The 57,671-nt window shown below is 42.8% G+C and carries 44 protein-coding genes and 4 pseudogenes (2 of these 48 running past the window's edge); 18 read left to right on the top strand and 30 right to left on the bottom strand.

Annotation, left to right across the window (positions count from 1 at the left end; translation table 11 throughout):
- Window positions 1–346 carry the 3' portion of a BLUF domain-containing protein gene (locus tag ACHUFI_RS16560; protein ID WP_394251077.1) on the top strand. Its footprint begins 74 nt before the window's first position, so only the last 346 of its 420 coding nucleotides appear in the window; its start codon lies off the left edge, out of view; the stop codon is at window positions 344–346.
- A 36-nt stretch (window positions 347–382) separates the two neighbouring features.
- Here ACHUFI_RS16560 and ACHUFI_RS16555 read toward each other — a convergent pair whose 3' ends face one another.
- Complete coding sequence (locus ACHUFI_RS16555) at window positions 383–1,003, bottom strand: LysE family translocator (protein WP_394251075.1); 621 nt, start codon at window positions 1,001–1,003, stop codon at window positions 383–385.
- Between the two features lie 178 nt (window positions 1,004–1,181).
- Entirely contained in the window at window positions 1,182–1,655 is a 474-nt protein-coding gene (locus ACHUFI_RS16550; RefSeq protein ID WP_394251073.1) for a pyrimidine dimer DNA glycosylase/endonuclease V, read from the bottom strand.
- Window positions 1,656–1,817: 162 nt separating this feature from the next.
- Between ACHUFI_RS16550 and ACHUFI_RS16545 the strand changes: the two are divergent.
- Window positions 1,818–2,309 (top strand): annotated as a pseudogene (locus tag ACHUFI_RS16545) (potassium channel family protein); the annotation flags it as partial.
- Between the two features lie 162 nt (window positions 2,310–2,471).
- On the opposite strand, the gene ACHUFI_RS16540 reads toward ACHUFI_RS16545, so the two are convergent.
- Window positions 2,472–2,930 (bottom strand): hypothetical protein, encoded by a 459-nt coding sequence (locus ACHUFI_RS16540; protein ID WP_394251115.1) that lies wholly within the window; start codon window positions 2,928–2,930, stop codon window positions 2,472–2,474.
- 7 nt (window positions 2,931–2,937) lie between these two features.
- Window positions 2,938–3,585, bottom strand: a complete 648-nt coding sequence (locus tag ACHUFI_RS16535; RefSeq protein WP_394251071.1) for a winged helix-turn-helix domain-containing protein — start codon at window positions 3,583–3,585, stop codon at window positions 2,938–2,940.
- A 420-nt stretch (window positions 3,586–4,005) separates the two neighbouring features.
- On the opposite strand from ACHUFI_RS16535, the pseudogene ACHUFI_RS16530 reads away from it, so the two are divergent.
- From ACHUFI_RS16530 to ACHUFI_RS16515, 4 genes and pseudogenes are all read left to right on the top strand, one after another.
- Window positions 4,006–6,221, top strand: a pseudogene (locus ACHUFI_RS16530) (alpha/beta fold hydrolase).
- Window positions 6,211–7,404 carry an outer membrane protein transport protein gene (locus tag ACHUFI_RS16525; RefSeq protein WP_394251069.1) on the top strand — a complete coding sequence of 398 codons (1,194 nt, stop codon included), beginning with the start codon at window positions 6,211–6,213 and terminating at the stop codon, window positions 7,402–7,404. The pseudogene ACHUFI_RS16530 and the gene ACHUFI_RS16525 overlap by 11 nt, the downstream one beginning before the upstream one ends.
- A gap of 163 nt (window positions 7,405–7,567) precedes the next feature.
- Entirely contained in the window at window positions 7,568–8,758 is a 1,191-nt protein-coding gene (locus ACHUFI_RS16520) for an efflux RND transporter periplasmic adaptor subunit (RefSeq protein ID WP_394251067.1), read from the top strand.
- The gene (locus ACHUFI_RS16515; protein WP_394251065.1) at window positions 8,745–11,822 is read left to right on the top strand and encodes an efflux RND transporter permease subunit; all 3,078 of its coding nucleotides are present in this window, start codon (window positions 8,745–8,747) and stop codon (window positions 11,820–11,822) included. Before ACHUFI_RS16520 ends, ACHUFI_RS16515 begins: the two co-directional genes overlap by 14 nt.
- 119 nt (window positions 11,823–11,941) lie before the next feature.
- On the opposite strand, the gene ACHUFI_RS16510 is transcribed toward ACHUFI_RS16515, so the two are convergent.
- Window positions 11,942–12,676, bottom strand: a complete 735-nt coding sequence (locus ACHUFI_RS16510; protein ID WP_394251063.1) for a DUF481 domain-containing protein — start codon at window positions 12,674–12,676, stop codon at window positions 11,942–11,944.
- Window positions 12,677–12,694: 18 nt separating this feature from the next.
- Entirely contained in the window at window positions 12,695–13,603 is a 909-nt protein-coding gene (locus ACHUFI_RS16505; protein WP_394251061.1) for a hypothetical protein, read from the bottom strand.
- Window positions 13,604–13,941: 338 nt separating this feature from the next.
- Here ACHUFI_RS16505 and ACHUFI_RS16500 point away from each other — a divergent pair, with 338 nt between their 5' ends.
- The 5 genes from ACHUFI_RS16500 (at window position 13,942) to ACHUFI_RS16480 (ending at window position 23,515) form a co-directional block, all read left to right on the top strand.
- Complete coding sequence (locus ACHUFI_RS16500; RefSeq protein WP_394251059.1) at window positions 13,942–14,964, top strand: HD domain-containing phosphohydrolase; 1,023 nt, start codon at window positions 13,942–13,944, stop codon at window positions 14,962–14,964.
- 3 nt (window positions 14,965–14,967) lie between these two features.
- Window positions 14,968–19,893, top strand: a complete 4,926-nt coding sequence (locus ACHUFI_RS16495; protein ID WP_394251057.1) for an ATP-binding protein — start codon at window positions 14,968–14,970, stop codon at window positions 19,891–19,893.
- Between the two features lie 264 nt (window positions 19,894–20,157).
- Window positions 20,158–21,783: a mechanosensitive ion channel family protein gene (locus ACHUFI_RS16490; RefSeq protein WP_394251055.1), complete on the top strand. Its 1,626-nt coding sequence runs from the start codon at window positions 20,158–20,160 to the stop codon at window positions 21,781–21,783.
- 260 nt (window positions 21,784–22,043) lie between these two features.
- On the top strand, window positions 22,044–23,072 hold the full coding sequence (locus ACHUFI_RS16485; protein ID WP_394251053.1) for a porin: 1,029 nt from the start codon (window positions 22,044–22,046) through the stop codon (window positions 23,070–23,072).
- A gap of 161 nt (window positions 23,073–23,233) precedes the next feature.
- Window positions 23,234–23,515: a hypothetical protein gene (locus tag ACHUFI_RS16480; RefSeq protein WP_394251051.1), complete on the top strand. Its 282-nt coding sequence runs from the start codon at window positions 23,234–23,236 to the stop codon at window positions 23,513–23,515.
- Window positions 23,516–23,597: 82 nt separating this feature from the next.
- Here the strand turns inward: ACHUFI_RS16480 and ACHUFI_RS16475 are convergent, their stop codons facing one another.
- Window positions 23,598–24,761 (bottom strand): outer membrane protein assembly factor BamB family protein, encoded by a 1,164-nt coding sequence (locus tag ACHUFI_RS16475; RefSeq protein WP_394251049.1) that lies wholly within the window; start codon window positions 24,759–24,761, stop codon window positions 23,598–23,600.
- Between the two features lie 606 nt (window positions 24,762–25,367).
- Between ACHUFI_RS16475 and ACHUFI_RS16470 the strand changes: the two genes are divergently transcribed.
- The 3 genes from ACHUFI_RS16470 (at window position 25,368) to ACHUFI_RS16460 (ending at window position 28,603) form a co-directional block, all read left to right on the top strand.
- On the top strand, window positions 25,368–26,360 hold the full coding sequence (locus ACHUFI_RS16470) for an ABC transporter substrate-binding protein (RefSeq protein ID WP_394251047.1): 993 nt from the start codon (window positions 25,368–25,370) through the stop codon (window positions 26,358–26,360).
- Between the two features lie 121 nt (window positions 26,361–26,481).
- Window positions 26,482–27,381, top strand: coding sequence for an ABC transporter permease (locus tag ACHUFI_RS16465; protein ID WP_394251045.1), 900 nt, complete (start codon window positions 26,482–26,484; stop codon window positions 27,379–27,381).
- Window positions 27,374–28,603, top strand: coding sequence for a quaternary amine ABC transporter ATP-binding protein (locus ACHUFI_RS16460; protein ID WP_394251043.1), 1,230 nt, complete (start codon window positions 27,374–27,376; stop codon window positions 28,601–28,603). The genes ACHUFI_RS16465 and ACHUFI_RS16460 overlap by 8 nt, the downstream gene beginning before the upstream one ends.
- An 80-nt stretch (window positions 28,604–28,683) precedes the next feature.
- Here ACHUFI_RS16460 and ACHUFI_RS16455 read toward each other — a convergent pair whose 3' ends face one another.
- The 20 genes and pseudogenes from ACHUFI_RS16455 to ACHUFI_RS16360 all read right to left on the bottom strand — a co-directional run bounded on the left by ACHUFI_RS16455 (window position 28,684) and on the right by ACHUFI_RS16360 (window position 51,722).
- Window positions 28,684–29,700, bottom strand: coding sequence for a FecCD family ABC transporter permease (locus tag ACHUFI_RS16455; protein WP_394251041.1), 1,017 nt, complete (start codon window positions 29,698–29,700; stop codon window positions 28,684–28,686).
- Between the two features lie 184 nt (window positions 29,701–29,884).
- Window positions 29,885–30,526 (bottom strand): sugar transferase, encoded by a 642-nt coding sequence (locus ACHUFI_RS16450; RefSeq protein ID WP_394251039.1) that lies wholly within the window; start codon window positions 30,524–30,526, stop codon window positions 29,885–29,887.
- 9 nt (window positions 30,527–30,535) lie between these two features.
- Window positions 30,536–31,723 carry a glycosyltransferase family 2 protein gene (locus ACHUFI_RS16445; protein WP_394251037.1) on the bottom strand — a complete coding sequence of 396 codons (1,188 nt, stop codon included), beginning with the start codon at window positions 31,721–31,723 and terminating at the stop codon, window positions 30,536–30,538.
- Entirely contained in the window at window positions 31,720–32,838 is a 1,119-nt protein-coding gene (locus ACHUFI_RS16440; protein ID WP_394251035.1) for a glycosyltransferase, read from the bottom strand. The genes ACHUFI_RS16445 and ACHUFI_RS16440 overlap by 4 nt, the downstream gene beginning before the upstream one ends.
- Before the next feature lie 248 nt (window positions 32,839–33,086).
- Window positions 33,087–34,511, bottom strand: coding sequence for a GumC family protein (locus ACHUFI_RS16435; protein WP_394251033.1), 1,425 nt, complete (start codon window positions 34,509–34,511; stop codon window positions 33,087–33,089).
- Window positions 34,508–35,641 carry a glycosyltransferase gene (locus ACHUFI_RS16430; protein WP_394251031.1) on the bottom strand — a complete coding sequence of 378 codons (1,134 nt, stop codon included), beginning with the start codon at window positions 35,639–35,641 and terminating at the stop codon, window positions 34,508–34,510. Before ACHUFI_RS16430 ends, ACHUFI_RS16435 begins: the two co-directional genes overlap by 4 nt.
- Window positions 35,634–36,401, bottom strand: coding sequence for an acyltransferase (locus ACHUFI_RS16425; RefSeq protein ID WP_394251029.1), 768 nt, complete (start codon window positions 36,399–36,401; stop codon window positions 35,634–35,636). Before ACHUFI_RS16425 ends, ACHUFI_RS16430 begins: the two co-directional genes overlap by 8 nt.
- A 78-nt stretch (window positions 36,402–36,479) precedes the next feature.
- Window positions 36,480–37,868 carry an O-antigen ligase family protein gene (locus ACHUFI_RS16420; RefSeq protein ID WP_394251027.1) on the bottom strand — a complete coding sequence of 463 codons (1,389 nt, stop codon included), beginning with the start codon at window positions 37,866–37,868 and terminating at the stop codon, window positions 36,480–36,482.
- A gap of 5 nt (window positions 37,869–37,873) precedes the next feature.
- Window positions 37,874–39,304, bottom strand: coding sequence for a lipopolysaccharide biosynthesis protein (locus ACHUFI_RS16415; RefSeq protein WP_394251025.1), 1,431 nt, complete (start codon window positions 39,302–39,304; stop codon window positions 37,874–37,876).
- On the bottom strand, window positions 39,301–40,509 hold the full coding sequence (locus ACHUFI_RS16410) for a glycosyltransferase family 4 protein (protein WP_394251023.1): 1,209 nt from the start codon (window positions 40,507–40,509) through the stop codon (window positions 39,301–39,303). The genes ACHUFI_RS16415 and ACHUFI_RS16410 overlap by 4 nt, the downstream gene beginning before the upstream one ends.
- 15 nt (window positions 40,510–40,524) lie before the next feature.
- On the bottom strand, window positions 40,525–41,697 hold the full coding sequence (locus ACHUFI_RS16405) for a glycosyltransferase (RefSeq protein WP_394251021.1): 1,173 nt from the start codon (window positions 41,695–41,697) through the stop codon (window positions 40,525–40,527).
- A gap of 202 nt (window positions 41,698–41,899) precedes the next feature.
- The gene (locus ACHUFI_RS16400) at window positions 41,900–42,958 is read right to left on the bottom strand and encodes a glycosyltransferase family 4 protein (RefSeq protein ID WP_394251019.1); all 1,059 of its coding nucleotides are present in this window, start codon (window positions 42,956–42,958) and stop codon (window positions 41,900–41,902) included.
- Window positions 42,939–43,109 (bottom strand): annotated as a pseudogene (locus ACHUFI_RS16395) (helix-turn-helix domain-containing protein); the annotation flags it as partial. The gene ACHUFI_RS16400 and the pseudogene ACHUFI_RS16395, both read right to left, overlap by 20 nt.
- A gap of 147 nt (window positions 43,110–43,256) precedes the next feature.
- Window positions 43,257–44,420, bottom strand: a pseudogene (locus ACHUFI_RS16390) (sigma-54-dependent transcriptional regulator); the annotation flags it as partial.
- 165 nt (window positions 44,421–44,585) lie between these two features.
- Complete coding sequence (locus ACHUFI_RS16385) at window positions 44,586–46,814, bottom strand: response regulator (RefSeq protein WP_394251017.1); 2,229 nt, start codon at window positions 46,812–46,814, stop codon at window positions 44,586–44,588.
- Between the two features lie 67 nt (window positions 46,815–46,881).
- Complete coding sequence (locus tag ACHUFI_RS16380; RefSeq protein ID WP_394251015.1) at window positions 46,882–47,697, bottom strand: phosphate/phosphite/phosphonate ABC transporter substrate-binding protein; 816 nt, start codon at window positions 47,695–47,697, stop codon at window positions 46,882–46,884.
- Between the two features lie 37 nt (window positions 47,698–47,734).
- Window positions 47,735–48,424, bottom strand: coding sequence for a P-loop NTPase family protein (locus ACHUFI_RS16375; protein ID WP_394251013.1), 690 nt, complete (start codon window positions 48,422–48,424; stop codon window positions 47,735–47,737).
- Window positions 48,424–50,523: an SLBB domain-containing protein gene (locus ACHUFI_RS16370; protein WP_394251011.1), complete on the bottom strand. Its 2,100-nt coding sequence runs from the start codon at window positions 50,521–50,523 to the stop codon at window positions 48,424–48,426. The genes ACHUFI_RS16375 and ACHUFI_RS16370 overlap by 1 nt, the downstream gene beginning before the upstream one ends.
- A gap of 2 nt (window positions 50,524–50,525) precedes the next feature.
- Window positions 50,526–51,356 (bottom strand): OmpA family protein, encoded by an 831-nt coding sequence (locus ACHUFI_RS16365; protein WP_394251009.1) that lies wholly within the window; start codon window positions 51,354–51,356, stop codon window positions 50,526–50,528.
- A gap of 45 nt (window positions 51,357–51,401) precedes the next feature.
- On the bottom strand, window positions 51,402–51,722 hold the full coding sequence (locus ACHUFI_RS16360) for an STAS domain-containing protein (RefSeq protein WP_394251007.1): 321 nt from the start codon (window positions 51,720–51,722) through the stop codon (window positions 51,402–51,404).
- A gap of 302 nt (window positions 51,723–52,024) precedes the next feature.
- Here ACHUFI_RS16360 and ACHUFI_RS16355 point away from each other — a divergent pair, with 302 nt between their 5' ends.
- A complete protein-coding gene (locus ACHUFI_RS16355; RefSeq protein ID WP_394251113.1) occupies window positions 52,025–52,867 on the top strand; it encodes a DNA ligase in 843 nt (280 codons plus the stop codon).
- Window positions 52,868–52,900: 33 nt separating this feature from the next.
- Here the strand turns inward: ACHUFI_RS16355 and ACHUFI_RS16350 are convergent, their stop codons facing one another.
- Window positions 52,901–54,271 carry an MATE family efflux transporter gene (locus tag ACHUFI_RS16350; RefSeq protein WP_394251005.1) on the bottom strand — a complete coding sequence of 457 codons (1,371 nt, stop codon included), beginning with the start codon at window positions 54,269–54,271 and terminating at the stop codon, window positions 52,901–52,903.
- 141 nt (window positions 54,272–54,412) lie between these two features.
- On the opposite strand from ACHUFI_RS16350, the gene ACHUFI_RS16345 reads away from it, so the two are divergent.
- Window positions 54,413–55,021 (top strand): riboflavin synthase subunit alpha, encoded by a 609-nt coding sequence (locus ACHUFI_RS16345; RefSeq protein WP_394251003.1) that lies wholly within the window; start codon window positions 54,413–54,415, stop codon window positions 55,019–55,021.
- A gap of 57 nt (window positions 55,022–55,078) precedes the next feature.
- Here ACHUFI_RS16345 and ACHUFI_RS16340 read toward each other — a convergent pair whose 3' ends face one another.
- Entirely contained in the window at window positions 55,079–55,282 is a 204-nt protein-coding gene (locus ACHUFI_RS16340) for a CPXCG motif-containing cysteine-rich protein (RefSeq protein WP_394251001.1), read from the bottom strand.
- A gap of 35 nt (window positions 55,283–55,317) precedes the next feature.
- On the bottom strand, window positions 55,318–56,184 hold the full coding sequence (locus ACHUFI_RS16335; protein WP_394250999.1) for a fructosamine kinase family protein: 867 nt from the start codon (window positions 56,182–56,184) through the stop codon (window positions 55,318–55,320).
- Window positions 56,185–56,411: 227 nt separating this feature from the next.
- On the opposite strand from ACHUFI_RS16335, the gene ACHUFI_RS16330 reads away from it, so the two are divergent.
- Window positions 56,412–57,383 carry a response regulator gene (locus ACHUFI_RS16330; protein ID WP_394250997.1) on the top strand — a complete coding sequence of 324 codons (972 nt, stop codon included), beginning with the start codon at window positions 56,412–56,414 and terminating at the stop codon, window positions 57,381–57,383.
- Window positions 57,383–57,671 carry the beginning of a GGDEF domain-containing protein gene (locus ACHUFI_RS16325; protein ID WP_394250995.1) on the top strand. It continues 680 nt past the right edge of the window, so only the first 289 of its 969 coding nucleotides appear in the window; its start codon is at window positions 57,383–57,385; its stop codon lies beyond the right edge, outside the window. The genes ACHUFI_RS16330 and ACHUFI_RS16325 overlap by 1 nt, the downstream gene beginning before the upstream one ends.

Raw genomic sequence — 57,671 nt, 5'->3', positions numbered from 1 at the left:
GAACACTTCTCGAGAGCACAATAAAGAAGCTCACATCACAGGTCTACTTAGTCACAATCAAAAGTATTTTTTGCAGTGCCTAGAAGGTTCAAGAGAGGCGCTGAATGAAACCTATAGTCACATTGTGAACGATAAACGTCACAGTAATGTGAGTATTTTGTACTTTCAAGAGATTCATTGTCGGGAATTTGGAGATTGGTCGATGGGAGACGTTCCAGAATCCCATCTAACGGCGTTACTTAACTTGCAGTTTTCAGGCTCAAATAGTTTTAACCCCTATGAGCTTGCAGGTGAAAGCGCTTACCTTATGATGCTGGAGCTTAAGAAAAACTTACCTTCAGAGTAGGCCGTTGCGAGCCTAAATCTAGTTGGTAGAACAGCCTTAATTTGTGTGTCGGCTAAACATTAAGTTGGCGCTTGATAACGCAAGGAATAGGGCACCAGCACGATTAAACCGTTTAGCCATGAGTGGCTGAGAGAACCATTGTTTGAGATATAATCCAAATAGCGCATAAATGGATATTGCAGTGAGTTCGAGTGCTAAGAATATGAATCCGAGAACAAAAAACTGCTCGCCGACATTCTTGCTTACATCGACAAACTGTGGAAGAAAAGCAGTGAAGATTAGGATGGCCTTGGGATTACCTGCCGCTAAGAAAAACTCTTGCTTCGCTAGTTCAAAATGACTGTAGCGTGAAGTGTTATTGGAAATTGGGCTGCTTTCAGATCGCCAAAGCTTAAACGCTATCGATAGCAAGTAGAGTGCACCGCAAAGCTTGATTGCCATAAACAGCGTTTCTGAAGTGTATAAGATGACCGCCAACCCCGATGCCGCCAACGCTATCATGAATGAGAACGCAGTAATGCGACCCAGACCTGCAACCATGGCCGACTTGAAGCCATAACAGCGTGCATTGTTCATTGAAAGAAGATTGTTGGGGCCAGGAGTCATATTCAGAGCGAAGCATGCAGGGATGAAGAAAAGTAATGTCCAGAGTTCCACGATCAATCCTTTTACCTAATGTATTAATTAATGTGTGAGTAAAGCGTTAGAAAATTCTAAAGCTGCCACTTATTAAGGTTAGGGCAAGTGTACGTTACTTTAGTTTAAGTTGTACTGTGGGTGCTCATCTTTTAACGACTCAAGACTCAGAGCACTAAGTGTAAGTTCCAGTAAGTATTTATGGGATATTAGTGAACCATTTTGGGGGACTGCGTTTGGTCCACTTAGCAAATTTTGCTTTATCACCACAGTAAAAGTTTCGATAGGCTTTTACCGGATCACCTGCCACTTTGTATTGTTCTGGCATTGCTTGAGGAAAGGGCGTTAGCCCTATCGAAGAGTATATGTGCGTGTCAATTTTTTCTAGTACCGCAATCGACTTATGGTCGACATCTTTACTGTATCTGAACTTGTACTCTTTGTTTAGCTCCAAAGCAAGAGATCGTAGCCATAATAAGTTGTCAAAAGACTCTTCTAACCAAAGTACACAAGGGTGTTTGATATGCGTTGATTTATAAGGTGTCGTGAATCCCTTTTTGTTGAGTACAGTGCATAACATTTGAACGCTTTCCAAAATCATTTTTACTACATGCTGATCGCAATGATATTGCGCGCACTTTTTAATGTCGCTATCAAGTATGAAGATGTTCATTTTGCTTCTCGGTTTAACTATCAACTCGGTTATACGGACGTTGGCTAATAGCGATCACATTGATTTGGGTTTACGATTTCAGTATGACTTGTTATCCCCTTTGCCGATCTCATAGGAAGGCGTTCTGGCGTTGATATTGTGTGGCGCGATACAGGTTTTACAATCTACCGAAGTTGGTATGGCTTCTTACTAAGTTTGGCAGCCAAATCAGGATTCTTTTCAATTCTTGATGTGTATGATCTGTCGATTGATACGCTAGGTGCTTTACGGTTTTTCTTGCAGTCTCATACGTATACAGCACTGAAACAGGTGATGGTTACTGATTATGTAAGTAAAAATCAGATTATCGGTTCAATTTGTATTTACTTACTCTTTGGAATGACATGGGCCATCATTTATCTGATTCAATTAGAGTTATTCCCCATAGCCTTTAATGGAATAGAAGCAAAACCTTGGGTCGAAAACTTATTTGAGGTGATTTACTTTAGTTTCATTACTTTGACAACGGTAGGGTACGGGGATATATCTCCAGCTTTGCCTATATCACGATTCTTTGTTTTTATTGAATCAATCTTAGGTAGCTTTTATTTGGCGATAATGGTTGCAAGCTTAGTTAGCAGTCGACTAAATCAGTCTGACTCAAATAGCGTTTAGTCCTATATAGGTAATAATTAGAAAGCCGCTGTGAAAATATCCGCAGCGGCTTTATTGTTGGAGTTGGTTTTAAATTACGCTTTTTCTTGTGAATGCTGGGGTTAGAGAGGGATAGTAAGTTAAAAATCTCGGTAAAGGTCGAGCTTTTTAACTGGTTTACGACTACTTCACATAGTTTGGTAGTTCAGCACACGCCACTTTTTTACAGAAATGAATCATTCCATTCTGAGTGACTAAAAGAAATTCATTCTTGTTCAATGGTAGGTACTCCATAGAATCTGATGAAAGCACAGCACCTTCACTCACCATGACTTTCTCATAGAATGAAAGTTCACGGTTCGGCAAAATTTGCTCATGATTACTCTCATCTAAGGATATATCGTGACTAGTCATTACATATTTACCCGATGATGTGAACCCCACTTCCTTTTTTGAAACATAAAGTAGGTCGTAGCTATCATTCATTTTAAATTCAATGTTTATTGAAGCTTGATTATAAATAACTAGGTTAGGCGGTGTAATAATAGTGGCCGGGTTTGCTAGGTAGTGACCAGATAAGTGCTGTTTAGGTAGTAATGCCAATAAGCAGCCCAAAATAACCCCTGAAAAAATTGAAATTATTAGATATTTATTCACAAGTAACCCCCTCGAACTTAGAAGGGAAGCTTAATGATTTTCCTTCGTTGTCAATGATAATCTTCCTGTCTTTATATTCATATAGCGTTACGTTATACATCTTGTTGAATGTAAGTTCATCAGATTGAATAGTACAGGTTAAATGATATTTTTGGTTTAACTTATCCTTTCCAATATTTTTCGATAGTTGTCCTACGCCATAATAAGCAGCGGCAACAGAAACAATAAAAGAAGCCCCTATTAATACCCAAGGCTGACTTTTGTCTTCTGGCTTAATTTCTTCTGATAAAACTTCCTGATTATTAATTGGTTTACTGCCCAGAGTGACTTTACCGGCAAAACGATAACCTTTCCCTCGCTCTGTAACAATAACAGCGCCGCTTTTATCTTCTAAAGCTTTTCTACATATTGAAATAGTTTGCATCAAACTGCCATCTTCAACATATATCCCTTTTGATACCCAAACTTTATCAATGAGCACTTGTCGAGTGATCACTTCGTTAGGGTGAGCGATGAAGTATTTTAGAAGTTCAGATTCATTGGACCCGATAGGGTAAGTACGCCCGGTAATAAGGTGGTGGATTTCACTCTCTTGTAAGTTGACCTGTATTTCATCATTGATAGTGAATTCAGCAGACATTTTTGTTCTCTGTGTGTTCGATGTTCTTATTGAAATATAACAAATGCCGAGCCAAATACAAACTCTGCACATCATTGAACAAGAATAATCTAAGTCATTAAATATAAAGACCCATTATAGGCAGGTTAAGGCTTTCTTATATACCTTTTTGAGGTTGTTTGAGGTTGTTTGAGGTGATGTGCCTGTTGGCTTGTTAGAGCATTACGGCATGAAGCTGATTTAGTGGGTGCGGGTGAGTCGTCAAAGCTCTCGCGAAGTTTCTGTTGGGCAAACGCCTAAGAAAAGAGAAGGTGATTTACTCACGTACGCAGTATCGAAATCGAATGTACCAAGCCTTTATATAACCTGAAAGGCAAGTCACTTTAAATTCGAGCCTGTGACAGTCTCTCCAATAACCAGACCCTATTGTCGCATCGCTAAATGCTTAAAAAAAAAGGATACGCTTTGTTTAATTTTAATAAATCATATTTATATGGGCTAATGACCATCGCATTATTCGGTTGTCAGTCCGATGATGAATCTAACAATGACCCTGTTTCGGTTTTTGTTCCTTATAATATTCAAGAGTTGCCTAAACCAAATGATGGCTATGGCTATGATAATGACGGGACAATTACAGGTGTTGGTGAATCTAGTATTACTCTAGAGTCAGAGAGTGCTGAGTATTACCAAGATTACAATAATACCTATGCTGTTTTAGATGGGTGGGGGTGTGTGCGGAACCTATTTTAATTCCTTTGCAAAGTGTAGATTCAAATAAACGTTTTCCTTTAGATGAAAGTTCACTTGAAGGTAATGTTGTCTTGATGAATGAATCTGGTAATGAAATTGCTACGCAGATAAGTTCTGATGGTTCAAATGTAATTATTCAATGTGAATCTGGATTAAAAGAAAATACAGAGTATTTCATCGTTGTCACTGACCGAGTTAAAACTGAATTTGGCGAGTCATTAAAGGCGGATTCAAGCTTTACTGACTTGGTTAATATGGAATTTCAAAATAAAGATGAAATTTATATCGAACTGGAAGGGCAGGTTCAAAGAGCTATTTCTTTATTTAAAGGTGATGGAAATCCCGTCTACGCAGCGCAATTTAAGACACAAAGTTCTTATGCTTCATTGGATGCGATGAGAGCGAATCATGAAGATCAAGTAACAGCGTTTATTGGCTCACCAACTAAGGTTAAAGACAGTAAACGAAAATTTGATGTGTACGAGCAGAAAATAACCTTACCTTTCTATTTGCCATTTACGGAAGACCGAGAAAGTGAATGTATTGTAGATCGCTTTGAACCCAAAGAATCTTGTCCGCCTTTGTACGAGTGGATGACAACCGAGCAAGGTGGGTTCCCAACTAAAGATAACCCACTTCCAAAAGTGGTGGAATTCCAACATGTACTTGCTTCTATTTACACCCCTTATGATTGGAATGAAACGGCTCCTCTAACACTGACCCCGCTGAAGACTGTCTTATTTATTCATGGAATTGGCGCGGATAAATCAGCTGCAGAACTCATGGCCCAAGATTATACGGATAAGGGCTACGCAGTCGTTGCCATTGATATGCCGTACCACGGTCTGCGTGTCCGCCATGATGCTAATGGTGAGGAGATCAGTGCAAGTGCTAACAAAGCGAATTTTATTAACGTGGATTCGCCATTAGCGCTGAGATCTAACCTTCAACAAACCGTCTCCGACTTCCTAGGCGTTCGTTATGCATTGGGGAACCAACCTTGGGTGGATGCTAATAATATCCATTTAGTGGGGCATTCGCTTGGCGGAATTATGTCGGTGATGGTGACTGAGTTCAGTCAATCTAACCCTGACTTTGAGTTTAAAACCGCAAACTTTGTGGTTCCAGGGCAGGGGCTCACTAACCTAACGCTAACTTCAAAAATACTTGGGCCAGAAATGTCTGATGGCGTTAAGAAATCTCCAGATGTGCAACGTGCCATTGCAGAAACGGTCATTCCAGATATCTGTACCACTGATACCACCAACGAAGAGTGTATGTTGGCATTAGAGGCTTTTGTCGAGGAATCTTCGGAAAATAAAGGTCTAGTACAGAACCTAGAAGATGACATTTTTGATTTGCTGATCACCGGGTTTAAACAAGGCGTTCAAATGTCGATTGATAGTGCAGACCCTGCGAGCTTTACGACACGACAAAAACAGAACCAACAACCGACACTGCTGATGGCAGCTGTTGGGGACTGTGGAGAGACATGCGAAGTGGGTGTTGAATATGCTCCTGATACGGTCGTGCCAAATTCTGCGCCTGATAACATCCGTACGGGTACAAACCCTCTCATCGAAGCATTAGGGCTCGAACAAATTACGGGTTCAACGGGAACTGTGCAAAGTGGATTTTCGGGAAGAGGGTTCATCGGTGCGACTACGGGTGGCCACGGTACCTACTTGTTCCCTTATGAAGGACCTGTAGACGAAAATGGGCTGCCAAGTTTTCCTGAAACTCAGGATGAAGACGGTGACGGCGTAAGTGAAATGGACGACGTACGTGGAGCGATGGAGACGCAGCAAGTAGCGGTAGCGTCTATGGTTCTAACGCAGGGCTCTGCCGTAGTAATTAACAACAAAGATCACATCGAAACAGAGGTACCAGAAAATGAAGAATAAACTTGTATTTGGTGCCGCAGCTTTGCTTGTGCCTTGCATCACTAATGCTGCTGGCTTTCAGCTAAATGCACAATCTGCGACTGGGCTGGGTAGAGCTTTCGCAGGAGATGCGGTTATGGCTGATAGTGCCGCAATCGTTGCTAAAAATAGCGCAGCTATGGCATATATCGAGCAGCCTATGTTGTCGGTTGGTGTTGTGTACATAGACAGTGCAGTAGACGTGTCCGACATCAGTTATACACCAAACACGGGTCCAACAGAGTCTTTGAGTGATCGGGATTTAAGTGCAGGAACTTTGGTTCCTAATGTTCACTATGTTCATCCAGTTAGCGATTCGAAGTTCACTCTTGGCGCGACTGTTCATTCTAACTTCGGCACCGATGTAGAGTTTGATGATTCCTTTGAAGCTGCCGAGTTTGGGGGGAAAACCGCTCTTTCTAGTGTGAATGTGGGCGTTGCCTTAGCTTATGAGTTGTCTGAAAAAATCAACCTAGGTGGCGGAATAGACGTTATCTATGGAGAGGGTGAGATTCAGCGTCAGGATAGACAATTGTTAAATGTTGATGCTGACGGCTTTGGTATTGGGGCAAATGTAGGTGCGACGTATCAGGTTAATGATAACAACCGTTTTGGCATCGCCTACCGCTATAGCCCAGATATTGAAGTGGAAGGGGATATTACCAAAGGTGGAATCCCTGCTGACAAAATGAATGTCCCTTTACCAGACACCTTAGAGTTTTCTGGGTGGCACCAGCTTAATCAGCAATGGGCAGTTCACTATAGTTTGCAATGGGTTCAGTGGTCAGAGTTTGACTCGTTGACCTCACCTTCCCAATCAGATTCTATTAAAGACTACCAATGGAAAGATGCGGGGCATGCGTCTATCGGCGGCACATACAAGATGTCGGAAGACGTCGTGTTGCGCGCCGGGTATATGTATGATTTGTCACCAGTAGATGAAGTCACATCCTTGTCGATCCCGGATGTAAATCGTCATTGGTTCACTGTTGGCGGAACTTACTATTTAACCGCTTCTAGCTCTGTTGACCTTGGGCTTGGTTTCATTGTCGGCGAGCATGATCAGGTTGATGAAAACCTCGAAGTCACATCGGTGACTAATGTGACTGCTGACGTAACTGCCAACGCGTTACTCGTTGGACTCCAATATCAGCATCGCTTCTAAACCACATCTAATTTGTCTGGCTCAGTGGTGAAATTGAGCCTTATTCTTAACTATTAGCTGTTATTAGCATTATTTAGATAGCTGGACGCTTATTAAGTTAAAAATAGCTACTTTATTACAGGTATTAGGCCAATTTATCCCTAATGCCTGGATAGGTATCGAAATGAAATTCAAACCTCTAAGTAAATCCATTTGTTTAGCCTTATTTGCACTTAATTGCGCTCCGTCTATTGCTCAAGAAAGCTCGCTGGTTCCTGTGACGATTGAGCAAGCGAGCCAAAAAGCGTTTACATCATCAATTATTGAAGTTGGAAAAATCAGAGCGACCGATTCTGCCGCTCTGACTTTCAGCGCCTCTGAGAAAATCCAGACGATCCATTTTAGTGATGGGGAGTCGGTCAAAAAAGGGGAGCTAATTGCACAGTTGGACAATACCACTGCGAAAGCGGACCTCGACAAAGCTCGCAGTACGCTAGCGCTTGCAAAATCGAAACTTCAACGTGTTGAAGAGTTATTGAAAAAGCAGCCAGATTCAATGTCTCAGCAAGAAGTGGAGGAACTTAAAGAGCAAGCTAATCTAGCTCAAGCTGATTTTAGGCAAAAAGAAGCGGTGATGAATAACTACTTATTGGTTGCGCCATTTGATGGTCAATTAACCAACTTCAGTCATTCGGTTGGAGCAAGAATTGATAGTTCCACACCGTTAGTGAGTTTAATAAAACTTGATCCGGTTGAAGTACATTACGCGATTGGACAGGCGGATCTTGGGAACGCGAAGCTTGGCCAGCACGTGTCGATAAAAGTCGATGCATTTGAAGGTGATAGTTTTACAGGCGTGGTCGACTATATTGCCCCTGCCGTCGATGAAAGTTCTGGTCGAGTTGAAGTGCATGCTCATGTGACGAACCCTGAGCACCGCCTAGTGCCTGGGATGTTTGCAAAGGTTAATCAGATCACGAGTGACGACTCAACCCAAATGGTTGTCTCTCAGAACTCAATTTTAGCCAAAGACAACGACCGTTTTGTTTGGGTGGTAGAAGGCAACACCATCGAGCAGCGCATTGTTGATCTAGGAGTGAACACCAATGATGGCTATGTCGTGGTCGAGGGTGGCGTAGAGTTAGGTGAAAGTGTTGTAGTGACAGGGCAGCAGAACCTAAAGCTTGGTTCGCAAGTCAAAGTGATGAACCCAGAAGCGGCAGATATTCAAGATAGCGTCATTAATATCGAAGAAGTCCCGTCATTGCCTCTGGATGAAATTATCCCAGAAAGCGCTAGTCAGAATGACCAAACCAGTAAAGCGCAAGCGAGTAAGGAAACAAAGGAAGAGGAGCGTGTGAATGAAGCTTCCTGAGGTTTGTATCAAACACCCTGTCTTTGCATCGGTTCTAAGCATTGCGATTGTACTGCTGGGAATGTTGTCATTTCAGAAACTGTCGATTCAGTATTTTCCTGAACACAAGACGCCTTCTGCCACCGTCACTGCGGCTATCAATGGCGCAAGTGCGGAGTTTATGTCTCGTAACGTTGTAGACAAATTGATCACCGCGGCTACTGGTTTAGACAGTGTGAAAACCATGACTACAGATTGTCAGGAAGGCACCTGTAGTCTCAAAATTATATTCGAAGATGACATCAATGAAGTGGAATACACAAGTTTGATGAACAACTTGCGAAGCAGTGTCGAAGGAATCAGTAATTTCCCACCGAGTATGACAGATACGCCGACGGTGACGGATGATTCTTCAGACACTAGCATGCCGAGTAATGTAATTACGTTCGTAAACTCTGGCGGTATGTCGAAGCAGCAAATGTACGACTACATTAGCCAGCAAGTCGTGCCTCAGTTTAAGCACATCCAAGGTGTTGGTGGCATTTGGGGGCCTTATGGTGGCAGCTCGAAAGCCGTACGTGTTTGGTTGCAACCTGATCGAATGATGGCGCTTAATATGAGTGCATCTGATGTAGTGGGGACATTGAGCTCTTATAACGCGACATTTACAGCGGGAACGATTAAAGGACAAGTGCGCGACTTTTCAATTAACCCAGTCAACCAAGTCACCAGCGTTGATGATGTAAGAGACTTAGTGGTTCGCGTTGATAACGGTAAGATCATCCGCATAGGTGATATTGCTGAAGTCAAAATGGATGAAGAGAGTCTAACGCCAAGTATTTTGCGGGTTGACGAAAAGCTTGCGATGTCTATCCAAGTGTTACCGCTTAAAAGCGAAAATCCAGTAACCGTTGCGAATAAAGTTAAAAAGCAGATTGAGATGATTCAGCCTCAATTACCGGATGGTATTGAGATGAAAATGGTCTACAACCAAGCTGACTTTATTAAGGCAGCCATCGATCAAGGTTTCATGACACTCATTGAAGCGATTGTATTGGTTTCGGCTGTGGTGGTTCTTTTCCTTGGCTCGATACGTGTGGCTTCCATTCCCATTATTACCATTCCTGTCTGTGTCATCGGTGTATTTGCGGTGATGTCGCTGCTTGGGTTTAGTATTAATGTGCTTACGATCCTGGCTATTATTTTGGCGATTGGCTTGGTGGTTGATGATGCGATTGTTGTGGCTGAAAACTGTTATCGTCATATTGAAGAGGGTGAAACCCCTTTCGAGGCTGCACTCAAAGGCTGCCGAGAAATTGTATTCCCTGTTATTGCGATGACGCTAACCCTTGCCGTGGTGTACCTACCAATCGGTTTGATGTCGGGTTTGACTGCAGACTTGTTTAAGCAGTTCGCATTCACACTAGCCGCGGCGGTCATTATCTCTGGCTTTGTTGCACTGACACTTTCGCCAATGATGAGCGCATACCTAATGAAACCGGTATCAACGCCACCAAAATGGTTCCAAAAGGTAGACAGTAAACTGAACAGTTTGTCTGATGTGTACACCAGAGAATTGAACAAATGGTTTGATCGTAAAGCACTGATGAGCGGTATCGCACTTTTTCTGATTGCCTTGTCTGCTCTTGCGGTTTGGAAAATGCCACAGGTACTATTGCCAACAGAAGATACGGGGTTTGTTGAGGTAACATCGACACCGCCAACGGGGGTAGGGCGTCAGTATCACTTAGATAATAATCAACAATTAAATAGCGTCTTCACAGGGAATGAGTCTGTAGAAGCGAATCTATCATACATCGAAGGCACGCCGACTAACCACGTACTCTTAAAGCCTTGGGGTGAAAGAGAGAAAAGTGCTGATGACTTGGTCAATGAATTCATCGCAACAGCGCAAAGCTCAGTTTCGGCTTATGGGATGTCCTTTAAAGTCCGCTCAGCTGATAACTTGAGTATTGCGACCAATATGATTCTGGAATTGACAACCGTTAATCGAAATACAAAAGCATTATCTGAAACGGCTCATGAAGTGGTTAAAACGCTAGAAAGCTATGAGGGTGTGACCAACGTTAAGAACTCGATGTTGCGTGACCAGTTACGCTACGATTTAGCTATCGATAGAAATGCGATCGTTTTGTCTGGGGTTGATTACGGAAACGTAACCAATGCGCTTTCGACGTTCTTAGGCTCGGTTAAGGCGGCGGATTTACAAGCTGATGATGGCTATACCTACCCGATCCAAGTTCAGGTGAATCGTAATGACTTAGGAGATTTTAAAGTTCTCGATAAGCTGTACGTTGATTCGCAATCTGGACAACGATTACCCTTGTCTCAGTTTGTGTCGATTAAGCAAGTGACGTCTGAGTCGAACTTCAAAACCTTTATGGGTAAAGACAGCGCTGAAATTACCGCGGACTTGATGCCGGGTTATACGGCGAGTGATGTACGAGCTTACATCGATGAAAACATACCGAGCTTGCTGAAACATGCTCAGAATTATGAGTTCAATGGTGTGGTGAAAGATCTTGTCGATTCAAGTGCAGGCGCACAAGTGTTGTTTGTGTTGGCTCTAATTTTCATTTTCTTAATTTTAGCCGCTCAGTTCGAAAGCTTCGTTGATCCAATGATAATCTTGTTGACTGTACCATTATGTATTGTCGGCGCTATCTTAACGCTTTCTGTATTTGGTCAGAGCTTAAATATCTACTCAAAAATTGGCTTGTTGACGCTAGTCGGGCTCGTAACCAAACACGGTATTTTGTTGGTAGAGTTCGCGAATGAAAAGCGTAAAGCTGGGGCGAGCGCAAAAGACGCGGCGATCAGCAGCGCGCGTTCTCGTTTACGTCCAATCTTAATGACGTCTCTCACTATGATTTTGGGTTCGCTACCGCTGGCACTCGCTGACGGCCCTGGCTCGCTAGGTCGCATAAACATCGGTTTGGTGTTGGTTGGCGGACTAACAGTTGGAACATTCTTTTCATTGTTCTTAGTACCAGTCGCCTATGTAGGAATGGCCAATTTGAAAGAGTTTGATATTTTGACTCGCTTGAGAAGTAAGGTTGCGTAGCTCTAATATCTGAAAAATAAGGCATAAAAAGGCCCTCATTTGAGGGCCTTTTAGTTAGTTGTGAAGTCCTAAATGAGTGGTTGGTTGTTTCAGTCTCCGATATTGCACTCGAATGAAGTCTAAAAATCATAATTAAGGTTCATAGAGCTATATATTTCATTTTTGCTTTGGTCTGACGCGACCGTAGTGTTGTAGATATACTCAGTGTCGAATGTCAGTGCTAAATTCCCCATCAATATATTCTTCAAATACCCTTTAACGTTGTAGTTGGTGTTTTCCTCACCGTAAGCGACGTTTATGGTGGAGCCAATCGAAAAGTTTTCCGTAAATTGAATGGAGCCATCTAGGTTCCCACTGGCGATTAATTCGTAGTTTTCTTCACTAGGAAGCTCTTCATCAAAAGGTTGGCGGATACTGATTCGATAACCTGGGCCGGCAGACGCCTGAAGTTTGATTTTTTCTGTATCGTAAAAGTGACGACCTAGACCTGACATAGTGATCAACTGTTTTCGGTAGGTACCGAAATGATCTTGCTCAAAACGAGAAGCTGCCACCAAGTATGTTATTTCATTTAAGTCGTAGGTAATGCCATAGTTAATTGTGTAGCGATTGGTCCCATCTTCACCTTCTTCGGCGTCTGTATAGTAAGTATCAAATTGTACTCGATGTCCCCAAGAATCCCCTTTGTATCCTATTGATAGCCCAGAGTTTATAGAAAGCGAGGTGCTTGTATTTTGTGAGTAGATAAACCCTAATTTTGTCAGGCGCGTGAAAGGTGATTCGTCTTCTTTTTCTGTTGCAGACACGAACAATGGCAGAAGAACCATAATAAGTAGAGATTTGGTGGTGCGCATTATGTATGAAACCGTAAATTAAAACAGGTAAGTAAGAAATTCTGCCGAGGGGGCATAAGGTGCATTAATAGGAGAAAAACCTTCTGGTTTGGACTCATCAAAGTGTTCGAAATGAATAAAGTGAGACACTAAGTTCGATGCGGGTTCATACTCGAGATCTAGTGAATCTAATAGGGTCTTCTCAAAATGAGCCGTGAATATAATTTGCCCACTTTCGTTTCTAGCTGCCTCTTGAACATTCACTTTGACATGTTTGTCGGGAAGAATTGAAAAGGCGTCTAATGCGGTTTTCAAAGCGCAGCTGTTGACGTATTCCCGGTATATACGATTCCGCTCTTTCAAAGGCAGGTGTTCAGACACGAGCTCACCTTGGAAAAGTGTCTTTTTCGTCAAAGGTACGACTTTATCTTTATCTATTTGGACGGTGATTTCCAAATTATAGCCATTCTTATATTCACAGTGTTTTGGAACAATCACTGAACTCCCCAAAACCGTTTGCTGATTACTTTCAGGTAACAAACGATTTAGCGCTTCAAGTTTAGAATCGTTGTCGTTGTTTAAGACGTTTTTAGATAATTTGTTATCGGTTAACCACTGAGCATACGCTTCTTCCCAAGTTGAAAGAGCAGATTGGTAGTTATCGATATCTTTGTTTGCTGAAGTTTCAATGTTTCGAACTAAAGCTTCTAGCTTGGTCGAGTTATCTGTCCATTTATCTAGCCAAGTGAGTTGCAGGCAGTTTAATTCGGAAAGCGCCTTAGATTTATTGGCAAACGAAATGGTAGGCATAGTCGGGGCTGGAACATTCGCCAGTTCTTCCCAGTCTATCGACCTAGTGATGATTTTATGTAGCGATTGAATTACGGTGATTTGCTCATTGAACAGGGTGATTTCGTCAGCTGCTCTTTGAAGGGCTTTAATACTCATAGCCTTACGTACTATCTAAACTTTGAAAATTGAAGGGCTATTTTATTTCGTCAGCCTGCGAATCGGATTTCATTCAATGTGATTGATCATTAATGAGGAGAATTGAGATTTCTTTCGCTAGTTTAGATGTAGTAGGGAGAGCTATTTATCCTTAGTGGACGTGGCGCAGAACGGGTTGATACCTCGCATAGTCAGGACCCAGTCAACAATAGAAATAATACCTATAACTCATTGTATAAATAATGTTTATCTATAATTCGCAAAATAGAAAAACCACTTCTACACTCAACAATGAATTTGTAGTTATTTCATTATGTTATGTGTGTTGGAGGAGTTTGATGGCAGATAAGTCGACGGTATTGATTGTAGATGATACGCCAGAAAACCTAGATGTGTTGACTGGGTTATTGAAACACCAGTTTAAAGTGAAGGCGGCAAAAAGTGGTGTCACAGCCATTAAATTGGCTCAGATGACCCCTAAACCTGATTTGATTCTACTAGATATTATGATGCCTGATGTTGATGGCTATGAAGTGTGTCAGATATTAAAATCCCAACCTAATACCGCTCATATTCCAATCATTTTTGTGACCGCAAAGATTTCATCAGAAGATGAAGTAAAAGGGCTGTCATTAGGAGCGGTAGATTACATTACCAAACCGATCAACCCAGCCATTGCTCTACAACGAGTGCAAACTCATCTCTCTTTATACGATCACCAACAAGCTTTGTACTTAAAAGTAAAAGAGCAGACTGAAGAGATTAACCACAGCAAAGTTGAAATGGTAAAGCGTTTGGGGCGTGCCGCCGAATATAAAGACAACGAAACTGGCATGCACGTGCTTCGAATGAGTCATTACTGTCATGTGCTGGCATTGGCGTGTGGCATGACATTAGAGGATGCGGACACGTTAAGAGAAGCCGCTCCAATGCATGATATTGGCAAGATAGGTATTCCCGATGCCGTGCTCCTCAAACCGGGAAAGTTAGACTCAAAAGAGTGGGAAGTGATGCAAACTCACGTCAATATCGGAGTGGATATACTAGGTGACACATCGGGATCTAAATTATTAGAAATGGCCGCGGATGTCGCCCAATGCCACCATGAAAAATGGAACGGTAAAGGCTATCCAAATGGACTTTCTCAAGAGGCGATTCCTTTGGTCGCACGAATAGCAGCAATTGCCGATGTTTTTGATGCTCTCACTTCAGAACGACCTTACAAACAAGCTTGGTCAGTGGAAAGGACCGTCGAGCTGTTAAAAGAAGAAAAATCTAATCACTTTGACCCTGACCTTGTCGATTTGTTTATTGAGAACCTCCCTGAAATCCTTGAAATCAAAGCTCGCTTTAAGGACTAGAACATGATGATTCGCTATGTGATCAGCGTGCTTGGCTGGCTGACCATAGGCCTGTCAGTAATCTTTTCAAGTTTCACGCTTGCCGACACTTCCAATGCGTTTTCTAGTGAAGAGCTAAGGTGGATGGAACGAAATCAGGTATTAACAGTCGTCGTTCGCCGAGATAAATACCCGTACATGTTCGTAAACAATAGAGGCGATGTAGACGGGATTATCGCACAGTATATGGACGAAATCGCTTCGATTACAGGGTTGGACATCGAATACGTTTTCGCTTCGAATGCATTAGAAGCTAAAGGCATGCTTAATAACGGCGAAGCCGATGTATTTCCAATAAGTTTTCCTGTGAATATCGGTGAGCAAAAAGCCACTTATTCAACGCCTTATTTGCCATACCAGAGGCAGCTCATCACTAAGGTGGATGCGGCGAAAATCTACCAAGCTACGCAACTTCGAACGCTAACTATTGGGGTAGTGCTAGGTGCGGAAATGACAGCTTGGTTCGAGACTCGTTATGCGAATATCGGAACCAAAGTTTATGCCAATGAACAAGACGCGATTAGAGCAGTGTCTGAAGGGAAAGTATTTGGGATTATTGCTGAGTTGGTCTCTATCATGGATTTGGCAAAGAAGTTAGGTGTAGAAAACATTAAGCCCAATAGTCAAATTCAGGGCTGGGAGCATTCTGAAGCTCGATTGGCCATCACTCCTAACTTACCAATTCTTAAAAGTATATTAGATAAAGCTATTAATCGGGTTAGCTTTCAGGCTCAAAATAGCATCATGAGCTCGTGGCTTGCAGGTAACCCTTACCGAATCAAACTTGATGGCGCATTTGATTACGGGAATCCTCCCTATATGTATGCGGAGTCTGCTGCGATCGGCTTAGAGTACTCCTTTTTACAGAAAGTGTTTAATAATATGGGGTATCAAATCGGAGATGTCTATCGAGCGCCAATTTCTTCACGGGAAGACGTATTAAAACGAGATGCCAACTTAGACTTCAATTCAGGTATCACCAATAAAGCGGAAGGCGAACGTAATTATTCAGTGCCAGCCCTCGAGTTAGAATATATAGCGGTATCGATTAGGGCAAGAGAGCTAAACTTAAGTGACTTTACGAGCATCGATTCATTACGTGTGGGATCGATCATTCAAGATGGCGCGTCTCCCAGCAGAAAAGCGTTTAGTGCTTTTATCGCGAAAATTAAGCCTAGGCATACTGCCGATTTTCAGTCACTAAAAGAAGCCTTTGAAGCATTGGCTAATAATACTGTGGATGCCGTAATCGTCGAGAAAAGGGTATTAGACTGGTACTTAGAACATGAAAGTGAACTAGATAGGAGTGCCATCCAAATTCATAGAGATTTCTCCGAAAGTTACCCAGTGTTTCTTGAATGGAGAGATCCCAAACTTCGAGACAAATTTAACGCATCGCTTGAATCTTTGTATGAAGATAAACAAGCAATGCGTAAGTTCGTTAATAGCCATATTGAATCCGATTTCAGGCCTCAGATGCAGCGTGCAGATATTATCGCGCAAATCGCCGCTTACTATTTGTACTCGGACAACCTTGAAGGCTTGAATAGTGCTTTGGAGATCTATGATTTATCCCAAGATATCGCAGCGATTGAAATTTATGACGAGAAGAAAGATCAAAAGGTTTACAGTGTAGTCACGACGGAACAAGGGCTAAAGTTTGCTCGTGAGTTCGACCGTTCACATTACATGAGTGTAACGAAAGACAGCATCTATCTTTCGGAAACTGGTGCGATAAAAGTGGGCGTAATGATCTTTTATTTCGACTATAAGGTGTCAGAGTCGGATTATGCCTATCTACCGTCACTGAGTTTTTTCAGCAACTTTAGCGATAAAGAATTTAGCTATATTTCTAAAATTTATGAAGAAAATAATCTAACAGGGCAAATCCTCAACTTAACACCTGATGAACTTCGCTGGATCAAGAATAACCCGATTCAAAAAATAGCCGTTGATCCTCAAACCTTGCCGTATGAAGCATTTAATGCGGAAGGTGAATACATCGGGATGATTTCTGAATTCTTACAAATTATCGAAACTAAAACAGGGCTAAAGTTTGAGCCCCAATTGGTGGAAAGCTGGGAAGAAACTGAAAAACTCATTCAAAATCGAACGGTGCCACTTCTGTCCGCGGCGCGTGAAAACGAAACATTTCTTGCAGACTATCAAGCAGGGTTAAGATTATTTTCTAGCGCACTGGCTGTCGCTTCTAAGTCAGAAGTGAGTGGTATGCTGATTTCTGACTTGAACCAATGGAAAGTCGGCATCTTAAACGGAGCTGCGAATACCCAAAAATTGATGTCTAAGTATCCAAACGTCGAATGGGTGATGATTGATAATACCAAGCAAGGGTTAAAGCTTGTCGAAAACAATAAACTAGATGCGATGCTAGATACCGTTCATGTGCTGAACTTCCTTATTAATACCCAAGCGTATCGCGACATCAGAATCATCGGCCGTTCCGATTATTTGGTTTCTCCAACGATTCATACGTCAAGAAATGAGCCTATTCTGTACTCCATTTTGGGCAAAGCGATCAAAGCGATTCCGCAAAAAGAAAAAAATGGGATTATTTCTAAATGGACAGCACCAAAGTTCATCGATAAAACCAACTATGAGCTGGTTTACACCGTCGTCGTAATTGCTGTTCTTGTACTTCTAACTAGCATTATCTGGAATCGAAGATTGAAGGCAGAAGTCAATCGTACAAAACAGGCGAGGGCGGCAGCGGAGCAACTGCAAGAACAAATGTTTGGTGTGTTGAATGCCTCCCCAATCGCAGCTGTAATCGTTCAGAACGAAAAAGTCATATACACCAATGAACGTGCACTAGAGTTGTTTGCCATTCGCCGAGAATCTGTGAAGGATTTAGATGTCACCGCGATTTACCCAGAAGTCTCGGTAAGAGAGGAAATTTACCAAGCCTTAGTGGTGAATCGGAATGTGGTAAACAAAGAACTCAATTTACGTAAGCTGGATGGGACCGCATTCACCGCACTGACCAGCTATTACCTGATCAACTACCAAGATTCAATCGCAACCCTATTCTGGGCATATGACATTTCTGAGCAAAAAGCGCTGAATATTCAATTAAAAGAAGCCATGTTAGATGCGGATTCTGCTAACCAAGCAAAATCAGACTTCTTGGCCAACATGAGCCATGAAATACGTACACCGATGAATGCGATTTTAGGGATGTCTTACCTAGCCTTGCAAGAAGAACAAAGTAAGCCTGCGGAAAACTATGTGAAGAAAGTACACCGCTCGGCAGAGTCGCTCCTCAATATCATTAATGACATCCTAGACTTCTCGAAGATTGAGGCTGGCAAACTCAATATAGAGTCTGCGCCTTTTAAGCTCAGCGTATTGTTGGAAGAGTTAGAAGATATAGTCTTGATCAAGGCCCTAGAAAAGTCATTAACTCTTAACCTAAGCACAGACCCTGATGTACCTAACGGTATTGTCGGCGACTCGGTGAGAGTGTATCAGGTGTTGTTGAACCTCTTGGGTAACGCCGTGAAATTCACCCAAGCGGGCTCAGTGTCGTTGCACGTTTCTTTGGTTGAACAATTCGATGATCAGGTAAGGTTACGGTTTAATGTGTGTGATACGGGAATCGGCATCAGTGTAGAGCAGCAAGATAACTTATTTGAAGCCTTCTCTCAGGCAGATGCCTCTACGACACGGAAATATGGTGGTACAGGGCTTGGGCTTAATATCAGTCAAAAGCTTGTTAGTGCGATGAACGGACATATCAACGTGGCTAGTGAAGTGGGACAAGGAAGCTGTTTTACCGTGGACCTCAGTTTCCCACTTGCGGAAGAGAGCTTTAATCAGGTTGATTACACACTGCGTAGCGTTGTTGACTTAGATTTAGCGCAAGCGCGTATCTTGCTGGTGGAAGATAACGTAACCAATCAAGAACTCGCCCTCGCATTTCTTGATAAATTTAACACAGTAGTTGATGTGGCCAACCAAGGTGAAGAAGCAATAGAGCGGGTTAAAGCGCAAGACTATGATGCAATCTTGATGGACCTTCAAATGCCGGTCATGGATGGCTTTGAAGCGACCAAGCAGATAAGAAATATTAACTTGAAAGTGCCAATTATAGCGATGTCAGCCAATGTAATTGGTGACGTTAAGAAAAAAGCGAATGACAGTGGCATGAATGACTTTGTAGAGAAGCCTGTCATTATCAACCGGTTAGCCGCAGCATTAGGCCGCTGGGTCAATGGAGAAAGTGTGCCCGTTTCTGAGGCTGATGACATTCGTAGTTATGCTGAAAATGATGAAAGTAATGACGTGTTTAACGTCGCTTTAGGGCTTACTTACTGTAACCATGACAAGTCGTTACTAGAAAAACTCATGAAGAGGTTTAATAACCAAATCGATGACATTATTCCGCAATATCGCCAGCTAATAGAACAAGGCGAACCACAAGAACTCGAACGCTTATCTCATACGTTGAAAAGCACATCAGGGGCCATTGGCGCATCTCAAACCAGTCAGTTATTTTCAGAACTTGAAACCTATTTTGGAGATGTGGCAGAACAAGGTAATGCTGAACCAGAGCTACAGAAACTTTCCGAAGCGTTATGGGCCTTACGTAAACAATTCAATGAATATTGGGATAAGCAAGAGCTGAGGGGTAAACAAAATAGTGAAGACGTTTCCGATACAAAATCTACAAATTCAGTCTCTATATCTATAGAGGGCTTCGCACGATTGGAAAGTTTATTGGAAAATTACGATGTCGAAGCATTAGAAGTGTTGCAGTCACTCATTGAGCAACATCCTGACAATCGAAAGCAGTTAGAACCGATTAGTGCATTAATTGAAGACTATGAATTTGAGTCGGCACTGGACCATTTAAAACGGATTCAACAATAAATAATAAGCCCAATCTTTGAATTGGGCTTTTTTAGCCATGTACATCGGAAGAACGCGTTAGTTGGTGGCGTGAACTGGTAAATTCGCGAAGCTAGTTTGGATAAAATGCGTCATTGATTATCAAAGAATGACAATACGATTTCTAACAAACCTCCAAGCCTGCTAGGCAGAAAGTGATCTGCCTAGCAGGAATTGAGTACTGTTAAGCGGTGGCGGTTATTTCTGCTATTTTTTACTTAAATACTAATCACTTATAGGTGAACTATGTACTCGAAGTTTAAGCTGATTTTCGGCAGTAGCTTATTGCTGCTGTTTTCGTTAAGTGCTCACGCGAGCATAGAAAAATTGAGTTCTAATCAAGAACGTCTTTCCAATGATTTTGTCGCACTGACTCAAGCTCATGATAGCGAACGTTCTTTTTTAGAAGATGTCTTGCGACGAAAAAACGAAGCCCTTCGTGAACAGCTGCAGCTGGAAGTACAGCAAAATATCGGCGACGAACGCCTAAACCAAATTGTTCTCGACCAAATTACTTTGCTTGACTCCCTCATTGATCTGAGTAATGGGAGTATCACTGACATTGCAAAAAAAGCCAGAGAGGCGAAAGGTGATGACAAAATACAGCATGAGTTAGCGGTTCAAAAACGCATAGGGATCATGGACACTTATTACGAGCAGTTAACTGCGACATTTGATATAGCGGATAAACTGGAGATTGACGTTTCGACAGTGAAAGAGAAGCTGAAGAGTGCGTTGACGAAGCGTGCTGAATTTTTGTCTAACGCCATTCTTTACGTTGATTCACAAAAGAACGAAGTTGAGCGTCGATTAAGCTATGTGAGTGAAACAGAAAAAGCTACGTTGAACCAAGAGATCATCCGCTATAACGAACGTATCGCGATGACGGTGATAAGCCTGCAAACCTCAGTTGCACTAATGGAAGAGTTAGGCGTTGACGGTACAGACTATAAGCAGTTGTTATTGACGACGACAGGCGATATTAATACCGATGTATTGGACGTTGATGTGGCTTTGGGCTTATTCGAGGAATGGCTCGTCTCATTTAAATCTTGGGCGTTTGAGAATACGCCATCAATGTTCTTAAAGCTGTGTCTATTTTTAGCCATTCTATATGGGACAAAGATGTTATCCAAAGTCGTTAGCAAAGGTGTACAGCGCAGCGTTAAACACTCAAAAATGGATTTCAGTGTGTTGATGCAAGACTTTTTCGTATCGGTTGCGTCCAAGGCAGTGATATTCGTTGGGCTACTTGTTGCGTTGTCACAAATTGGTATTGAGCTCGCACCTCTATTGACAGGTTTTGGTGTGGCGGGTGTGATCATTGGTTTTGCATTGCAAGATACATTATCAAACTTTGCGTCAGGCTTAATGATCTTGATTTATCGTCCATACGATGTGGGAGACATGGTTAAAGTGGCCGGTATTCAGGGAACGGTTAAAAACATGAGCTTAGTGTCGACAACCGTACAGACTATTGATAACCAGCGCCTAGTCATTCCAAATAATAAAATTTGGGGAGACGTGATTAATAATATTACCGCAGAGAGCATTCGCCGGGTTGATATGGTTTTCGGCATAGGGTACTCCGATGATATTGATAAGGCCAAAGCGATTTTTACGGAAATCCTTTCTACAGACAGCCGAGTATTGTCGGAGCCAGAAGCGATGGTGAAGCTTCATACTCTTAATGAATCTTCGGTTGATTTCGTCGTTCGCCCATGGGTGAAAACAGATGATTATTGGGACGTGTACTGGGATGTTACAGAGAAAGTGAAAAAACGCCTAGACGAAGAAGGCGTGACTATTCCGTTCCCACAACGAGATGTGCACTTGTATACTCATTCAGTTGAGCAAAAGGAGTCTGAGTAGTCCTTTTTATACCACTGTAAAATGAAAAACTGAGCCACCCTAATGGGTGGCTTTTTTACATCCATTTGCAAAATAACTGCTCAAGCTACTGTTTTTATTGAAATAAAGTTCTTCCTACTCTTTGGTGGTATAAAAAACAGTGTTTTTAAAAGCAGTATTTTTACCGTATTTTGACAGAGCTGACTTTGTCAACATGAAGCCACTTCGAAATCGTTGATAACGATTCATTTAATAGACCTATATAGGAAGTAGTGGCCAAAATGAAAAAGACACTTTTAGCAGCACTTATCGCAACAACAGCAACTTCAGCTTTTGCTGGTGAAATCTACTCAACAGAGACTTCAAAAGTATCGATGAAAGGTGAAGTTGATGCTTACCTAGCAACAACTGATATTGCTAATAAAGAAAAGTCTGATGCTGATATCAACGTTTGGGCAAAAGTTCAAATGGACGCTGAGCAGAAGATCAATGATCAACTAACTAGTTTTGCTTCTTTCGAAATCGAAGCAGGATCTAACTACGGTAAAACTGAAACAGCTGCAAATTTTGATGACGTTCATGTAGGCGTGAAAACAGACACATGGGGTATCGCTGTAGGTGAAGTTGGCGACTTAGCAGAATCTGCAGACGCTATCCAAAAAGACGATATCACAAACGAAGGTAACTACATGGGTTCTGCTGGTGGTAACCACCGCGAATCTAAAGGTAACGGCATCGTAGCTAAAACTAAGTTTGGCCCAATGACTTTCGTTGCTGACATCAACACGACTAACGAAAAGAATCTTGATTCTACGTACGGTATCTCTGCTGATTACGCACAAGACATTTTCTCTATCGGTGCTTCTTTCATCCAAGGCGAAACTGATACTGACGACGAGTACGAACTATACGGTGTGTCTGCATCTGCTGAATTTAGCGGTGTTTACCTAGCGGCAACTTACGCTGAGTTCAAAGGCGCTGACAAATTTGGTTTCTACAAAACTGCTGGTACTACTTCGAATGATGGTCAGTGGAATGAAAGCACTTCATATGAGTTAGTAGATGGTAATACGTTAGGTCTAGCTGCTGCTTACCAAATTAACGACGCTCGTATCTACACCACTTACGCAATTGCATCTGTAGATAACACAACAGCAAACACATACGGTGACACAACAAACTGGGTTATTGGTGCGGATTACGCGGTTGCTAGCAACATCACTGCATTCGCTGAATACCAACAAGCTGATGCTGATTGGGCAACTGAAGACTCTATGACTGTTGTAACTGGCGTTTACTACAGCTTCTAATTTTATTTGAGATTAGCCGATAGTTGTTCGCCCCCCTCGAATAATTATTGGCTAATCCATTTTTGAAAACCAACCTTCTTAATCCACTGTCTTTTTGGTTTTATCGCCACACTAGGCTCAATCTCGTGTGGCTTTTTTTAATTCAAGTCTGAGAATAAATTATGGTCATTGATATTGTTGCAAAAGGGAGTATTTACGGGAACGAAGTGACGTTCCGGTGCGAGCCGAACCAAGAAGGGCTCTACGAACTCGCTAAAGTAAAGGGCCGTAAAGTTGGTAGTCGTCCTCAGCATCAATGTAATCGTGTGTATGTTGAAACTGTAGATAAAGCGATTGAACTGCTTAGAGCGGAAGGCTACTACATCGCACTAACAGGGCGTTTTGCAGGAATTCATCGAAAGTCGTTAAGGCCTTTAAAGTCATGCAAAATTGTGAAAATTTAGGCGTTGATGAAACCCAAGATACGATCAAGAACTAGCCTCACTCAGACTAATTCTTGATGTATATATTTCGCTAGCCGAGAGACTAAAAAAGAAATTCGTAAAGGTTCCCATCTAGATCTGGTACATAGATTTTTTCGTCGAACACTGCTGGAGATCCAAAAACACCGCCACTCACATAACCTTCAATTTCTTTTGGCTGATATTGAGCCTTGCGTTTACCAGTTTTTGCGTTAACGCTAATAAAACCTGGCTCTACCTTGTTCCAATACCCTCTGGCACCAGTCGTCCCAATGAATACTTGATCATTCGCTACGAAAGGGCGTGCCCATGTCCAACCCGGTGTTGAGGCAGACCAAATTTCCTTTCCTGAATTGGCGTCAAATTTAAGAAGCTTTTTTGAATCCGAGCTCCCAATGAAAAAGACATTATCTTCGTTACCTTTAGTTGCAGTGGATTCAACCCAAGATCGATCAACAAAGCGATACGCCCATTTCTCTTGCCCTGACAGTGGATCAATCCCATATAAATATGTATCTCTCGAACCTATGACTAAGGTATTGCCGACAATGGTTGGAGAGGAAGTAATGACGTTATATGCGGTAAATTTCCAATGTTCTTTACCCGTTATTGCATCCACAGCATACAGGTTTTGGTCAAGTGAACCGAAGTAAACACGCCCGTCAAATATGAGTGGTGTTGATCGAATGATACCATTTGTTTGAAACTTCCAACGCACTTCGCCAGATAGCGCAGACAAAGCATATAGGTAATTGTCTGCACTCCCAATATACAGTATTTCATTGTGAATAACGGGAGAAGACTTAGCGTAGTCATACCGGTAAGGTGCGGCTTTTGCTGGCTCAATACGTGGTACATCACCATCGTTAAGGGACGTTTTCCAAATTAAGCTTCCGGACGAATTTTCTAACGCATAGAGGAAGCCATCGTCACTGGAGAAATACAACCTGTCCTCTGTTAATGCAGCGGTAGAGCGAATTTTCCCTTCAGTCTTATATTTCCAAAGTAGTTGTTTATCGAGCACATCTATTGCGTAGAAGTAACCGTCATCACTACCAAAATACGCGACATTATCGTCGATTTTTACCGATGACCAAATTGAGCCTTCGGTCTGAAAAGCCCAAGAGGGCCGCAAGTTTATCGTGGCTTCTGAAGAACAATGAGAGGAATATAGTAACGATAGGACAAATATAACTTTGAAGGGTAAGTGCAAAAAATTACGTAACATAGTCAGTTCCTATCGTGGTTTTTTTCTACTTTATCGTTTCGTTAACTTAAATACTTTTGCTTTTAGAAGTTATGCGATTAACTTTATATAATATTCTTACCTATCTCATTTTTGCAGCTTACCTTAAACTGAAGCTCTTACGCGTTTTTAGACATCGAACATTTTCCTTACTAGATGTTGTGAACAATCAAAGTGAAAAACGAAGCGAACACCAACTTTATACGAATGATAATAATTTTAAGTGGTGAGTAACTTGGCCTTTAATGTTTGTTTCATATCGTTTTTCACTTCGATCTAGTTCACATAATTCCCTGATACGTGACATGCCCCATCGTGGCACTAAGTAAATCGTACGAAATGTGGATTTTAACTGATTGTTCCCTAAGCTTATAAGAAGTGGTGATTTTCGAAATATTTGGAATGATTTCTCCGATTTTTCTAATGGTTGGCGAGTAAGTTCGTACTTTTTGTATGAGCTTTGATTCCATTAGCAAAACCTAAGACATCCGTTTCTCGTGTCAGTAAAACAGTCACCGACAAGCAATTTGGAAGGTCAGAAAGATCAGGCTAACTCGGTTGTATTATTAAAGAGAAAGGAAACTCAACATGAAATACAAGTTAAGCGCCATGTTTTTGGTAGTTGCAGCAGCGAGCGGTAATGCGAATGCAGGGGAATGTGGAAGCGTAACAATCGCTGATATGAACTGGAATTCGGCGACGCTCATTGCCAATATTGACCAGTTTATTCTTGAACATGGCTATGACTGTGATGCAGAGCTAATCCCCGGTGATACCATGCCGACAGGTACTTCGATGATTGAAAAGGGCCAACCAGATGTTGCTCCTGAGCTATGGAGTAATGCCCTAAAAGATGCGTTAGACAAAGGTGTTGAAGAAAAACGCCTTCGTTACGCTGGTAAATCACTGGTTAATGGTGGTGAAGAAGGCTTTTGGGTACCGGCTTATCTAGTTAAGCAATACCCAGAAATGGCAACCATTGATGGGATTCGTAAAAATGCGAGCCTATTTAAACACCCTGAAGATCCTGATACGTCGGCATTTTACAGCTGTCCAGCAGGTTGGAACTGTCAGATCAGTGCGGGTAACTTATTTGAAGCATTAGAACTGAAAGACAGTGGCTTTAGTATCGTTGACCCAGGCTCAAGTGCTGGGTTGTCTGGTGCAATCGCAAAAGCTTACGAACGTGAAGAAGCATGGTTTGGTTATTACTGGGCACCGACCGCTGTGTTGGGCAAGTATGAAATGGTTAAAGTCGATTTTGGTAGTGGAGTCGATAAACAAGAATTCTTAACTTGTACAACGCAAGAGGGATGTGAGTCGCCAAAACCGACTATGTACCCGCCATCACCCGTTCATACTATTACAACCGAAAGCTTTGCTGCGCGTGTGCCAGAAGCGTACGACTATTTCACTAAACGTGGATTCACAAATGAAAAAATGAATTCATTGTTAGCTTGGATGGAAGATAACCAAGCAGATGGTGAAGAAGCGATGATTCACTTCTTAAGTGAGTATCCAGAAATCTGGCACCCTTGGGTATCGGCTGAAGTCGCTAAGAAAGTGGAAGCTGAACTTTAATAACTAGCAAAGTGAAATTTAAATAACGTCGCTATACTTGATGTTATTCATTATTCGGAGCCTTAACTACATATCCTTCGTCGGATTAGGGTAGTAAGGCTCCGAAGTATAAGGATATAAAATGGCTGACAGCAATTGGTTTGCAAGCTTTCCTGAAATGGAACGCTCTGATTTGCGAGCAATCAAAAAAACACTGGACGGTGCTTACCGCGAGTTTTCACGTGAATACGGAGAACTCATCGAATCTTTCTTTGATCCTCTTCTTTCTTTCCTTGTTTGGTTTGAAAAACTACTTATCTCTACCCCTTGGATGATCGTGCTAGCGGTGTGTACCGCGCTAGTGTATGGCGCAAGTCGTTCTTGGAAGTTGGCTTTGGGCTGTGTAGGGTCGTTACTTCTAATCGGCTATTTTGGTATGTGGGAAGATACCATGCGGACACTGAGCATCATTACAGTGTGTACTATGGTGTCGATAATTCTGGGTATTCCGATTGGTATCGCGATGGCGCGTTCGAATCGTGTCCAATCCATCGTTACTCCATTGCTAGATATTATGCAGACAATGCCAGCGTTTGTTTATTTAATCCCGGTCGTAATGCTTTTAGGCATCGGTAAAATTCCAGGGCTGATTGCCGTGGTAATTTATGCGATTCCACCAGTGATTCGATTGACTAACTTGGGTATCCGATTGGTAGACAAGGAAGTGCTAGAAGCAGCAACCGCATTTGGCGCAAATAAAAAACAAAGACTTTGGGGAGTACAACTTCCTCTCGCAATGCCTACGATAATGGCGGGGATTAACCAAACCATTATGATGGCGCTTTCAATGGTCGTTATTGCTTCAATGATCGGCGTTAAAGGATTAGGTCAACCGGTACTTAAGTCTATTACCAATCAGTATTTTACCTTGGGTCTGCTAAATGGTTTCGCCATTGTGGCGTTAGCAATTTTGTTTGATCGTGCTTCTCAAGCGTATGCGCGCAGAACAAACGCGCATTTAGGAGGGTTCAAACATGACTAAACCATTAATTGAAATCAGCGGTCTATTCAAAGTATTCGGGCCTAAGCCAAAATCCGTTATGCCACGTGTTGAGAAGGGCGAACATAAAGATGCCATTCTCGCCGACACTGGGCATACCGTTGGGCTAAAAGAGATCAACCTTGAAATCAATCGAGGAGAAATCTTCGTGATCATGGGGTTATCTGGTTCTGGAAAGTCGACGTTAATTCGTCACTTCAACCGTTTAATTGAACCTACTCAAGGTAAAATCACGGTTGAAGGTATTGATGTGATGAGCTTGAACACCAAACAACTTGAAGAGTTCAGACGCCATAAGATGTCGATGGTATTCCAACGCTTCGGTTTGATGCCACATCGAACTGTCGTTGAGAACGTCGCTTATGGGTTAGAAGTTCAAGGCATCAAAAAAGAGCAGCGTCTTGCTAAAGCCAAAGAATGGCTAGAGACCGTTGGCTTAAAAGGGTACGAAGAGCAATACCCAGCACAGCTTTCTGGTGGTCAGCAACAACGTGTCGGGCTTTCTCGCGCATTATGTACTGATGCAGAAATATTATTGATGGATGAAGCCTTCTCTGCGCTAGATCCACTTATCCGAAGTGAAATGCAAGACCAGTTGATCGAACTTCAAGAGAAGCTCCATAAAACGATTGTATTCATTACGCACGATTTAGATGAAGCGCTTCGCCTAGGAGATCGTATCGCAATCCTCAAGGACGGAGAGTTGGTTCAGCAAGGGACACCACATGAGATTCTTCTGAACCCTGCTGATGATTATGTTGAAGCGTTTGTTAAAGATGTAAATCGAGCACGTGCTCTGACCGTTGAAACGGTCATGCAGCCGCCATTGTATCGTATTACTTCCGAAACGATTGAGGGGGCATTAGCCCAAATGAAGAACCTCAAACATGATTACGCTTATCATGTTACGGATGATGGGTATCAAGGGCTAGTCACCAAAGAAAGCCTTCAAGATGCCGTTGAAGATGCTTCTGTTCATGAATTTAGTGAAGAAATTTATGAGGAAGTTCCAGCGGTTTTACCAGATGCGGTCATTGAAGAAGTGCTGCCTGATACTATGTCATGCGACTATTCACTGCCGGTTGTGGATGAAGAAGGCAACCTAAAAGGTGAACTGGAGCGAAGTGCGGTCGCTGATATCTTTGCTGAACCAAGTGAGGAAGATGCTACCGACCCAAAGCTACAAGTTGACAAAGCATCCTAGATTTTTCTAGTGCATTGCTGATAGAGAAAGCCCCAGTTGTGATTTTTTATAACTGGGGCTTTTTAGTTTTACTGGGTTGTCTAGTGAGTGTTTTTACGTGAACGCCAAATCAAATACCCAACAAATGGCACTCCAATTAGCGCAGTACCAATACCGATGGGAATAGTATGAGCGGGGGAGAGATAGCGTGAAGCAGTATCTATTGCTAATAATAGAGAGGCTCCAAGTAGGGCACTGATAGGCAGTAACCATTTGAAATCAGGATTGGCAAGCTTGCGAATGAGATACGGTACCATTAGCCCGACGAAGCCAATAAACCCGGCCATCACAACCGAGATAGAGGCGAAAATCGCTATGCAAATTGCTATTAGCAGTCTAATGATAGTGGTTGAGTACCCAAGTTGTTTATCCATAGTATCGGCTTCCATTAATTGGTTGAGATACGGAGTGATTAGCCAAGTTACTCCAATGGCAAACACCAACAATGGAAGTAACGGGACGACAGTTTGAATAGAGTGCTGAGATACTGAACCCGCTAGCCAAAAGACAACATCTTCCCAGCTACCGTTTGTGGTGATAAGCAATAGAGCCGTAATGGTCAACGCCAAAACCGTTAAGACTAGCCCGGTAAATAAAGTCTTCACGGGTTTGCTAAGTGAGCCTGAAGAGCGATCAAGTAAATAAATGGCAGCAAGGGCTAATACGGCGCCAATGCATGCAAGCATGACGACCTGTTCAAGTAAGGTGATGGTGAGAACACTGACGGCAATGACACTAAATACTAAGGCTCCGGAATTCACACTAATCAGACTCGGTGAGGCGAGTGGGCTTTTGACCAAAACTTGAAGTAAGACGCCAGAACTAGCCAAAGATGCTCCAACAACAAGAGCCGTAATCGCTCTTGGTAAGCGTTCTTCTAAAAGAAAAGAATGTATTTGGTTGCTACTCGAATAATGAATAATGGCGTCAAACAGCGTGTCTAGGGAAATGGCTGTTTTGCCGACCAGTAGGCTAGCGATAAAGCAAAACAACATGAATAATAAGCAAAATATTGTGCCACATAAAATAGCGAGTTTTCGTTGAGAATATAGAGACATGGAAAAGTTCTGTGAATACGTCTAAAGCTTAATGATAATCAATATCATTTACTTATCAAGTTAAAATCCTCATCTATTTGAACAGTGAAGTAAATCTACTGAAAGCTACTTATTATTGAGATATTAAAACGGCTAAGCCAAATATAGGCTTAGCCGCTCAGTTATATCACGTTGATTTCTACACTTATCGACCTCGACCGTCCACCATCACCACAATTGTTTTGGTGATGATGCCGATATCAGTTGATAACCAAGAGCGTACGGAACAAAGGCTTAGAGCATAACTATGGTCAAAACCGACTTTTCGTCTAACGTCTTCAATGCAAGTATCGTATCCTTGATTTACCTGCGCTAACCCGGTAATACCTGGTAGCACGCCATATGTTCGGTCGGCGAAGTAAGGAATTTCAGCTTCGAGCTTGTTGTAAAAGGTAGGGCGCTCTGGGCGCGGGCCAATCAACGACATTTCGCCTTTCAGTACATTAAAGAGCTGAGGCAATTCATCAAGACGACTCTTGCGAAGGAATTTGCCAACGGGCGTAATTCTTGGATCATCTTCCGTTGCCCACACCGCTCCTGAACGTGCTTCAGCATCTTGATACATACTTCTGAATTTCATGATTTCAAAAAGCTCCATTTTCTCTGGCGTAGACTTGCCGACACGCAATTGCTTGTAAAAAACCGGACCGCGAGAGCTCACTACAATAGCCAAAGCAATAAGCGGGAATAGAGGAGCAAATAAAATCAGTACAACTAATGCACCTGTAAAATCGAAAGTTCGCTTTGCGCGTGAGATGTTGTTTTGATAAAGGTTAGTATCCATCATGATCAATCCTTAACGATTTACTCGTGTCCAATGTGAACCTTCGAATCCAAGCAAGTAACGTAGTCCACCAACAAAGTTTGCGTAGTGGCCAACGACAAGGTAGGAAACTAAAGATACGGGTTTAATAGAAAGGTGCTTTGGTAATAAGTGGCCGACAACACCGGTGATGTAGACACTTACCTGCAACCAAAAGAGAATATTGAAAATCAGGGTGCCCATTAATAAAAATGAGGTTACTAGGCAAACTAGCATCAAATATGGAGTGAGCAGCCTTAACCCTTTTCCTGAAAAGAAAGTGAAAGCGATACCTTTGAACTTAGGGTTGAATAAGCCAAATAGCTCAATGGCTTGCTGCATATTGCCTGCCGAAATTCTTAGTCGACGACGGAAATCATTGTCATTACTTGTTTGTTCCATTTCCAACGCGACCATATTTGAATCGTAGTGGGCAAGATAACCTTTACGAACGATTTGCATAGGTAACATGAAGTCATCATTAATCGTATTTGACGGTAAGACATCAAATAGATGGGTTCTGAATAAATAGAATGCTCCATGTGCACCTAAACTCGAACCAAAGGAGGCTTCTCTTTTTTTTATGGCCGTTTGATAGGCCCAGTAACTCACTTCCCCTTGGTTTTCAGATGGGCACAAGCAGTAAGTCGCGTTTACAACGCCTACGTTATCATCTGAAAAATGTTCGCTTGCGATTAATAATGAGTCCAATGAAATCAGGGCCGAGACATCACTGAGCGCCGTAATATCAGAGTCGATATCAATCATCTCACTATTTAATAGGGCAACTTTGCCTCGATTCTCTTTGTGGTCATGGATTTCAAAGTGAATATCTGAGCAGATCGCTTCTTGAATGGCCATTTGAGCTAGGTTTACCGTATCATCGGTACATCCGTCGCACGCAATGATGACTCTTAGTTTGCCGCGTGGATAATCCAATGCTGCTAAGTTGCGAATTTTGTCCGCAATCCATTGTTCCTCATTAAATGCGGGCACTAATATGGTGACCGAAGGTAGACGAGAATCTCCATCACCAGAGCGGTAACCTCTATCAACGTCATTCATCGCGACACTTGGGTGCTTTTTTGAATACCAGCTTAAAATGACAGGATAGATAGCGTGGTGGTAAACGATGAGTCCACCAGATGCAATACAAGCTGTTATTAACAGGATATCGATCATGCGTATGCTCCATCTGAAAGTGCGTCGTAAGCATTAGCCATCTTACGAATATCAAAATTGCTAAGGATGTAGTCTCTAGGAGACACAGTATGTGGATCTGATGCGTGCAAGCGTTGTGTGGCGTTGTCTAACTCCTTTGCAAGTGCTGTGATGGTATGACGAACTACCAGTGAGCCGGTTTTGGGACATAATGTTTCGTCTGTGGCGCCAACATCGGTCGCCACCGTGGGAATACCACATGCCTGAGCTTCAAGGGTCGAAAGCGGTAACCCTTCATGACGTGACGGTAAGCAGAATAAATCTAAGGATTGATAAAACGCTGGCATGTTGTCGACAAGGCCAAGAAAGATAACACGGTCGCTTAAATTGAGTTTCTGAGTAAGCGCTTCTAGCGATTGTCTTTCAGAACCGTTACCAGCAATGGCGAGTGATACGTTTGAAGGAAGTAAAGCCAGTGCTTTAATTAACTGATCTTGCCCTTTAACGGTTTCTAGTCGCCCTGCGCATCCGATGATCATTGTATTTTGAGGAAGTCCAAATAGAGAACGAGCTTGATGTTTTGAACCAATCTGGAATTTTTCACAGTCGATGCCGTTTCTAATTGTGATGATGTTCTGATGTGCAAACATGCCTTTGAGTTGGCGATAAACTCTACTCGCATCAGCAACTAGCATTGGTTGTGCGGCCTTTAATGCAAAGTTTTGAAGGCGACGACGCTTAGTGTTATTTAAATGCCATGCATCATGTTCTGTATGAATTCGATGAGGTACACCTGCCATTCTCGCTGCGCTACCGGCATATAAAAGGGGGCCGATGTGGTGTGTGTGTACGACATCAGGCTTCATTCCGATGAAAGCTTTAAGTAACGTAGTCACGATAGCTGGTTGAAGACCTGGCGCTTTCTCTAAGAACACTAGGTGGTTCGCATACGCTTCCAATTTTGGCCAGTGTTTGATTGCGTCTTCCCTTGTTCCCTCTAGGCTAAAAATAAGCACAGTATCGAGAGGTTTGGCTAAACGTAACAGATCAAGAGTTAGCGTTTCTAACCCACCAGGCGCAAGGTGCTGAACGACGTGAATGATCTTCTTTCCATGTCCATTTCCGTTCGTATCCATGTGTTATCCCTTCTAAACAAATTTGTAAGTGGCTTAGTTTTATTGTGACTAGGTTACAGCGTGTAAAATAGTAAATGCATTTCTTGTGCCAAAAATAAAATCCATTTATATCAATGACTTGTTGTGGTTTTTTGATTGTGGGAGAGGTTTTTACGATTATGAAAATCAAATATAGAAATGATAAATAGTGACAAAAACGCCACCGATAGTAGGTGGCGTTATGTGCTTCTTATAGCGTTGGATTGTGCTTAGCTCAATTTAGGGATCACGGTAAGGACAGGCGCTTCTAACAATTGTTCCAATTCATCCTGGCGCTTAATTGAAGTATCAAAGAGTTCGATGACGACAGCGAGCCCACTGCCTAACGCGATGCCTCCAAACGCCCCTGCAATGATGAAGATAATCGCAGGTAAGTTTGATGGTCCACTAGGTGTAAAAGGCAAATCGATAATTTTGACCCGTTTGTTTTGTTCGAAGATACCTAATGAACCGGTTAATTGAGCCATTTCATAACGTTCCATCAATTCATCATATAGCTGACGTTTGATTTGCACGTCGCGCTGAAGCCGATACATCACTTTGGCATTTTCACCAAATTGATTGGCTTTGTTTTCGAGTTCAAAAACCATTTTTTTGAGGCTCTTGGTTTCTTCACTTAAAGATTCATATTTAGAGCGAACCAGTTGCAAACTATGAAGTTGAGTGACAAGAAGTGGTTGAACATCGGAGAGTTTGGTCAAAGTATTACTACTTGCGATGTCCCACAATTGATCGCTGTTTAGGCTAGGCTGTTTGAGTTTAAGAAGTGTTGTTCTCTCGCTTTCCAAACGCTCTAACTCTCTCATTTTGGCTTGAACAGCGCTATGCTGGTCGGTGTATTTGGCTTTTAGCAGTGTCAAATCACTTCGAATTTCAATGATTTGGTCTTCCAATTTACCAATGACAGGGTTTGTTTTAGATAACTGCTGATCAATGGAACCCAGGCTTTTCTTAACGCCTGATAACTCTGCCTCTTTTTCCGCTAGGTTTTGTTTGAGTGAGGCTAAGCGATTGAGGCTTTGGCTTTGTATTTCTGGTGTTGACTGTGCGTTTTTGTTTTTGTAATCCGCGAGCGCTTCTTCAGCTATGTCTAGCTCATTGCGTCTTTTTTCAATATGGATAGCGAGAAAATCACTAGAATCCTCAATAGATGAACGTTCCGGCGCAAGCAGTTGCTCGATGAAATGTTCGCTAACCGATCGTAGTAACGCTTTCATCCCATCAGGTGAATCGGACACAAGGGAAATTTTGATGAAGTCTTTTCCGAGTTGAGTAACCGTTAAGCGTTGAGACATATCTGCAATGATTCGGTCTTTTTCGATGCCTTCCATCTCGTCATTGATAAGCGATAGCTCTTCTGCCACCGAGTACAAGACATGACGACTCTTGAGTAAAGTTCGCAGCGCGTTTATTCGGTCTTTAAGCATGGTCGAAACTGCAATATCTTCGAGAAATGGATTCATTTTTGCTGTCTCTTGTATCAGCATACTGGTATGCGCTTCATATTTTGGAGGCGCGAGTTTACTTATTCCGAACCCGACGAAAGGCAGAATCAGGATGGGGATGACAATCACGTAGCGCTGGCGCCACATGCCACCCAATATGATGAGTAACCTTATCTTTAATTGATTCATAGTGACTCCAACATACGCTCGACAAACAGACTGCGTTGTTCCCAACTTTCACTCGCGACAACTTGGCTACGCTCGCTTCTTATATACTCAGCTTGTGGTGCACGAGCCATGGTGAGTGCTTGGACCATTTCGTCTGCATTGGTAACAGTCGTAACATGCTTTGAATAGGGTTTTAATGCAGGGAAAGGTGTGGAAACGATCGTTGAACCTGCTGCTAGGTATTCCAGTAACTTGAGAGGGCTGCATGCTCTTATTTGCTCATTGTCCACGAAGGGTAATAAACTCACGTCCCAGTGTTGCGAGTATTTCGGTAGTTCATTGTGCGATTTTGCACCCAAGTAATGAACGTTTGAACGCTTTGGTAACTGTGAGTTAGGCAGTTCATTTGGACCAATGAATACAAAGTCCCATTCAGGTAGTTGAGCGGAGACAGACTCGATCAAAGAGTAATCGAGCCATTTGGACAAACTTCCGTAGAACCCTGCAATAGGTCGATGTTCACCCGGAAGATCTTTTGCTCTTGGGGCAGGAGTTGTAAACAAGCGGGTATCGACACCGTGAGGGAGTAATTGCGTTTTTGATGCAGGGAATTTGCTCATCAACTTATCACTCACAGCAAAGATGAGATCCGCTTTTTCAATGAGGTTTTGCTCATGACGGGCGACGGTGTCATGGTCGACCCCGGCAAGTGCTTCAAAGTCGTCACCGCAGTAATAGATCGTGGCAGTCTCCCCAAGCTCTCCACACAAATCAGCAGCCGTCGGTAGTGAAGTCCATAAGACGGGTTTTGTCATTCCAAGCTTTCTAATAATTGGGCGTAACTGACTCAACATAAGTTGTTTGGCGGCATACCTTGCGATACTAGAACTAGGAGCCGGAATGGTACGCAGGTTAGCGACCGTAATATTGAACTCATTCGAGGCACTCATCATGTTCTGTGACTGAGTGTTCCCTTTACCAAATAATTTATTAAAGGCGCGAGCTGCATCTTTTGCGCATAGCTTAGGCTGTCTTAGGCCAATTGAATTGACCCACAGAACTTGATGAGTTCGTGATAGGTGGCGAATTAAATGTTGTGTTGATGAGGGTAAGCCACCGAAATCTTCACCAAAAACAATTAAATCACGCATGGTAGCCTCCGTTGTTGTCATCAACGTTCTGCACTTCATCTGATTCAGGTGACGGTATCGTCCCAACCACTTTTGCTGGGTTTCCCGCAGCGATGCTAAAAGGAGGAATCGATTTTGTCACGACACTACCGGCGGCAATGACGGTGCCTTCACCAATAGTCACGCCTCCTTTGATTGTTACGTTCGTTCCAAGCCAAACATCCTGCTCGAGAATAATTTCGCCTATCTGGGAGAGGTCATCGCCTTCTCCTTGCGCGCGACGTTTAGCGTCAAGAGGGTGACCTGAATAGCCGAAAAGAAAGCCACCGCTCGCGATACGAACATTATCTGAAATCACGACTTTAGTGCCGACGGCGATTGTAGTTTGCCATCCGATATCGACATTGCTTCCGACGATTAAGGTCGGGTTTTCAATCATCGAACAACCAGAAAAAGTAGTGTGTCCTGATATTCGACAGTCATCACCTAAATGAATGCTAACAGGACCGCTCACAAAGGGAATTCCGCCATAAAGATAAAGCTGTTTACCGTGAGAGGCTAAACGACCTTTGAATGCGGGTGTGTGATAGAGCAAGCGAGCTGACGATGACCATAAGCCAGTCACAGCATTGTGGATGAAGTAGATGAGTTTATTAAAGATCTTAGGAGTCCTTAATTCAAAACAACGTATTTTTTTCAAAATGAAAAATACATTTCTAATTTGAGAATTAGGGTGGCTCTTGAGCCAGTATTTAAAATTATGCAGAGTTAACGTATTCATATTGAGTACTCCTAGCCGTTGATACTAAGAGTACTTTCACAGAGTGTGCCAATAAATTATCTAATTAAAATCAGAGAGTTAACCATCCTGTTTGGGTTCGTTCTCATTTTGACAAGCTTTTTGGGATATGTGAGCAACGCTAACAATGAGTGCGGACAGTATGTAGATAGGCCAATTGAAACCTTGTGTAAGAAATGTGCCTGATACTATGGTACCAAGTAATCCTGCGAATACCGCGTTGGCAGAAGAGATCAGATTTGGATCGGGTGCAACAGCGCTATTTTCTAGTTTATTTAAGGTTCGTTTTGCAGTTCGTATCAGAGCCACAATTAAACATATGAACACCACTAACCCTAGAAAGCCCGTTTCTGCTAACACGCCAAACCAGGTGCTATGAACCGCGTGATTTAATCCATCCCAGTGAGGGCTGTAAAAATAGTAGTTGGAATAAAAGTTATTTAACCCAACTCCAGTGAGCGGGTTAACGGTCGCCATTTTGAAAGCGGCTTCCCATGCATAGAGTCGGCCCATGGCCGATGCGTCGATCCCGGCTTCTGCTGCTCCTCCAGAAGCTCTATCGGATATCCCGGCAACAAAATACAAGCCAATTGCAGCAATGCCACTCAATGAGATAAGCAATACTTTTGAACGAATCAATTTAATCGCGAAGATACCAAACACGGTTAAGGAGCCTAATAAGCCACCACGGCTTTGAGTCGCGATAACCGCAGCCATCAAAATGACGCAAACAACAGCGCCAAGTAACCTTGAAGGAATGGAAAGGTTGCGAGTAGTGGCGTTACTGACGGCGAAAGCTAGCGGAAACATTAATGCCAGTGCAAGGTCGTTTGGATCTCCAAGCATTGAACCGATGTCTCGACCTATGGTCACACGCGTTTCTTCCACCATACCTATGCCGTTGGCCGAGTTATACAGCGCAATTGTTCCGATTAGTAATCCAGAAAGGATGATAACAAGTGACGTTTTACCAAGGTTTTCTGCACTGTTAACCAGCCATACAATCGCCAAAGTCATCACAATGATCTTCCAATAGATCCCTTTAAACTCTTGGATTGCAATGGGGCGGTTGGAAGCAAATATAATCCCAATAAACACCAGTAGCCAGAAGATGGCGAGCCAAGTTAAACATGGGTGCCAGTACATTTTGAGCTCTTTGCTAATTAACGCATGCCATAACAGAGCAGAAAGTGCACCTAGAGACAGAAGCAACGGGATCTTCAGAGGATAAAGCTGGGGAATGGCTTCATGAATGCGGAAAAACGAAAACGCGACGAATAGAATCACTAGCCAAAACGTTTTATTAAGTACAAATAAAGCGCCCAAAGGGACAAGAGCAAGCACGATAACCACTAATGGATGAGGAACCAAGTACCACGTTGCTCCCACCAATAAGCAAACTATGGAGGCACAAAGAATAGCGGGTAATCGGCTTTGGTCTGCTTTCATCGTTACTACGCTCCTAATCCTACCCGGTGGTAAAAACGTTTCATTGTGGCTTGCACTAGTTGGTTAAACTCGGCGTTAAAAAACAGAGGTAATGCTGTAATGATAGGCGTTGTCACGGCAAGGAGGATGCAAACCAGCGGGTTTGTTACCGAGTAAGCCACGTACAGACCGATGGCCAGTATCACGGAATTAATTCCGAGAACGGAAAGTTGGTATGGCAAAATGATCAATTTCTGACTCACGAAGAAAGTAATCACCATTTTAAGGAATTGCGCGACCCCTAGCGCGAATATCACTCCCCAGATCCCTGTGTCGGACCACTGCCACATTAACGCGAGGCCGACTAAGGTAGCTGCAAGACAAATTTGAAGCTGCCACTGGGTTTTCTTTCTGAACAGGATTCCGACGTTCAGTAATTCCGACATTTCTTTTAGCCACGCAACGCATAGAGTCCCAATAAGTAATGTGGATGAGGCTGAATATTCAACGGGCAGTGCTAGTGCGATAAATGCTTTTGCTGAAAATGCAACGGCAATTGTGAGCGTTGTTAAGTAGACCATGCCAAATTGCGTAATCTCAGCGCAGCGAGTGACACCATGCTCTTCGATAGTTTGGAAACGTTTCGGCATCCACCACATACCGAAAGGTTGCATGAGGATACACATCGCGAAAGAAAATTTTATGGCAACGGAGTACCAAGCCAGTGTTTCTAAATCGGTCGAGTATGCAAGGAAGAAGCGCTCACTGCCGTTTAGCCCAAAACCAATGAGAGCCGCCAACATAAGCGGTAGGCTATAACTCAAAAACGGTTTGATAGTGGATAGGGGTGGCAGACTCCACTTAAACCGGTTAATGAAGTGTAGGGCGGTAAACTGAAGTATGTAAGTAACCGCACTGCATGCCAAAATACCTTTGACCGATGGAGAATAAGTAAGCACCAGTACCACAAGGGATACTTGTATGGCGGTGGAGCAAACGCTGACAATAAGGAATGTTTTAGCGCGATCTTGCATTCTTAACCAAGCCGTAGAAATGCCCAATATGCCTTCGAAGGAGGCACATAACAGCAATAGGTTGAGCTCTACAGTCGTAATTAAGCTGTTGCTTGGTAATTGGATGATATTAATCACTGTAAATAGCACTACAGCAAAGATTATAGAGGCAATAGATGTGCAACTATAAATCTCGCTAGCACAAGTAAATCGTTGCTGTGTATCTTTTTTTACGCCCGCAAAGCGATAGATCACCTCGTGCATAGACAGAGCAATCACAATACCAGATACCGCACCAATGGTGGCCAACAGGTCCAGTTTGCCTATTTGCTCAGGCATTAGGTAGCGAGTCATTAAGGGAAGCATTAACAAAGACAGGCCTTTATTAAGCATTAAACCAACGCCATACGTTGCCATACTAGAAAGTGCAGAGGTGCGACTCATGAGCGAGCTCCAAAGTCATGACTTTGATGACTCACGTAACTTCGACGCGTTGTTAAGCTTTCAGCAATAGCGGCGTAGCAAAGCTCTGCTCGGTATTGCTCTGTTATTTTTTGCCCTCCAATAGAAAGAGATGCACGTAAATCTGTATTCTGCACCAGTTTACCTAATTCACTTCTTAGAGAGAGCTCATCTCTTGGAGTGTATTTAATGCAATTCTCTCCATGGGTAAGTTTCTGATCCCAATAAGCTCCGTCAGATGGAATCACCACAGACAAACCAGCGGCGAGAGATTCAAGTATAGAAAGTCCAAAGGGTTCGTTATCACTCGTCGAAACGAAGATGCCACACTGTGAACGGATTGTGTCTAGGTTATCTGGGGATTCATATAATCTGACATTGTCCCAATTTTTAGGCAACTCACTGACTGCGAGCTTGGTAGAAGTTGGGCGTATATAACAGATATCTGCAGTAAAGGAGAGGCCCGAAAACTTACTGTCGATAGCGGACACAAAAATATCAAGTCCTTTCCATTCCAGTAGTGAGGCCGCCCAAAATAGACGCTCGGACTGAAATGAAGCTTGTGATGGCCAATGTAACTGGCTGATTCCGTTGGTAAAGGCTCGCATCTGTCCTGAAGTGAATGAAAAGTTTGCTAAGGTACGGTTTTGCTCGGGATCGGACGTTAAGCTGAAGTAGGCATATAGTGCATTACAGATCGACTGATAGGTCGAATCTAAATAATACACGTGCTTTGCTTGGCTTAAACAGTAACCAATTGACCGGGACGGTGCGACAGGACCATGGATCAACTGAATAACTGAAAATCGCATAATGAAGCGGCAAAGATACAATGCCATATCAATACCAGGGCCAGAAGCGCCAACCGCGTAATCAATGGGTTTGATCCGAATGAAAGTGATGAGCAAGACTGTCATCAAGTAAAGCTGAGAAAGCCAATATTTTAAGCCGTTCGCGTGGCATAAAAAGGCAAAGTAGGGCAAGCGAATGATTCGAGTGTTTGGAACGTGTTTTTGAACCTGTGACCAGCTCGAAGGATCCGCTGTTAGAATCGTAAACTCTACATCTGAGTCTTTGCACACTAACAGCATCTCAGAAGTCGCGACTTTCGAGCCACCGGCAAAGGCGATTGGGTCATAAATAAAACCGTGAACTGGCAGCGCTTTTTTTTGAGTAAACATAATCATACCGTCCTCTTTTTATTACTTGAACGCCCAACGAATAAGAGGCTTGAATCCATTTGTCACAGGTACAGTGTGACTAGTAGGCTCAGCAGATATCTTGTCGTAAACGGATTGAATAGATTTCGTATTCGCAGCGACTGTCAAGTGGCAACTCGCGTGTAGATATAGGTTTTGTGCAAGACGTTGGCGAAGAGCGGAGTCACTAACAATTTGGCTTATTGCGTTTCCGAGTTCGATGATGGCGTTGTCTGGAGAGTAAAGTAACCCCGTCTCATTGTGTGTAATGAATTCTGGTATACCGCCAACGTTAGGAACGACAACGGGTAATTGAGCAAGCCCAGCTTCTGCGATAGTAAGTCCAAACGCTTCGTCTCTAGCACCACTGACATACGCATCGGCGCCCCCTTCTAACCAATCTGAAACGTTATGTCGCTCTCCAGCAAAATGTACCCGGTCAGTGAGCCCTAAGCTCTGAGTCAGCTGTTGTAAATTATTGTGCTCTTCTCCATCACCAACAATGACTAGATGAACTTCGATGTCGGCTTCTAAGTGCTGTAGGGCTTGAATGATAAGATCGTAGCCTTTTCTTACGATCAAAGAGCCTACGCTAATGAGAACAGCACTATGGCTAGGGATCTCAAAGTATTCACGTATGCATATCGACTGGTGATGGCTCTCTTTTACGCCATTGTGAATGACATCAAGTTTTGCTTTTGGATAGCCGTCATCGATGATCCCTTGGCTAATTGCGTGGCTCACACAGATAATGTGCGGAGACATATGCAATCCAAGGGTGAAGCGATCTCTTAGCTGATAATCACTATGGAGCTGTGTCACAAGGGGAATCTGGCAAAGACGAGCAGCAAGGCACATCCATTGGCAAGGTGCTCCACTGTTTACATGAATCGCGTCAATTTTATGCGTTCGAATAATGGCAATCGCTTGTTTCACCAATCGCCACCAACCTAAAAAATCAAAGCGAGGGGCAAGCCAGCCTGCGATTAACGGAAAATCAGAAAATTCTGTTTCGACCCCTTGCGCTTGTACGTGACGTAAAAGTGGAATGCAGTTAGTCCATAAAATGGGTGAGAAACGGTTTCGATCGAGTGATTCCATGAGATTGATGAGGCATATTTCACTGCCACGAATCCAGTTGTCACCATAATGAACATAAAGAATATTCTTTTTCATTTTAACCTCGCCAACGCTCTAAACTGTTTTTATAGTCATTAGGTTGCAAGGGCAGTGCCATTTAATGGTGTTTTTAACTTATTGTTATTTAAGAAATAAATCCATTTTAGACGAAGGGCGGTGATTGTTTCTCAAATTGAGAATCATTTTAGTAGCGTCAGGTCGGTGGGAAATATCAAAATCTAAAAAAGCGAAAACATCTTTAAGGGGCTGGAAAGTAACACTTTAATAGCTGTGGGATGACTGCTTGTGGAGAATAGTGTTGCTCAACTGTATTCATAGCATTTTGCCTAATTGAACGTTGCTGCTCTGCGTTCAAGCTTAGCCATTGAGTTAAGCACAGGTTCAGTTCATCAACACTATTGGCGATAAAACCATTAGTTTCATGCTCAATAAGGCTCGGCATATTACCAACTGCTAGGCTAATAACAGGAATCCCTCTGCCCATCGCTTCTAAAGCTGCCATAGGCAAGCCTTCAAAGCGGGATGTAATCATCAACACACCGATATTGCTCCAAACTGCTTCCATGTTGTCTTGGTGGCCATGAAAGACGGTATTACTGGATGCTTGAGTGTGTAAGGTGTGCTTTTCTGGCCCGTCGCCATAAACATCGAATATGAGTTTGCTATTGAGCTTAGCGAGTTGTATGAAACGATCGGCGCCTTTTTCATGGCTTAACCTTCCAACAAACCCGATATGAGATGAGTATTGTTGGGGGCGTGTTGGCAACGAGATGAAATTATTCAGTAATGTCGAATGAGCGGGCAATTTTGCTTTGATTTTGTCACTCACCACAAGCGAGTGGTTGGAGACAAAACTAGAATATCGATCTAGCCAGTCGTATAGCCACACGCGGCCTGTGGGCGTTTCCCCCGCGTGGTAAGTGGAGACCTGAGTAGCTGCTTTTAACATTCCGCTAATCTTTGCAAGTTTGCTGAGTAAGCTCGCTTTATAACCGTGAGCGTGTATAAGGCGAGGGGAGTGTTGGTTTAAAGCAAAACAAAGTTGTTGATAGATAGAGCCTTGAGTAGGGCTCAATTCATTAAGGTAGCTAAATTGTATGTCTGCAGAGCGAAGACGTTGAATGATTGGTGGAGTTGGGGAGTATTGCGCGATTAATATCACTCTTACCGCAATATCATGGCATTTAAGCCCTTGAGCTAACTCTATGACATGCGTTTCGATACCACCGAAGATTTGGCTGTCGAGTAACAGCCAAACTTCATTATCGGTAATCAAACTAGGCTTGGCTGCACTCATCTTCAGATTCCCAAGCCTGTTTCTTTCTATAAACAGTAGAAGGGCTTAACTCTAGAAGCACAGCAGCATTTAACACATTGCCATCGCAGTAATTGATGGCATTTTGTATGGCTTCACGTTCAATCTTCCACATTGGACGAATCGTACCATCTGGGTTGGTTAGCGTTGAACTCTCGGCGGCAGCAGGTGGTGCACCGCTTTCAATGACTGGTGGCTGTTCATTCGTTTGAGCTTGGATTGCTGCGGCCGCTGGTGGAGCACTCCGAGGTGCAGGAGCCGAGGTTCCTGATTTCGTTGCGTTAATCGGAGGGGGCAACATGTCTTTCGTTACATTCGTTTCGTTGTTGAGAACAACGATGTTACGAATGATATTTTGCAGTTGACGGACGTTACCTGGCCAGGAGTAACGCTTCAATAGTGTTTGTGTTTCTTTGTCTATTGCAGTGAAACGCTTCTTATCTTGTTTGGCGTACATCTTTAAAAAGTGAGTGGCTAACGTGACGATGTCACGGCCACGCTCTCTCAGCGGAGGCATTTCGACAGGGACAACGTGAACACGATAATAAAGATCTTCACGGAATCGACCTTCTTCCACTTCTTTAAGGGGATCTCGATTGGTCGCGCAAATAATTCTTACGTCGACTTTGATCTCTTTGTTTCCACCAAGAGGGGTGAAAGTCCCCGTTTGCAGAAAGCGTAACAGTTTTTTCTGCATTTCTAATTCCATTTCACACAATTCGTCAAGGAAGAGTGTTCCGCCGTGGGCTTGCATTGCTGCCCCTTTACGGTCGGTCGTTGCACCAGTAAACGCCCCTTTAACGTGACCAAAAATTTCGCTTTCCATCAAGTCTCGAGGAATCGCACCGCAGTTGATTGCAACAAAAGGTTTGTCGTGGCGCTGACTCTCTTGATGAATGGCTTCGGCGCACACTTCTTTACCAGTACCACTTTCCCCATTTATGAAAACGCTGGCGGTAGTGGGCGCGACGGAATCGATGATTTTGTACACCGCTTGCATAGGCAAGCAAGAACCAATGAAGTTATGGAACCGTTCACGATCGAATTTAGATTGAATGTCGTCGACGAGATGTTCTAATTTTGCTCGTTTTAAGTGAAGGGTTACGGACGTTTTGAGGCGGTCGGCTTGAATCGGCTTCTCTAAAAAGTCTTCTGCGCCTCGTTGAATTAGGCTAACAGCAATGTCAACTGAACCATGTGCCGTCGCGATGATCACAGCGGTAGGGATTTCGTTTTCTGTTATCCAATCCAAAACTTCTTCTCCAGACATATCTGGAAGTTTTAAATCGAGTATTACAAGCTGAGGCGCATGTTTTTCAATAAAGCTTTGAGCCTCTCTACCCGTCTCGACATGAAATATGTCGTAAGGCTCATCTTTTACATACTGTTTATAGAGAACCGCAAGAGAGGTTGAATCTTCTACTAACAATACTTTAGGTCGCATGAACAAATCCTTTTGAAACCAAGGTTTAATCAACAAATAGCATACGATGAACGTAGCATCAATGGCGAACGGCAGTTACTGATACTTTTTACGAGAAATCCTGCCTATTTGTGATTAAACCCAATAGATAACAACAATATATCGGTAACTCTTTGAAAGTTTAGTCTATACCTGAGATTCAAACCCAATTTCTTTACGAGCTAGGATCGCTTTTATCGATACATCAGCCAAAGACTGCAATTCTTCAGCTTGTACAAACGCCACATCGACTTCACCTTGTTGGCACAGTTTTTCGATTTTTCGGGCTAGTCCAGATAAAGAACGGTTACCTAGAGCTAATGATGAGCTACCAAGAGTATGAGATTCGAATTCTAGAATGTCGGCGTCGTGCTGTTTGATAGCATCTTGTATGTTTGACATACGTTTGTTCGTTTCTTCTACGTAGTGGTCGATCAACACAGGGATGACTTCAGCACACGTATCTTCAATCATTTGTTGAAGAATTTGTTCATCAACGAGTTCAGCCATGGCATCGAGATCGAGTGGGGGAACTGGCGAATCTACTCCTTGAGGTTGTGTCATAACTGGCGCTTCCTTGTGTGGTTCTTCATCTATGTATTTATTAAGCATGGACACAATTTGCGACATACGCATAGGTTTAGATAAATAATCGTTCATCCCAGCGTTGATAAATTTATCGCGGTCGCCAGTAAGGGCATGTGCGGTCAGAGCAATAATAGGAACTGACGACTTATCAGGGGCTGAAAGTTGGCGAATATCCTGACACGCTTCTAGCCCATCTTTCTCTGGCATAGAAATGTCCATGAATATTAAGTTGTAGTCATTATTTCTCGCCATATCAACTGCTTGCTGCCCATTTTGTGCAATGTCTATCTCCATTCCTACATTTTTAAACATACTAATGATCACAAGTTGGTTCGCGGTATTGTCTTCCGCAACTAAAATACGACTGTTTTTGACTGTATTGCTGATCGAAGAACGCTGACTTTGCGTCGCTGATTTATTCACCTCTCGCTTAGAATTATCGACTTCGAGTGTTACGTTAAATGCGAACGTACTGCCATCTCCTTTCTGACTTGAAACCGAAATCTCGCCGTCCATTAATGCCGCGAGGCGTTTGCAAATGGCAAGGCCAAGCCCGGAACCGTCTCTGCTGCGAGAATAGCCTTGATCGACCATGGTGAATTCATCAAATAAATAGCTTAAAGCGGTTGATTCAATCCCAATCCCAGTATCGATCACCTTGCAATCTAGGGTGACCTTATCGTCTTTATGCTGTGTTGATGAAACCGCAACCTCAATTGTTCCTTCTGAAGTAAATTTGATTGCATTACCAATTAGGTTTAATAGGATTTGTTTGAAACGGTGAACATCGCCAATAACTACATCTGGCATTGTGTTGTGATAGGTAGCGATAAGGTTTAGGTTTTTCTTATTTACACTTGAGGTAAAACTTTCAATTGTCCCGTTAATACAATCGGTTACAGAGAAAGGTTTTTGCTCAAGGATTAAGGTATTGGCTTCCATTCGGGAGAAATCCAGAATGTCGTTGATGATAGATAGCAGCAACTCGCCTGAGTCAGTAGCGGTATTGACTAGGTGATTTTGTTCTTTAGTGAGTTTGGTTTCTTGAAGAAGAGTGAGAATGCCAAGTACGCCATTCATTGGGGTACGAATTTCATGGGACATGGAGGCTAAGAAGCGACTTTTCGACTCACTAGCTTGCTCGGCTTCTTGTCTGGCTTGTTGAATTTCTTCGTAGTTGGATTGTAAAGAGTGGGACATTTTATTAAAGGCACTCGCGACTTCACTAAGTTCGTCTTTCTGGTTTACTTGTAGTTGGAACCCTGGGCCTTGTTGTTTGACTTGTTTCGCGGCGTCAGTCAACTTTCGTAAGTTTCGAGTTAAATACGTGCCAAGTAAGAGAGAGAAAATTGCAACAAAAATAACCTCAACAAAAGCGATAGACATAATCGTGTTCTGTGCGTCTACGAGCATCATATCAATCGCTGAGGTGGCAAAGCCAATAGAAATCGAACCATAAATGACACCCATGCTTTCAATGGGTTGGACGATATCGAACACCCCATCGTCTACATTCTTTAATTTGGAATCAGATTCAATATTACGCTCAAGTAGCGCTTTATCACCATCGCAGCTAATAGGCACACCGTCTTTTTCCACTTTGACGTAGAGGACTTCCTCAATAGTCATGATGTCTTTGACTATGTCGTCTAGCGTCGCTATATCGGTTGATAACACAGCGTCTTTAGTGGCTCGTGCGAAGATTAATGATGTCGCTTGCGCTTTTTGAATTAACTGTTTTTCATTGGAATCAGAAAGGTAGGACATTGAACTAAAAACAATAGCCATCAATAGAATAACCTCTATTGTTCCGATTCCGATTATGGTTTTAGATCGAAAAGTCATAATGTTGCCCTTAATCGAGTTTGGCGTTTAGAGATGTAAAATCGAGGTCAAGTGATCTGACGTCATCCCAGTCTTGATTTACTGCGGATTCGAAAGCAGGAACCTTTAAAGGTTCTAAAAGAGCTCGCCCTTGCTCAGTTTGCGCCAATTCAACTAAAGCTTGCTGAACGGCATCTACAACATCTGACGAGACATTTGGGTGGTGAGCAATAGCATGAGGCGTGTAGCCTTTAGTTGTGTATATCGGTGTCAGCTTCTCTCTTACTGATTCGTCTAGCGCTTTAAAAGTTCGAATAATGCCGCCACCGGCGGGGTAGAACCCTCTCGCAACTGCTAGGTAAACGGAATCGTGAGAAGAAACATAATTGGGTTCGAACTGGATGTTCTGCTCATTAAGTGATGCTCGAGTTAAGATACTTGCAGCAAATGCGGCTGGCGCAGGAAAAGCAAGAGTGGTGTTGTTCAGTTGCTCAAGTGAGGTAATGCCGCTTGATTTACTGACCACAATGATCCCCTTGATCTGTTTTCCTTTTGCTTTTGCTATCGGGACATAACCAACAGATTTGTTAAATTGAACCAAATGGTAAGGGTTCATATACGCGAAATCGTAATTGGCTTTCGATAGGTTTTCTTCAAAAGTGGGGATGTTTTTAGCGGTGCGAAAAACAAAGGTGTGGCCCGTTTTTTCACTTAACATCTTCATGATAGGTGTCCACTGTTCAGCTAAACGACTGGCCGATTGCTGAGGAACAATACTGAAAGTAAATGTTTGAGCAAAAGTACTAGTAGAAATAAGAGCGAGTGCTGTAAGAGTAAATAATTTCATGGCTAAATCCTTTTTACGTGCTTTTTCAGCTCAGCAATTACAGAGGTAAATTTAGAAACTCATTTCGATATAATCGGTTAGCGATCCTGTTTCTCCACGATTTTGGTAAGAACTTCACCTTATTCAGCTGCCTGACGAGTTCTTGGGTAAAGCTAGGGGTATTCTTCATGTTAAATACAGCGCCTACTAAGTTAATCGTTTGGGCGGTTAAGAGTGTTTTGGCTTGCAGTAGATGGTTTGAAGATGTTTCTCCATAAGCGACGACGATCATGGTCGCTTCACATGCACTTGCGACACTTTGTGCAGGGATATTGCCCTTATTTAGATTGAGCAGTGGAGAAGTGTCGATAATTACCCGATCAAACGAGGTCAGCCATTTATCAACGGCCGAGCGTAGGGTGCACGGGTCTTTGTACGCCAATAGCGTTGATGCTTGTGTTGGAGCTGGCACGCCGACAAATGTTTGGTGGGTATCTCTATGCTCAATTAGCTGTCCATCTGACTCATCACTGAAAACTTCTAAGTCTTTGAAAGCTGGATTGAACAAGTTTAAGTCTACGTACAGGGTAGAGTGCCCAGCGAGTAGGTAACGCTCTGCCAATGCGGTGGCTACAGAGGTGACGCCGTCACCTGAATGGCACGATGTCACGCAAATAGATTTATGACCATTTAATTCAGAGGTTAAGTACAATTGCTCAATTTCGGCATGGGTCGCAGGAATAGTCATTACAACGCTCCTATCAATACAATTGTGGTGGTCAAACGTAAGATGTCTTCTAATCCAACTCGTGCTTTCTCTAGGAAACTTTCGCGTCTGTCTGGAATGAAAATAGTGTCACCTGCACGTATCACTGGTAGGTGATAGATGTTCGCGGTTTTGCTGAATTCAACGAGGTCAAATGAGCGAGCTTGCCCTTGGCAACACGACATATTTACAACAGTGATTTTCTCAAGGTATGCGTTATCGCTTGGACCACCGGCCTCTGCTAGCAAATCTAAGATAGTCATGTTGTCATTAAAGCTGTATCGGCCTGGGTTTCTAATGGCACCAAGAATTCGAACGGTTTCTTCTTTCGATGTGTCTAACCAGTTTTTATCTTTCTCTGGGATGTAGATGGTGTCTCCAGGCAGAACGACAGGAAGAATAGATTCGTCACCCGTTTCAAAATATAAGGACAGGTTGAGTTTACTGACCTTTGCATACGACTTATCACGATGGGTAATTCTAATGTTGTGGATGTCAGCATCTTTTGTTGGACCATCGGCAGCAGACAAGATATCTAAGAAATGCATGTCTTTGGTAAAACGATAACGCCCAGGAGCATTTAGCTGTCCAAACACATAGATTGAAGCGTCTGAGCTTTGGCGAACCCACTGAGATTTGTTGTCGGATGGGTCTTGAGGCAAATCGTGAATACGCACGATGGCACCAGCACTAATATGAGGAAGTTGATCTCGCGGTGCTCCATTTCGAATGTATGAGTCTAAGTCGAACACCTCCATACGACGACCCGACACCACTTCGATTTTAGTTGTGTCAGCACGCAGAGTCGGTCCGCCAACGTGTGCCAAGAGATCCATCAGGTCCATTTCATCAGACCATTCAATACGCCCAGGGCGAACCACTTCGCCGATAACATTAACCGCTCTGTCTGGCGAAATTTTAAGCCATGACTTTTCATTCATATCGGTTTTTTCTGGAACAAAAATAGCGTCACCGGGCTTGATGCTTGGTGGATTGACGCCGGTCAATCCTTCGGTATAGGCGGTAAGATCAAACTTGATTACTTTACCATTGGCTTTGATGACTCTAATTTGGCGTGATTCTGCGAAGCGAGTTGGTCCACCAGCGTTCGCTAGAATGTCCATGAATGTTGCCCCTTTTTTACCTTCGTAAGCACCCGGCTCAGCGACTTCACCCATGATGTAAACAGTGTTCGCACCGGATTTAATTTCTTCTTCTTGTTTCGGTACAAAGATGGTGGAGCCCGGTTGAAGTGGTGGCAGCAAAGACTCGTCACCCGAGTCCAAGTAGCGCTTAAGGTTAAAAAGGGTGGGCGCGTTGTTTGAAATAACGCGAATTTGTTCGACACCTGCATAACGAGTTACGCCGCCCGAACGCATAATCACGTCAACTAAATCAGTATTTTCTTTATAAGAAAATGACCCTGGTGCATTCACTTCACCAAAAACTTTAATAGCTCGGCGCGAATCTGCACTGTCACCAGAGTTTGCCAGCTTCGATGGATCAAATTCTTGCTCGATGTTACCGACAAGTGGAGAGGCAGGGACAAAGATAGAATCGAGAGAGTCTAATGTTGGGAGAACACTTTCATCCCCTGAATCGAGAAATTTTTTGTAGTTAAATTCTTTTTTAACCGCGCCGCGTTTTAGGATTAATTTGTCTAGCTGAGCACCGGAACGTGGCCCGCCAGCAGCATGTAACGCCATTTGAACGCTCGCACCTTGGCTTAGTGTATATTCACCAGGCTCTTTTACATAACCTTGAATAGAAATTAAGATCTGTTGCTGTTTGATATAAACCGAAGCGTTAGAAAGGTCACGATAGGCTTTGCTCAGCGCTTCTAATACCACTTCACTTAGCTGCTGATTGTCATAACCTGCGACAAATACACTGCCAACTTCAGGCAGGGTGATACGGCCACGTTTATCAACTTGATAGCCATTGTTGAGAGAAGATTCTCCAGGAACCGTTACTTGAATTAGGTCGCCAACTTGCACCGCGTCGTCGAAGCGTTCCTGTGCATTGGTTAGGCTCACCCAACTTACAAAGAAGAGAATAAGTATGGTAGATAGAGTGTTCATAATTATTCTCCCATTCCATAGTGATTAGCTTTTGGTGAGATGACTTCAATACTCACACGGCGGTTTGTCAGGCGTACACCGTCGGACTCGCCTTCAAAAAGGGGCACAGCTTCACCTACTGATACCGTTTCGATTCTCTGTGGAGTAAGGCCAAAGATGGTTAGGTAACGTTCAACTTGTTTTGCTCGGCCTAATGCTAATTGATCGTTGTAGTCTTCAGTGCCCACCGCATCCGCATGACCTGTCACAACAAGAGTTAGCTCGGTATGCTCTTTTAAAATATTGGACGCTTCAGCTAAGTGGCCCATGTATTTCGGATTGATTTCGATAGAGTTAAATGCAAATTGGTTATCGACATTCAGTAAGTCGTAAAGGTGTTCGACAATGGAAATTTGGATTCTGAACTGCTCTTCGTTTTTAGGTGGAACACAGCGGGTTTGCGAATTAACGTAATCTAACTGGGTCTCAAGTTTATTTAAGCGCTTTCTTTGAATGACAAGATCATTTGCAGCGTCTAGCAATAGGCCGCCTTGAAGCTCACGAGCGATACGATTTTGCTTTTCGATTGCTTGAACAACAGCGGCAGGAAAACACCATCTAGCGCCTTCTCGAATTAAAGAGTCCAAATGAAGCTTTGCTAACTGCCAATCGAATCTAAGCCCATGTTCTGGCCCAAGTGGCTCGTCAGGCATGACGGGTGAAAAATCAGAATTTTCGTAGTTAATAGAGTTGTAGCTTTCTGCTAGTCCGCCGGTACCTTGCTCAGGATACGAGCTGCATCCTGCAGCAAGTCCAGACAGAACTATGGCTATGTATTTCATTAAAATCTTCATGCCAACTTCCTTTGTAATTCGATTTATTATTATTTTTATAATGGGTTAGTTTGCTCGTGAATTCACTGGAATCGCATGACCTATTCTTAATAAATTCATGATTTCAAGTGGTTGGCCTTTTACATTTTCTAATCTCATGTTGCGTTCGCGCTCAGTCAAACGCTTAAACATGTAAACGATGGCACCAACACCAGATGAATCTAAGAACTCAACTTGGCTGAAATCGAGTTCCACCTCAGGGTGAGCATCATTTGAAATCACGTCATCGATATCCATTTGTGCGTCTCGACTACCCGATGCATCTAAGTCACCGAAGATGGTAAGTGTTAATACTTCTTTGCTTGCTTCGACTTTACGTAGTTCCATGGTTCTATCTCCTTTATGGTTTGTATTACATAGAGCAGATAACGTGCCAGGTTTAAAGTTATTATTTTTCAGTATCTTACTGGTTTTATTTTAGGTTTTCTCAAATTGACAGAGTGGTTTTTTCAATTTGAGAAACGAATTGGAGGTCGATAAAACCTGGGATGTGTCGAAATAATGAGCGTACTAAATAGAAAAAGAATTGGATTTCGTTTGATAGCTCGCACTGAGGTGAGCGGTTTATTTATTTGTTTGGTGAATGTGTTAAAACATAAGCTATCTAAGTAGGAGGAACCGTTATGGATATTCGATGGAGCCAACTTGCACTGGCCATAACATTTGCGCTGCCATGTGCAGCAGAGCCAATAGGGCTGCCTCCCGAAAGATTAGTTTTAGCGAACCAGTATGAGCAGGGCATTGACGTCAACCAGTATTGGAAGAGCGAAAAATTAGATGGGGTGCGTGCTGTTTGGGATGGAGAACATCTGTTCACCCGAAATGGTAACCGTATATACCCACCATCTTGGTTTGTTGAAAGTCTTCCTAATATTAAGCTTGAGGGAGAGCTTTGGGCCGGTAGGGGTAACTTCCATCTTGTTCAATCTACGGTATTAGATAAAACACCTACTGATGAAGCCTGGAAAAAAATAGATTACATGCTATTTGACATGCCGGGAGCGGCGGGTGACTACCAAAAGCGTTATTACAACATCATGCATTGGGTCGCTCTTATCCAAGAATCCCACATCAAGTATATCGAGCATACGCCTATCAAGAGTGAACAGGCGCTATTCCATCATTTGGACAATGTCGATGTAGATAAAGGCGAAGGGTTAATGCTTCGCAAAGTATCGAGTCGCTATCAAGCTGGCCGCAACAATGATTTGCTTAAGCTAAAAAGACACCATGACGCCGAAGCGATGGTTATTGGTTATAAGAGTGGTACCGGAAAATACAAAGGTATGATGGGATCTGTTCTTGTTAAACTTCAAGACGGTTCCGAGTTCTATATCGGAAGCGGCTTCTCTGACGCAATGCGACTATCTCCACCGGAAATTGGAAGTACGATTACGTTTCGATATAACGGCTTTACTCAGAATGGAATTCCAAAATTTGCCCGCTTTATTAGAGAAAGGGAAGAGTATTGAGTGAGCTTTGATGCTCACTCAATTTAAGAAATGCTAGCGACTTGCGAATTCTAACTGAACCGAATCATCTTGCTTGTGCATCCAACGAAGTCGTAAGCCAAGCATAATAGCTGCTGAAGATAACCCGACGATGAAACCTACCCAGAACCCATGAGCGCCCATTGGCTCGACAACCCAATCGGTCATTCCTAAGATATATCCAATCGGTAAGCCCAGAATCCAATAAGCAATAAACGTTCGGTTGAAAATTGAACGCATGTCTTTGTATCCCCTTAGCGCACCGGCTGCAATAACTTGAATAGAATCCGTACATTGATAAATGGCCGCAAATAACAGAAGTTGCATTGCGATTGCGATAACAGTGCTGTTTTCGGTATAAAGTAGAGCCACTTGTTCGCGGAGGATGACGGTCAATGCTGCTGTAATAAACGCTGTTGATAAACCAACAAAAATACCGACGTGAGTGGCAATTTTGGCTCCTTCTGTATCTTGCTCACCTAGCTTATGACCAACACGAATACTCACTGCCGCACCAATACTCATAGGTAGCATAAACACTAACGACGAGAAATTAATTGCCACTTGGTGCGCTGCTACGATGAGTGACCCTAGCGGAGCGACTAACAGTGCCACTACTGCAAACAGTGTAACTTCGAAGAAAATCGCTGCCGCCACAGGGAAGCCAAGCTTAAATAGACGTATCTGTGCTTTCAGCTCCGGCTTGTGAAACTCTCCAAAAATATTGATCTTCGCTAAACGTTTTGATGTTAGAACATAAGCGAAAAGTAGGGCAAACATCACCCAGTAAACAATCGCTGTTGCGACGCCACAACCAACACCGCCAAGCGCTGGAGCACCTAACTTTCCGTAAACAAACATCCAGTTTAGAGGAATGTTAAGCAGCAACCCTAGAAATCCAATGACCATCGCTGGCTTTGTTAAGGACATACCATCGGTAAAGCTTCTTAATGTTTGGAATAGCAAAAAAGCAGGGACAGCAAACATAACAGCGTTCATGTAGCCATTGGTTTTCTCTGCCATTAGCGGTTCAACGTCCATTAAGTTCAAAATAGACTGAGTCTGGAAAAGAACGCCAATAATAGGTAATGACATAATCAAGGCAAGAGTCACACCTTGTTGTATCTCATATGGAATTTTGACTTGTCGGCCTGAGCCGTTCAGCTGAGCCACAACAGGTACGAGTGCCATAAGCAAACCTACACCGAACAAAATAGTCGGTAACCAAATACTTGCAGCAATCGATACCGCTGCCATATCAATAGCACTGACACCACCAGCCATTACAGTATCAACAAAGCTCATACCTGTTTGAGCAACTGACGCAATGAGAACAGGTGTCGCAAGCCTAATTAGATTTGATGCTTCTTTTTTATAACGATGCACAAAAGCACTCCAAGCCAAAATTTAGAATAGTTATAAGAATGAGTAGAGAGGAAAAGTAGGAATGAAAAATTCAGGGTTCCCCTAGGACGAATCATAAAGAAATGTCACAATAACTGCTACGAAAAACTGCGAGAACAAACAATGTTTACAGGAATTGTGCAAGGACTAGCAACCGTTGTTGCGATTGAACAGAAAGATAAATTTCAAACTCATGTCATTCAGTTAGGTGATGATTTGAACCAAGGCTTATCCATTGGTGCTTCTGTCGCCCATAATGGTTGCTGCCTGACCGTCACAAAGATTGAAGGAGAGCAAGTTTCGTTTGATTTGATGCAAGCTACGCTTAGGTTAACTAACTTAGGTGAAGTAAATGTAGGCGACCAAGTAAACATTGAGCGTGCGGCAAAGTTTGGTGATGAGATTGGTGGCCATAGCATGTCTGGTCACATTTCGCTTGTTGCTGCTATCGTTGATGTAATTAAAACAGAAAACAACCGAACGATTTGGTTTGAGTTACCTGAATCGGTAATGAAATACGTATTAGCCAAAGGATACATTGGTATTGATGGGTGTTCTTTAACGATTGGTGAAGTAGAGGGCTGTCGTTTCTCTGTACATTTGATCCCAGAAACACTGACAAGAACGTTATTCGGATCTCGTGGAATTGGCGATAAAGTGAATATTGAGTTCGATCCTCAAACTCAAGCAATTGTCGACACTGTCGAACGTGTTCTTGCTAATCAAAAGTAGCAGGCTGAAAGGAAGAAAGAGCATAGAATGTGCTCTTTCTTCAAATGAAGTCATACATCAGAACACTTGTTCGTCATCCGCATCAATAGAAAGGATAATACTGTTATTGATTTCATCGACCTGCATATCTAAATGTATGGCGTTACAACATGCGGGGCAATCATCATAAAAATCTTGGCTTCCGTTGGACGCGTCTAACGTTATTCCAATCATGTGCCCACAATGAGGGCATGTCACTCTTTTCTCTGTGTAATTATGCATACAGTACATCCTCTACTTTAGCTGTTCCACAAGATCTAAAAGGCTTGGATCCTCTGAATGCAAGCTTCTGTTTGAGCGAGATATTGTCCACCAAATTGATTACAGTGATTAAGTAGGTGGTACAAGTTGTAAATCCCTTTCCTGTCAGTATAGCCAATATCAAGCGGTGCAATGCTCTCATAGCCTTTATAAAACTCAGGCTGAAACCCTTCGAAAAGCTCCGTCATCGCAATATCGCATTCTCTGTCTCCCCAGTAGCAAGCAGGGTCGTAACAAATCGGCCCAAAAGCCGAATTGGAAGCGTTGCCATGCCAAAGATCGCCATGTAGCAAAGAAGGGCGAGGGTGGTGACCGGATAATTTGGTATGTATGAGATCGACCATTTCATCGATTTGCCCGAACTCTATGCCTTTTTCTTTCAATAGTTGGAGTTGCCATCCGATACGCTGCTCAGCAAAGAAGCGTGCCCACTTTTTGTGCCAAGGGTTAGGTTGAAGAGTGTTTCCTAGGAAGTTGTCTTGATCGCAGCCAAATTCTTTTTGCTCGCCCCACATATGAAGCTTCGCGAGCTGCACTCCAAATTGATAACTGGACTTATCGTCTTCAAGGGGCTTCGTAGGGAGGTAGTTTAAGATGATAAATGCGGACTCTTTACACGTACCAATGTGAACTAATTCGGGAACAAAAACCGTGGAAGTTTCACGGAGCAGACGTAGATTCTCAGCCTCTACCTGAAACTTGCTTATGAAATCTTTGTTATTCACTTTAACAAAATATCGTTCATTGCCGTCGCTAATCATATAGCAATCGTTAATGTCGCCACCGGGTACTTTGACCCGCTCAACGATATTAAAATTAAACATCAAAGTATCAGAGAGTTGTTGAGAAATAGCCTGCCACATATGGTAATCCCCAAAGTGAATATGGTTTCTTAACATCAAGTTTAGATTATTTTGAATTGAATAATAGGTAACAAGCTCAATGTTCTGCTTTCAAAACAAAGTGTTTGTTAAAAAATTAGTCTAATTGTGATCTCTGCCGCCTATAAATAAAAGAATCATTATTGATAGGTTTTACAAGGATATACAATAAACAACATGTTAGTTTTTTATACAACAAGTATCCATTGATGAAGATCCTCATTTGTGATGATTCAGCAGTAGCAAGAAAGTCTATTGCGCGCAGTATTTGCCAAAGTGCTCAACACACGATTTGTTTCGCTCAAGACGGTAGAGAAGCGCTAAGCATTATCAGTGAACAGAACATTGATATCTTATTTTTGGATTTAACCATGCCTGTTATGGATGGCTTTGAAGTATTGGCAGCGTTACCTGTTAGCCAATATGCCACCAAAGTAATCGTGGTGTCTGGTGATATTCAAAAAGAGGCGCGTAATCGATGCCTAAGCCTTGGTGCCTATGATTTTGTCGAAAAGCCATTTTCATTTAAGGTTATTGAGCCCTTGTTTGAAAAGCTTGGACTTACTCTCTATGTCCCTCACCAAACCGTTAGAAAAGTTCACACCAAACTTAGCCAACAAGAGTGCCTAGCGAAGTTTAAAGAATTGACTAACATCGCCTTAGGTAAGGGGGCGGCTATTATGGCTGACCACCTCAATGAATTTATTCATTTGCCCGTGCCTAATGTTGGGCCTTTAAGCTTTGGTGAACTAAAAATGGCAATGCTGGACGTGTTGCAGCGCGATGGCTCGGTGGCGGTCACTCAGCGTTTTGTCGGTGGCGGCCTGCACGGTGAAGCTTTGGTGTGTCTGCGTGGAAAGGATATAGAGGAAATAGGACGCCGGCTTGGTTATCCACGAGAGTACAGTACTTATAATGAAATCGTGCTGAACATCTCTAACCTGTTGGTTTCGTCGTATCTGGTATCTCTTGGTGGTCAAATAGACAAAGAGATTTCGCTGAGGCAACCTGAAGTTATGGATATGTCGTCTTTGAAAAACACGTCGACACCAGATAGCGAAACTATGTTTACCATCGAATATACGTATCAGGCTGAGCGTTTGGACTTCGAGTGTGAAGTCTTGTTTTTATTAGATAAAAAATCGGTGGATCTGATTCAAAGTATTATGGAGATCTTGTGATGTCTGATTTAACGCTTGATATGGCGGATTTTCACTGGGTCATGCAGATCATGGACACGATGGATTCCGGGTTGTTGGTGATTGATCGTAATTACAATGTCTGTGTATGGAACAGCTTCATGCAATCATACAGCGGCATATTGTCCCAAAATATTATGGGTAGAAACCTGTTTGAAGTGTGTCCAGAACTGCCGGAGAGTTGGCTTCGTGCAAAAGTTGATGCTGCTGCAGATCTTGAAACTAAATCCTTCTCTAGTTGGGAAGACCGTGCCTATTTGTTTAAGTTTT

It is taken from the genome of Vibrio profundi (assembly GCF_043642225.1).
Classification (GTDB): domain Bacteria; phylum Pseudomonadota; class Gammaproteobacteria; order Enterobacterales; family Vibrionaceae; genus Vibrio; species Vibrio profundi_A.
The sequence above is the reverse complement of the archived record's forward strand: the minus strand, read 5'-3'. Positions and strand labels throughout refer to the sequence as shown.

Coding starts and splice junctions, on each gene's coding strand:
- ACHUFI_RS16430 (WP_394251031.1), bottom strand. CDS start 35,641: ATGCGTGATTTAATTGTTTTTGGTGAAGATTTCGGTGGCTTACCCTCA.
- ACHUFI_RS16425 (WP_394251029.1), bottom strand. CDS start 36,401: ATGAATACGTTAACTCTGCATAATTTTAAATACTGGCTCAAGAGCCAC.
- ACHUFI_RS16360 (WP_394251007.1), bottom strand. CDS start 51,722: ATGGAACTACGTAAAGTCGAAGCAAGCAAAGAAGTATTAACACTTACC.
- ACHUFI_RS16465 (WP_394251045.1), top strand. CDS start 26,482: ATGGCTGACAGCAATTGGTTTGCAAGCTTTCCTGAAATGGAACGCTCT.
- ACHUFI_RS16535 (WP_394251071.1), bottom strand. CDS start 3,585: ATGTCTGCTGAATTCACTATCAATGATGAAATACAGGTCAACTTACAA.
- ACHUFI_RS16490 (WP_394251055.1), top strand. CDS start 20,158: ATGTACTCGAAGTTTAAGCTGATTTTCGGCAGTAGCTTATTGCTGCTG.
- ACHUFI_RS16400 (WP_394251019.1), bottom strand. CDS start 42,958: ATGAGTGCAGCCAAGCCTAGTTTGATTACCGATAATGAAGTTTGGCTG.
- ACHUFI_RS16435 (WP_394251033.1), bottom strand. CDS start 34,511: ATGAATCAATTAAAGATAAGGTTACTCATCATATTGGGTGGCATGTGG.
- ACHUFI_RS16385 (WP_394251017.1), bottom strand. CDS start 46,814: ATGGCTATTGTTTTTAGTTCAATGTCCTACCTTTCTGATTCCAATGAA.
- ACHUFI_RS16505 (WP_394251061.1), bottom strand. CDS start 13,603: ATGAGTATTAAAGCCCTTCAAAGAGCAGCTGACGAAATCACCCTGTTC.
- ACHUFI_RS16415 (WP_394251025.1), bottom strand. CDS start 39,304: ATGAGTCGCACCTCTGCACTTTCTAGTATGGCAACGTATGGCGTTGGT.
- ACHUFI_RS16440 (WP_394251035.1), bottom strand. CDS start 32,838: ATGGATACGAACGGAAATGGACATGGAAAGAAGATCATTCACGTCGTT.
- ACHUFI_RS16375 (WP_394251013.1), bottom strand. CDS start 48,424: ATGACTATTCCTGCGACCCATGCCGAAATTGAGCAATTGTACTTAACC.
- ACHUFI_RS16455 (WP_394251041.1), bottom strand. CDS start 29,700: ATGTCTCTATATTCTCAACGAAAACTCGCTATTTTATGTGGCACAATA.
- ACHUFI_RS16500 (WP_394251059.1), top strand. CDS start 13,942: ATGGCAGATAAGTCGACGGTATTGATTGTAGATGATACGCCAGAAAAC.
- ACHUFI_RS16510 (WP_394251063.1), bottom strand. CDS start 12,676: ATGCGCACCACCAAATCTCTACTTATTATGGTTCTTCTGCCATTGTTC.
- ACHUFI_RS16515 (WP_394251065.1), top strand. CDS start 8,745: ATGAAGCTTCCTGAGGTTTGTATCAAACACCCTGTCTTTGCATCGGTT.
- ACHUFI_RS16365 (WP_394251009.1), bottom strand. CDS start 51,356: ATGAAGATTTTAATGAAATACATAGCCATAGTTCTGTCTGGACTTGCT.
- ACHUFI_RS16525 (WP_394251069.1), top strand. CDS start 6,211: ATGAAGAATAAACTTGTATTTGGTGCCGCAGCTTTGCTTGTGCCTTGC.
- ACHUFI_RS16420 (WP_394251027.1), bottom strand. CDS start 37,868: ATGAAAGCAGACCAAAGCCGATTACCCGCTATTCTTTGTGCCTCCATA.
- ACHUFI_RS16335 (WP_394250999.1), bottom strand. CDS start 56,184: ATGTGGCAGGCTATTTCTCAACAACTCTCTGATACTTTGATGTTTAAT.
- ACHUFI_RS16480 (WP_394251051.1), top strand. CDS start 23,234: ATGGTCATTGATATTGTTGCAAAAGGGAGTATTTACGGGAACGAAGTG.
- ACHUFI_RS16475 (WP_394251049.1), bottom strand. CDS start 24,761: ATGTTACGTAATTTTTTGCACTTACCCTTCAAAGTTATATTTGTCCTA.
- ACHUFI_RS16370 (WP_394251011.1), bottom strand. CDS start 50,523: ATGAACACTCTATCTACCATACTTATTCTCTTCTTTGTAAGTTGGGTG.
- ACHUFI_RS16450 (WP_394251039.1), bottom strand. CDS start 30,526: ATGATGGATACTAACCTTTATCAAAACAACATCTCACGCGCAAAGCGA.
- ACHUFI_RS16345 (WP_394251003.1), top strand. CDS start 54,413: ATGTTTACAGGAATTGTGCAAGGACTAGCAACCGTTGTTGCGATTGAA.
- ACHUFI_RS16520 (WP_394251067.1), top strand. CDS start 7,568: ATGAAATTCAAACCTCTAAGTAAATCCATTTGTTTAGCCTTATTTGCA.
- ACHUFI_RS16495 (WP_394251057.1), top strand. CDS start 14,968: ATGATGATTCGCTATGTGATCAGCGTGCTTGGCTGGCTGACCATAGGC.
- ACHUFI_RS16410 (WP_394251023.1), bottom strand. CDS start 40,509: ATGATTATGTTTACTCAAAAAAAAGCGCTGCCAGTTCACGGTTTTATT.
- ACHUFI_RS16470 (WP_394251047.1), top strand. CDS start 25,368: ATGAAATACAAGTTAAGCGCCATGTTTTTGGTAGTTGCAGCAGCGAGC.
- ACHUFI_RS16550 (WP_394251073.1), bottom strand. CDS start 1,655: ATGAACATCTTCATACTTGATAGCGACATTAAAAAGTGCGCGCAATAT.
- ACHUFI_RS16460 (WP_394251043.1), top strand. CDS start 27,374: ATGACTAAACCATTAATTGAAATCAGCGGTCTATTCAAAGTATTCGGG.
- ACHUFI_RS16445 (WP_394251037.1), bottom strand. CDS start 31,723: ATGATCGATATCCTGTTAATAACAGCTTGTATTGCATCTGGTGGACTC.
- ACHUFI_RS16330 (WP_394250997.1), top strand. CDS start 56,412: ATGAAGATCCTCATTTGTGATGATTCAGCAGTAGCAAGAAAGTCTATT.
- ACHUFI_RS16405 (WP_394251021.1), bottom strand. CDS start 41,697: ATGAAAAAGAATATTCTTTATGTTCATTATGGTGACAACTGGATTCGT.
- ACHUFI_RS16340 (WP_394251001.1), bottom strand. CDS start 55,282: ATGCATAATTACACAGAGAAAAGAGTGACATGCCCTCATTGTGGGCAC.
- ACHUFI_RS16380 (WP_394251015.1), bottom strand. CDS start 47,697: ATGAAATTATTTACTCTTACAGCACTCGCTCTTATTTCTACTAGTACT.
- ACHUFI_RS16485 (WP_394251053.1), top strand. CDS start 22,044: ATGAAAAAGACACTTTTAGCAGCACTTATCGCAACAACAGCAACTTCA.